The 57,671-nt window shown below is 54.9% G+C and carries 48 protein-coding genes and 4 pseudogenes (1 of these 52 running past the window's edge); 2 read left to right on the forward strand and 50 right to left on the reverse strand.

Annotated features, from left to right (window positions below; genetic code table 11):
• The 7 genes and pseudogenes from ACFQUU_RS22625 to ACFQUU_RS22655 form a co-directional block, all read right to left on the reverse strand.
• On the reverse strand, positions 1–652 hold a 652-nt coding region (locus ACFQUU_RS22625), incomplete at its 3' end, for an AAA family ATPase (RefSeq protein ID WP_382250381.1).
• Positions 653–679: 27 nt separating this feature from the next.
• Complete coding sequence (locus tag ACFQUU_RS22630; protein WP_382250382.1) at positions 680–2,686, reverse strand: integrase; 2,007 nt, start codon at positions 2,684–2,686, stop codon at positions 680–682.
• Positions 2,683–3,306, reverse strand: coding sequence for a hypothetical protein (locus ACFQUU_RS22635; RefSeq protein ID WP_382250383.1), 624 nt, complete (start codon positions 3,304–3,306; stop codon positions 2,683–2,685). Before ACFQUU_RS22635 ends, ACFQUU_RS22630 begins: the two co-directional genes overlap by 4 nt.
• A gap of 141 nt (positions 3,307–3,447) precedes the next feature.
• A pseudogene (locus ACFQUU_RS22640) lies at positions 3,448–3,978 on the reverse strand (methyl-accepting chemotaxis protein); the annotation flags it as partial.
• A 38-nt stretch (positions 3,979–4,016) separates the two neighbouring features.
• A complete protein-coding gene (locus ACFQUU_RS22645; protein WP_382250384.1) occupies positions 4,017–4,931 on the reverse strand; it encodes an amino acid ABC transporter substrate-binding protein in 915 nt (304 codons plus the stop codon).
• Between the two features lie 58 nt (positions 4,932–4,989).
• On the reverse strand, positions 4,990–6,309 hold the full coding sequence (locus ACFQUU_RS22650) for an aspartate aminotransferase family protein (protein ID WP_382250385.1): 1,320 nt from the start codon (positions 6,307–6,309) through the stop codon (positions 4,990–4,992).
• Between the two features lie 1,238 nt (positions 6,310–7,547).
• Positions 7,548–7,700, reverse strand: a complete 153-nt coding sequence (locus ACFQUU_RS22655) for a hypothetical protein (RefSeq protein ID WP_382250386.1) — start codon at positions 7,698–7,700, stop codon at positions 7,548–7,550.
• A gap of 284 nt (positions 7,701–7,984) precedes the next feature.
• On the opposite strand from ACFQUU_RS22655, the gene ACFQUU_RS22660 reads away from it, so the two are divergent.
• Entirely contained in the window at positions 7,985–8,674 is a 690-nt protein-coding gene (locus ACFQUU_RS22660; protein ID WP_382250387.1) for a gamma-glutamylcyclotransferase, read from the forward strand.
• 387 nt (positions 8,675–9,061) lie between these two features.
• Here ACFQUU_RS22660 and ACFQUU_RS22665 read toward each other — a convergent pair.
• From ACFQUU_RS22665 to ACFQUU_RS22825, 33 genes and pseudogenes are all read right to left on the reverse strand, one after another.
• Positions 9,062–10,593 (reverse strand): annotated as a pseudogene (locus ACFQUU_RS22665) (IS3 family transposase).
• Between the two features lie 141 nt (positions 10,594–10,734).
• On the reverse strand, positions 10,735–11,019 hold the full coding sequence (locus tag ACFQUU_RS22670; RefSeq protein WP_382250388.1) for a hypothetical protein: 285 nt from the start codon (positions 11,017–11,019) through the stop codon (positions 10,735–10,737).
• Positions 11,020–11,270: 251 nt separating this feature from the next.
• Complete coding sequence (locus ACFQUU_RS22675) at positions 11,271–12,068, reverse strand: helix-turn-helix domain-containing protein (RefSeq protein WP_382250389.1); 798 nt, start codon at positions 12,066–12,068, stop codon at positions 11,271–11,273.
• 76 nt (positions 12,069–12,144) lie between these two features.
• Complete coding sequence (locus tag ACFQUU_RS22680; protein WP_382250390.1) at positions 12,145–12,279, reverse strand: hypothetical protein; 135 nt, start codon at positions 12,277–12,279, stop codon at positions 12,145–12,147.
• Positions 12,276–13,244 carry a branched-chain amino acid ABC transporter permease gene (locus ACFQUU_RS22685; protein ID WP_382250391.1) on the reverse strand — a complete coding sequence of 323 codons (969 nt, stop codon included), beginning with the start codon at positions 13,242–13,244 and terminating at the stop codon, positions 12,276–12,278. Before ACFQUU_RS22685 ends, ACFQUU_RS22680 begins: the two co-directional genes overlap by 4 nt.
• A 10-nt stretch (positions 13,245–13,254) precedes the next feature.
• Complete coding sequence (locus tag ACFQUU_RS22690; RefSeq protein ID WP_382250392.1) at positions 13,255–14,139, reverse strand: branched-chain amino acid ABC transporter permease; 885 nt, start codon at positions 14,137–14,139, stop codon at positions 13,255–13,257.
• 9 nt (positions 14,140–14,148) lie between these two features.
• A complete protein-coding gene (locus ACFQUU_RS22695; protein ID WP_382250393.1) occupies positions 14,149–14,859 on the reverse strand; it encodes an ABC transporter ATP-binding protein in 711 nt (236 codons plus the stop codon).
• Entirely contained in the window at positions 14,859–15,629 is a 771-nt protein-coding gene (locus ACFQUU_RS22700) for an ABC transporter ATP-binding protein (RefSeq protein WP_382250394.1), read from the reverse strand. The genes ACFQUU_RS22695 and ACFQUU_RS22700 overlap by 1 nt, the downstream gene beginning before the upstream one ends.
• Positions 15,630–16,019: 390 nt before the next feature.
• Positions 16,020–16,871 carry a thiazole synthase gene (locus ACFQUU_RS22705; protein WP_382250395.1) on the reverse strand — a complete coding sequence of 284 codons (852 nt, stop codon included), beginning with the start codon at positions 16,869–16,871 and terminating at the stop codon, positions 16,020–16,022.
• Positions 16,872–16,941: 70 nt separating this feature from the next.
• Entirely contained in the window at positions 16,942–17,142 is a 201-nt protein-coding gene (gene thiS / locus ACFQUU_RS22710; protein ID WP_382250396.1) for a sulfur carrier protein ThiS, read from the reverse strand.
• 7 nt (positions 17,143–17,149) lie between these two features.
• Entirely contained in the window at positions 17,150–19,063 is a 1,914-nt protein-coding gene (thiC, locus tag ACFQUU_RS22715; RefSeq protein WP_382250397.1) for a phosphomethylpyrimidine synthase ThiC, read from the reverse strand.
• A 210-nt stretch (positions 19,064–19,273) separates the two neighbouring features.
• Positions 19,274–20,200 (reverse strand): electron transfer flavoprotein subunit alpha/FixB family protein, encoded by a 927-nt coding sequence (locus ACFQUU_RS22720; protein ID WP_382250398.1) that lies wholly within the window; start codon positions 20,198–20,200, stop codon positions 19,274–19,276.
• Positions 20,201–20,431: 231 nt separating this feature from the next.
• Positions 20,432–21,181, reverse strand: a complete 750-nt coding sequence (locus ACFQUU_RS22725; RefSeq protein ID WP_382250399.1) for an electron transfer flavoprotein subunit beta/FixA family protein — start codon at positions 21,179–21,181, stop codon at positions 20,432–20,434.
• A 158-nt stretch (positions 21,182–21,339) separates the two neighbouring features.
• Positions 21,340–21,839, reverse strand: a pseudogene (locus ACFQUU_RS22730) (Glu/Leu/Phe/Val dehydrogenase); the annotation flags it as partial.
• Between the two features lie 69 nt (positions 21,840–21,908).
• Positions 21,909–23,114: an ABC transporter substrate-binding protein gene (locus ACFQUU_RS22735; RefSeq protein ID WP_382250400.1), complete on the reverse strand. Its 1,206-nt coding sequence runs from the start codon at positions 23,112–23,114 to the stop codon at positions 21,909–21,911.
• Between the two features lie 40 nt (positions 23,115–23,154).
• Complete coding sequence (locus ACFQUU_RS22740) at positions 23,155–24,333, reverse strand: CaiB/BaiF CoA transferase family protein (protein ID WP_382250401.1); 1,179 nt, start codon at positions 24,331–24,333, stop codon at positions 23,155–23,157.
• Positions 24,334–24,351: 18 nt separating this feature from the next.
• Positions 24,352–25,512: an acyl-CoA dehydrogenase family protein gene (locus tag ACFQUU_RS22745; protein WP_382250402.1), complete on the reverse strand. Its 1,161-nt coding sequence runs from the start codon at positions 25,510–25,512 to the stop codon at positions 24,352–24,354.
• A gap of 36 nt (positions 25,513–25,548) precedes the next feature.
• Positions 25,549–26,397 (reverse strand): MaoC family dehydratase N-terminal domain-containing protein, encoded by an 849-nt coding sequence (locus tag ACFQUU_RS22750; RefSeq protein WP_382250403.1) that lies wholly within the window; start codon positions 26,395–26,397, stop codon positions 25,549–25,551.
• A 177-nt stretch (positions 26,398–26,574) separates the two neighbouring features.
• Positions 26,575–27,420: an HpcH/HpaI aldolase/citrate lyase family protein gene (locus ACFQUU_RS22755; RefSeq protein ID WP_382250404.1), complete on the reverse strand. Its 846-nt coding sequence runs from the start codon at positions 27,418–27,420 to the stop codon at positions 26,575–26,577.
• Between the two features lie 14 nt (positions 27,421–27,434).
• Positions 27,435–28,799: an MmgE/PrpD family protein gene (locus tag ACFQUU_RS22760; RefSeq protein ID WP_382250405.1), complete on the reverse strand. Its 1,365-nt coding sequence runs from the start codon at positions 28,797–28,799 to the stop codon at positions 27,435–27,437.
• 36 nt (positions 28,800–28,835) lie between these two features.
• Entirely contained in the window at positions 28,836–30,137 is a 1,302-nt protein-coding gene (locus ACFQUU_RS22765; RefSeq protein WP_382250406.1) for an aminotransferase class I/II-fold pyridoxal phosphate-dependent enzyme, read from the reverse strand.
• A 128-nt stretch (positions 30,138–30,265) separates the two neighbouring features.
• Positions 30,266–31,906: an electron transfer flavoprotein-ubiquinone oxidoreductase gene (locus ACFQUU_RS22770; RefSeq protein WP_382250407.1), complete on the reverse strand. Its 1,641-nt coding sequence runs from the start codon at positions 31,904–31,906 to the stop codon at positions 30,266–30,268.
• 20 nt (positions 31,907–31,926) lie between these two features.
• Positions 31,927–35,376 (reverse strand): pyruvate carboxylase, encoded by a 3,450-nt coding sequence (locus tag ACFQUU_RS22775; RefSeq protein ID WP_382250408.1) that lies wholly within the window; start codon positions 35,374–35,376, stop codon positions 31,927–31,929.
• Between the two features lie 276 nt (positions 35,377–35,652).
• A complete protein-coding gene (locus ACFQUU_RS22780) occupies positions 35,653–36,111 on the reverse strand; it encodes a VOC family protein (protein ID WP_382250409.1) in 459 nt (152 codons plus the stop codon).
• Between the two features lie 23 nt (positions 36,112–36,134).
• On the reverse strand, positions 36,135–36,932 hold the full coding sequence (locus tag ACFQUU_RS22785; RefSeq protein WP_382250410.1) for an NAD(P)H-dependent oxidoreductase: 798 nt from the start codon (positions 36,930–36,932) through the stop codon (positions 36,135–36,137).
• 45 nt (positions 36,933–36,977) lie between these two features.
• Positions 36,978–37,916: a LysR family transcriptional regulator gene (locus ACFQUU_RS22790; protein ID WP_382250411.1), complete on the reverse strand. Its 939-nt coding sequence runs from the start codon at positions 37,914–37,916 to the stop codon at positions 36,978–36,980.
• Positions 37,917–37,976: 60 nt separating this feature from the next.
• The gene (locus tag ACFQUU_RS22795; protein WP_382250412.1) at positions 37,977–38,528 is read right to left on the reverse strand and encodes a hypothetical protein; all 552 of its coding nucleotides are present in this window, start codon (positions 38,526–38,528) and stop codon (positions 37,977–37,979) included.
• Between the two features lie 50 nt (positions 38,529–38,578).
• Positions 38,579–40,057 (reverse strand): aldehyde dehydrogenase, encoded by a 1,479-nt coding sequence (locus ACFQUU_RS22800; RefSeq protein ID WP_382250413.1) that lies wholly within the window; start codon positions 40,055–40,057, stop codon positions 38,579–38,581.
• A 33-nt stretch (positions 40,058–40,090) separates the two neighbouring features.
• The gene (locus tag ACFQUU_RS22805) at positions 40,091–40,711 is read right to left on the reverse strand and encodes an alpha/beta hydrolase (RefSeq protein WP_382250414.1); all 621 of its coding nucleotides are present in this window, start codon (positions 40,709–40,711) and stop codon (positions 40,091–40,093) included.
• 70 nt (positions 40,712–40,781) lie between these two features.
• Entirely contained in the window at positions 40,782–41,381 is a 600-nt protein-coding gene (locus ACFQUU_RS22810; protein ID WP_382250415.1) for a thiamine pyrophosphate-dependent enzyme, read from the reverse strand.
• An 8-nt stretch (positions 41,382–41,389) separates the two neighbouring features.
• The gene (locus ACFQUU_RS22815) at positions 41,390–41,905 is read right to left on the reverse strand and encodes a thiamine pyrophosphate-binding protein (protein ID WP_382250435.1); all 516 of its coding nucleotides are present in this window, start codon (positions 41,903–41,905) and stop codon (positions 41,390–41,392) included.
• Positions 41,906–41,928: 23 nt separating this feature from the next.
• Entirely contained in the window at positions 41,929–43,479 is a 1,551-nt protein-coding gene (pruA, locus tag ACFQUU_RS22820; protein WP_382250416.1) for an L-glutamate gamma-semialdehyde dehydrogenase, read from the reverse strand.
• A gap of 114 nt (positions 43,480–43,593) precedes the next feature.
• On the reverse strand, positions 43,594–44,757 hold the full coding sequence (locus ACFQUU_RS22825) for an NAD(P)/FAD-dependent oxidoreductase (protein WP_382250417.1): 1,164 nt from the start codon (positions 44,755–44,757) through the stop codon (positions 43,594–43,596).
• 101 nt (positions 44,758–44,858) lie between these two features.
• Here ACFQUU_RS22825 and ACFQUU_RS22830 point away from each other — a divergent pair, with 101 nt between their 5' ends.
• A complete protein-coding gene (locus tag ACFQUU_RS22830) occupies positions 44,859–45,710 on the forward strand; it encodes a LysR family transcriptional regulator (RefSeq protein ID WP_382250436.1) in 852 nt (283 codons plus the stop codon).
• A 131-nt stretch (positions 45,711–45,841) separates the two neighbouring features.
• Here ACFQUU_RS22830 and ACFQUU_RS22835 read toward each other — a convergent pair whose 3' ends face one another.
• The 10 genes and pseudogenes from ACFQUU_RS22835 to ACFQUU_RS22880 all read right to left on the reverse strand — a co-directional run.
• Positions 45,842–47,770 (reverse strand): putative bifunctional diguanylate cyclase/phosphodiesterase, encoded by a 1,929-nt coding sequence (locus ACFQUU_RS22835; protein ID WP_382250418.1) that lies wholly within the window; start codon positions 47,768–47,770, stop codon positions 45,842–45,844.
• Between the two features lie 236 nt (positions 47,771–48,006).
• Positions 48,007–48,228: pseudogene (locus ACFQUU_RS22840) on the reverse strand (biotin synthase BioB); the annotation flags it as partial.
• 173 nt (positions 48,229–48,401) lie between these two features.
• Positions 48,402–50,153, reverse strand: coding sequence for a carboxylesterase/lipase family protein (locus tag ACFQUU_RS22845; protein WP_382250419.1), 1,752 nt, complete (start codon positions 50,151–50,153; stop codon positions 48,402–48,404).
• Between the two features lie 307 nt (positions 50,154–50,460).
• Positions 50,461–51,642 (reverse strand): lipid-transfer protein, encoded by a 1,182-nt coding sequence (locus tag ACFQUU_RS22850; RefSeq protein WP_382250420.1) that lies wholly within the window; start codon positions 51,640–51,642, stop codon positions 50,461–50,463.
• Between the two features lie 30 nt (positions 51,643–51,672).
• Positions 51,673–53,331 (reverse strand): AMP-binding protein, encoded by a 1,659-nt coding sequence (locus ACFQUU_RS22855; RefSeq protein ID WP_382250421.1) that lies wholly within the window; start codon positions 53,329–53,331, stop codon positions 51,673–51,675.
• Positions 53,332–53,565: 234 nt separating this feature from the next.
• Positions 53,566–54,279: an ABC transporter ATP-binding protein gene (locus ACFQUU_RS22860; RefSeq protein WP_382250422.1), complete on the reverse strand. Its 714-nt coding sequence runs from the start codon at positions 54,277–54,279 to the stop codon at positions 53,566–53,568.
• A complete protein-coding gene (locus ACFQUU_RS22865; protein WP_382250423.1) occupies positions 54,276–55,031 on the reverse strand; it encodes an ABC transporter ATP-binding protein in 756 nt (251 codons plus the stop codon). Before ACFQUU_RS22865 ends, ACFQUU_RS22860 begins: the two co-directional genes overlap by 4 nt.
• Positions 55,028–56,308, reverse strand: a complete 1,281-nt coding sequence (locus tag ACFQUU_RS22870) for a branched-chain amino acid ABC transporter permease (RefSeq protein WP_382250424.1) — start codon at positions 56,306–56,308, stop codon at positions 55,028–55,030. Before ACFQUU_RS22870 ends, ACFQUU_RS22865 begins: the two co-directional genes overlap by 4 nt.
• The gene (locus ACFQUU_RS22875) at positions 56,305–57,246 is read right to left on the reverse strand and encodes a branched-chain amino acid ABC transporter permease (RefSeq protein ID WP_382250425.1); all 942 of its coding nucleotides are present in this window, start codon (positions 57,244–57,246) and stop codon (positions 56,305–56,307) included. The genes ACFQUU_RS22870 and ACFQUU_RS22875 overlap by 4 nt, the downstream gene beginning before the upstream one ends.
• A protein-coding gene (locus tag ACFQUU_RS22880) for a branched-chain amino acid ABC transporter substrate-binding protein (protein ID WP_382250437.1) crosses the window boundary here: on the reverse strand, positions 57,246–57,671 show its 3' portion. The gene runs 810 nt beyond the window's last position; the window shows 426 of its 1,236 coding nt (coding positions 811–1,236); its start codon lies off the right edge, out of view; its stop codon occupies positions 57,246–57,248. Before ACFQUU_RS22880 ends, ACFQUU_RS22875 begins: the two co-directional genes overlap by 1 nt.

Genomic DNA, 57,671 nt, shown 5'->3' on the forward strand with positions numbered 1-57,671 from the left:
CATATCCACTAAGGCACGTCGCCACATCGTTCGCGTTACGAATACCAAAGAAGGCGAACTCGTCAACCATGAGCCGAGCTACAATTTGCGTCCTTCCCGCACGCTGCATACTTACCTTAATTGCATATAGCTCTTGCTGTCCGACCAGGAACATGAACAGCTTGATCTGCATGCGGTCGAGATGGTCCTGCACATCGCGTAGCCATTCATATTCGTTTTCTGCGAGACGCTGCGCCTCGTCGACAAACATAATGGCAGTGCCGCTTCCGTTCTTTGAGCAGGCCTCTTTTATTTTGTTAATCAGGCGAATCCGTTTCGTAGGGTTCGAACCTGAATCCGGTTCGGGATATCCGACGGCGTCGAGTAAATTGGTAAAGAACGGCCCTTCTGCATGGCGCGGTTTGTGTTCAGCCTGCAGGTGGTACGTCGTGATCTTCGGGTGCGTTTCAGCCAACAAAAGGCGCAAGTATTCAATGGCACGCGTCTTTCCAATTCTTGAGGGACCGTATATCAAGGCGCCTGTGGTTCGGTATCGCAAGCAGCGATTGACCAGCTCAAAGAACGCCTGAATTGCAGGTGTAGCAATACGGTAGTTGCCGGTTGCGATCGGGTGCATGTCCTGATCGATCGGGCGTGCAATTCTGGTTGCCATAAGCCTCCTTGCTGACCGCTGTAGTGGTTAAATACTCGTGGTGTAGCCGAAACCGATAGTGAGAACCTCGGCCTTGGGTTTTTGGCTTGAGTCCCTCTTCTCTTCCGAGGTGCCGGTACCTTGGTGCTGCGGTAGAAGGCCTTCAGGTACCGGCCAACGCTGCGTATCGGATGCGGCCTCAGCTTCACTAAAGCCGGTCGGCGCGCTGGATAGAACTCTCGCCGTTCTTTCAAAGTCATTTGCAGCACGCCGACTGGTTTTCGCCTTGGCGCGTTTCTCCTGCATGAAGCCTTCCAGGAAATCGTGATCGAGTCTGAATTCCAGTCGTTTGCTGTCCCTCTTCTTCAGGATTTCCCGCCGCAGCTTCAAGTCATGCGTTATCTCACCCCACAGGCCTTGTGCTTTTAATACTCCGAGTTCCGAGCCGTCCGGCAGGAATGCTCGTACTGTACGGAGGTCATCGCTGTTGTAATAGATCCGCAGATCCTTTCCGAACAGGTCGGCGCTGGTTGCAAGGGTTACATTCGTGTAGCGCACCCGAAAAAGGTTGATGTGTGCACGTGTGCCTTGCGCCAGATAACCGCGTACCCGACATCGACGTGCCTTTTGCATTAGGCACAGCGTACGACGCTTCGGCTCTGGTAACCATGAAATCAGGTGCCCCTTCCCCCTTATGAAGTACTCCATCGCCTCCAGTGGCGAGCGGCCATTCAATCCAGCATGCGGCGTCGCGTTGTAGTTGGCAATCGACGCTTCCATCAGTTCTTCCATTTCCGAGAGGGAAATGAATAAACGCAAATTGCTCTTTGGGCTGCATAGTGCTCGTCGCACGTCCTGTGGGCTGGACCCGGTATATCCGGGCAGGCGTGACGAAAGCGTGCTGGCCACCGTGCCGAAGAACCGTTCGATGTATGGTCGATCGTTCGGTTGGTGTGGGGGTCCTGCATCTACCGCATAGCCAATGAACTCGCACAGAGCGCTAACGGTATCCTCGGCAAGGTTCGCCTTCGCGCTATCCAAACGGACGCGCTCCCAAACCGCATATCCAAGTTCGGGTAGCCTTCCGGATGGAAAGTCACCATGCATGCCGTATCCGACATTGGGTAGCGTGAAGGATCGTCGTACGTGCGGCGTCAAGGCATTCTCTATCGTCTTGATGACATCGTAGCGGCTGTATTCTCTCGAGAGAACAAGGTTATAGCCGAGTACGGCGCGGGTGCACACATCAATTATTACCAGTAGCCAGATGCGTTCGATCTCGACTTCCTGCTCGAACCCAAGCGGATCTCGAATCACTATCTTTAGCCGTACATCCAGGCGGTGACCATCAAACTCTACAACCTGATAAGGGCGTAGCGGCCCTCGTCTAGGGCTGACGTCGGTATGGGGAATACCCTTTACACGCCCAGCCCCGGCCGCTCGGGAGGCAGTCCGAAACTTACTTAGCAATTCACTTTTGACGTAGACGGAAAGTGAACGCATGCCCATATGCCCGGTGTTAAGTGGATAGTCGGCACCAGTGATGCCAACCTTACGACATTGCTGTATAAAACCGGTATGCAAATTGGACAGATTTCGCAATCGCGTCTTTAGCTTTCCTTCTGTGCTGATTTGTTCGAGCACAACTGCGCGTTGGTCGATCTTTGTTTTAAGCCACGTCGCTAAAATTGGAAAGCGGTCAAGCAGCATGGCGAAAGCGCCAGCAAACCCTGCCCTTGTGCCTACATGGCCGGCCGACAAATCGCACTTACGAGTATAGGGTTCGACATGCCGGCTTTTCAGCAACGCGCGGAATCCAAAGATCTGTCCGTCTTCAGCTTGTTTCAGACAGCGATCCAGCAACCAATATAGCTGGCGGCTCTGGATGCCCGTTTGAGTAGCAATTTCCCGCAGCGTCGTTCCGCAGACATAAAGCTCGACGGCCTTGGCCCGTGCCATGAACGCTTTCCGCTTCTCAACCGGCAAGGCGTGGTGATCGACCGCAGGCCACGTACTCAAATCAATCTGCATGAAGTCACTACGACGTCGATTCATGGCCTGGCATTTTCCGGTTCGAAATGAGACAAGAACGAGAGCGGCTCGGTTCGTAACTGCGGGGCATGCAATCGGCCACGGTGAAGCAAGGTAAAAACGGCGGCGCGTACCGTAGTGGGATCTGACGTGCCCAACTCCTTCTCAATGAATGAAAGTTGCATTGGTTCGGACACGAACTTCTCGACCGATTTGAGGAAAGAATCGGTGAGGAGATCCCTGTATGAAGTAATCACTGGCAGCATTCGCTCCCAGTTCTCAATCCATGTGCGCATTGGGGCGAGCTCAGCACTTGGGATCGCCCTTACGTCATACTGTGTTGAGCCAATCGTTGTTGTAGATATTTGGCCGCTTTCACCGATAAGCAGCAGTGATTCACGATTGTCCTCCTTGACCCAATAGTCTGCCGGGATCCTGACTCCGCCGAAGTCGAGATAGGCCGGTCGTTCGCAATACAGCTGGACCGAAGGACTGGCTTCGAGGCGAACCCACTGGCTGTAGGCAGCCTCCCCGAAGCATTGAAGACGACGGCCGATTTTAAGGCCGTAGACGTCGATTCTCCGTGTCCCTCTTGGCCGTGCCATTGACACAGGGGCCTGGAAGCATGTTGTCAGTTTCTTCATGCCGACAACGTACGCCCGAAACGCAAAAGTCAAAGCTGCGAATAGCCAGAATTACTTCCCTCTGATACGAAACTCCAAATTTACTTCTTTTTGTACGCTAGTAAATTTGGCTGAAAATCGATGGCTTAGGAGCGGCAGGTGTCAAAAAATGCAGCCAAAATTACTTCGCTCTACGTTTGAGAATCGGTCGAGTTCATTTTTTGCATCAAGCTTAAAAACACTCACCATCTGAGCCAGTTGCGTAGCTTGCTCTTCCATCGCCGAGGCAGCCGCCGCTGCCTGTTCGACCAATGCGGCATTCTGCTGTGTAACTTGGTCCATCTGGCCCATTGCTTGGTTAACCTGTTCAATTCCCGCACTTTGCTCCTGCGTTGCAGCCGTGATTTCGCTCATGATGTCCGTGACTCGTTTGACGCTGTCGACAATTTCTTCCATGGTGATACCTGCTTGGTCGACCAGCTTGGCGCCATCCTCTACCGTGGCTACAGAGTCACTAATCAATGCCTTGATTTCCTTGGCTGCTGCTGCCGAGCGTTGTGCAAGATTGCGTACTTCACTTGCCACTACCGCGAAACCACGTCCCAGCTCACCTGCGCGGGCGGCTTCCACCGCAGCATTCAATGCAAGAATATTGGTTTGGAACGCAATACCGTCGATAACTATTAAAATATCGAACATACCAGTGCCCTTTCTCTTGCGTCGCCGCGCTATTACGGTGAAACGGTATCGCTGGGCGCGGCAACCCTGGCCTTTAAGGCCTCGCTCATAGGCAGGCCAAGGTTCTGGTTGTTCGGAGGAATCGGTGAAGTGAACCATTTTTCATAGATTTTGGTGAATTCACCTGATGCCATTTTTTCTTTCAAGACGCCATCAACAAAAGCCTTGAACTCTTGGTCATCTTTCGGGAGCATCAGACCGAAGTAGTCGAGGCGTGAAAGGCCGCCAAGGTTTGGGAGATAGGTATAGGCTTTCGGGTCGGGCGACGTAGCGACCAGACCTGCCAATATAATGTTGTCTTCAAAAAACGCCGAAGCGCGGCCTGTACGAAGCATCAAGATGGATTCGCTATGGTCTTTAGCTTGGGTGATCGTCAAACCTAGTTTATTGTCCGTATTAATTTTTTCCGCTACAGGTAAGTTGAGTGACCCTTGAGTGACTACGACTGTTTTTCCGCGGAGCTTGTTTGGATCATCGATTCCGCTTGATGTCGTGGTAAGCCATCGGGGCTGACTGACAAAGATCGCTACCGAAAACGCGACCTGCTTCTGACGGTCCAGCGTGTTCGTGGTGCCGCCGCATTCAATGTCGATCGTCCCATTCTGCAATAATGGAATACGGTTGGAAGCGTTGACAGGAACATAGGCCACCTTCAGGTTTGGTAGCTTTAACTCGGCCTTCGTTTTTTCAGCGACTGCGGCACAGAGGTCCAGTGAAAAGCCTACTGGCTTTTGACCGGTTCCTAGGTATGAGAACGGTATGGACGCCTCACGGTATCCTAGTGTGAGCGTTGTAGAAGAACGGATCTTCTCCAAGGTAGGACTCTTGGCATACACATTAGTAGCGCCGGTGAAACCGGCCACCGCCGCAATCATGACCATAAACGCCCGAGATGCTGTGAATTTCATGTTAATTCCCTCATTGATGTGAATGTAGAACGTCCGATGCGGCGATGTTGCCAGGTACTTAGGCTGCCTTGCGGGATGTCTCGTCCAGACTTTCCCGAAGCGACTTCTCCAGAATATCGACGGCCTGGTCGATTTCCTGCGTCGAGACCGTCAGTGGCGGTGCGATGCGCCAGACAGAGCCACGCTCGGGACGACGACGAATATTCATACTCAAACCCTTCTCGAAGCATTTCTTTGTCGTCAATGCACCAAGCTCGTGCGCCGGCGACCGTGAAGCACGGTCAGTGACCAGTTCCACTCCCAGCAGCAGCCCTGCTCCACGGACGTCACCGATGACCTCGTAGCGCTGCTGCAGCTCTTCAAACCGTCCGCGCAGATACTGCCCCATAACCCGCGAGCGCTCGACAAGGTTTTCCCTTGTCAGTACGTTGAGCACGGCCAGCCCAACTTCTGCTGTCAGCGGATCCGACACATGGCTGGTGTAGAAGGTGAAGTGCTTGTCATGGATCGCGTCCTCAATCTTCGCCGTCGTGGCAACCGCTGCCAGTGGCAATCCGCCGCCCAGGGTCTTCGACATGGTCATGATGTCTGGCACGACACCAAAGAACTCCGAACCGGTCTTGGTGCCGATCCGTCCAAAGGCGGTCTGCGCCTCGTCAAAGATCAACAGCATGCCGCGGTCATCCGCGGCCTTGCGGATTGCCTGCATGAACGACTTCGGCGGCACGAGCACACCACCGGCACTGATGATCGGTTCGATGATGATGGCTGCACCGCGGCCCGCGGACTGCATGTCAAACATCTTGAGCGCCAGGTTAAGGTTGGCCAGCGCCGCCTCTTCCTCGTTTGCGCCCTTGATATACGGACGGTAGGCATTTGGCTCAGGGATGATGAACACGCCCGGCGCCGGCACGCCGTAACCTTTGCGGTCGCTTGCAAAGGAAACGGTACTTGCCCCGCCGGTGATGCCGTGCCACGAGCCGCCCAGGGCAAGGATCTCGTAACCATCGGTGTACATCTTTGCCATGCGCAGCGCAACTTCCGTGGCTTCCGATCCGGTGTTGATGAAGATGGAACGCTTGAGATCGCCTGGCAGCCAGTCGCGGGCCAGCGTCTGCGCCAGCTCGACCACGACCTCGGGAATCATCCCGCTGAACATGTGAAACGCCTTTTGCCCAGCCCGGTTCACCGCTTCGACAATCGCAGGGTGGTTGTGTCCGATCGTGGCGCACATTTGGCCGGAGGTGAAGTCCAGGTACTCGCGGCCGTTACTATCGGTAACGATGGTACCCTTGGCGGACCGGAAAAGGTTCGGGAAGGCATCGCCGCCGTACCTGACCAGGAATTCCTTGGACGCTTGCAGTAGTGTTTCACTCATTTTTATCTCCGTTAGCGGTTTGCCGGCTGCTGCCACCATTGGCCGCCTAGGCCGGCAAAGTCATGTGGCGCTGTGTTGACCTCGGTGATGATGCTATCGAGGCTGCCCTCCCACCGCCAACGGAAAAAACTCAACACCCCGTTAAATCGGCTCAAGCGACGATTCAGTGCGCAACTGCCAATCCATATGGTGCAATGCAATAAAATGATGCGTTGCTGTTCCCTATAAATGGTTGGAACAGCTGTAGCACGCGACAAAAGTTCGGTACCAATTAAGGAAGAGATTTCGCGCTTGAGCGAATGACTATGTGGCGAAGCAGGCCGACACTTTGGCAACCTTCGCATCGAAAAGGCGGATCGTGCCTGTAACCAAATCTTTACAACAAGAGAAGAGGCAGCTTTAAACGGCTATTACGGATTTCCAGGCACTGCGACGCTTGCGGCCGTCGCTCTTGCTGTCGAAATCATCGGTTGAGAAAGAATTGGTTGAGGATTCAACCGGAAGCTTTCGTGTGTTTCAAGCTGCTGCCCAAAACCTAGATTCTTCCCGATCGACGGCCGCACCGGCCAGGCAATAACTGTAGTCCCGAGCAAAAGTAAATCTCTAAGCAACCTGTCGCCTGGACAAGTCAGCAAACTTCCCCTGCTGTTCTTTTTGCGTAACCAATTGGGGTTTTGAGCGAAATCTACGGATGTTTAACTGATATCTACCAGTTAGCTTCCAATCCATGATCGCAGTTTAATTATAGATTGCATCGAGTAGCAGATAAGTCTGTAAGACTTGTTCGGAACCCCAAATACGCTTTATGTAAAATTGAATCAATAAGTTTGAAACGATGCTGATGAGTGTACCAACTCGACGGCATCTACTCGATCCAACCCGTAAAGTGCGATTTCGCACGGTCACATAATTGAGCTTTTCGGTACTAGGCAGGAAATCGTGCATGATCGTGATCATCTGCCGATATGATAGTTTTGCGGCCAGCTTTGCTTTAAGAAGGAGCAGGTCCGGTGCAGCGCGTTCCGGAATGATCTGCGACATCGAGCTAAACAAGCCTTCCAGATAATATGGCGGCTCGCAAGGACAGGACATAACCGGGGACTGCGGACACTGACCGTGCCGAATACCGTGTCCACCTTGAGGCGCCTGTAGTCCTTCAGCCGGAGCTGTCGGCGGCAGTTATTACAGAAGCTTCGAACTTCGCAATACTCGCAAGCCTAAGCGGGGATGAAGAATTTCTACAGATTGGACAGGATCTGCTTGCCGTCTGCCAGCGACAAGCCGAGGCACTCAGGTTCAAGTTCAGAAACAGGTCGATCAAACTGTGCCACCTCGACGGCCATGGTCTCTCCCCAATCCGTGACCAGCTCAGCCCGAACAATGATCTTCATCACGCCCCTTGATTTTTGTTTTTTATAACTGACTACTTTTCTCGTCTTACCCCTCATTCCCAAAAAAGCCAAACTTTTCAAGATTTCATCATACCAAAAAATTAACCCACCATATTCTTAACAGTCCCGTCCGCATCCTCTATAATCATCAGAGCCGAGCGTTACCGTCGGAACTTGCTAACGGTTCGCACCTTGGAAATTATATATTGGGTAGCGCTAACACCTACCTCGGCGCGGATCATAAATATGCCTTTTAAATTCGATTTGTAATGGACACTCGTCGCATGTCATTGACGGAAGACCTAGTCGCCCTGACCTGTCGGCCGGTTAGTGATTCCGGTCCTCTTCAAGGAGTTTTTTACCATTCGGACGATGATTACAGAACGATGGTGGATGCCGTCCTCGAAGCACATCCCGCAGGAAAAGACGCTTGGTTATTTGCGTTTGGGTCGCTCATCTGGAAACCGGAATGTGAATATCTGGAGGAGCTCTGCGGTATCGCACCAGGATGGCATCGTTCTTTTTGTTTTCGCATCCAGCGTCATCGTGGCACGCAAGAATTTCCCGGACTGATGATGTCTCTTGACCGAGGTGGTCAATGTAAAGGCATCCTCTTCCGATTATCAGGTCGTACGTTACGAGAACAACTCGAAAAGTTGTGCCGGCGGGAGATTACGGTCAAACCCGCAAACACCGTACCACGTTGGATCAAGGTCGTAAGCGGAGGCAAGCCTCTGCGGGCCATAGCTTTTGTGATGAATCGACAGGCTAATGCCTACGTGGGTAAGCTTCAGCACAGCGAAATAGCGGATATCTTGGCAAGGGCATGCGGCCATTGGGGGTCCGGGGCGGAATATCTTTTCCACACGGTACGTAACCTTGAGGAACGGGGAATTCACGACCGATATTTATGGCAGCTCCAACGACTTGTGGCAGAACGCATTGCGGCAAACCAGCATTCTTTGTACGATTAAAGCAGGACCTTAGTTACGCGCAATATAACGCAGCATTGCTCTAAGCTAATATTTCTAAGAATGCGCCCACAGAACCAAGCGTACATCGCGGCAAAGCCGCGCGCAACTGCCTACAGATCATCCACTATGGATACGCTTCTGATAACCGCGGCCAGATCAGCATCAAACGAAACAAACCGCATGCTATTTCTTGAGGCATACCGCCGATGACCACAATAGACATGGGAACGTAAGCTTTGACTGCTAACAATTTATTAATCGGCGTATTCATTTCTTATTTCTTTACCTGCGACGGCTTGAACCCTCATGAGCGACATAGCTCGGTCCTGTCGCATGCACATCCCGAGCCAATTCCAGCGGTGCTCGTCAAGACAGTTGTCGCGTAAATTAAGCTGCCACCTTCAATGCCGTGGCTGGCGGCGGATTGAGCCATACGTGATCCGGAGCCTGCCAGGAGCGCGTATGCTGCTTCCATCGCAGCGGATGCCGTTGACGTGCTGCCTCGTAGACGGCACGGCGCTGGACCAGCAAGGGTTCAGCCGTACCGTTGTGACGTTGCTCTGGCGTTACGTAAGCAATGCCGCTATGCCGGTGGTTGCCGTTGTACCAGGTAACAAACCGCAGCACCCACTCACGCGCAGCGGCGATCGTTTCAAAGCCACCAGGTGGATAGCCAGGCGCATACTTGCAAGTCCGGAACCACGCTTCAATATGGGCATTGTCATCCGAGACACCGGGACGGCTGTGTGACGGTGTGATGCCCAGTGCCTGCAGCTTTGTCCTGAGTGTATAAGACGTCTGCGCTGCACCGTTATCGGCATGCAGGATTAGCGGTTGAGTCCGGCGCTGCTCACGCCAGCAGGCACGTTCGATCAGAGCAGCCGCTTCTTCACCGTTTTCCCGCTCATGCACTTCCCAGCCGACGAGCTTGCGGCTATACAGGTCCAGCACCGCATACAGGTAGAAGAACTGGCCCCGCACACCGCTGGGCAGGTAGGTCACATCCCACGACCATACTTGCCCAGGGCCGGTCGCCACATGCCGCACTGGCTGCGACGCTACGGGCGCCTTGCTGCGGCCACGATGGTGCTGCTGCTTTGCTTGCCGCAATACCCGGTAAAACGACGACTCCGAGGCCACATAAACGCCTTCATCGGCCAATTGCGGCACGATCTGCGCCGGTGGCAGGTCGGCAAAGCGGGGGGCATGGCACAAGGTCAGGATTTGCTGGCGTTCTTCCGGCGTAAGCTTGTGGCACGGTTCCGGTCGTTCGGCATGTGGGCGGGCATCGGCTTGCACCTGGCCCTCCCGCTGCCAGCGCTCGAACATGCGCAAGGAAATGCCCAGCTCTTCGCAGGCGCTCACCAGGCGTACACCGGCCTGTTGGGCTTGCAGGATGTCGGCAACGAGTTGCTGGCGCTGCGGCAACGCAGTCATGCGTCCTCGCCGTCGATCCGCAGCGCCTCGTACTTTCGCGACAGCACCAGTAAGGCCGCCGCTTCCGCCAGCGCCTTCTCCTTGCGCCGCAGATCTTTCTCCAAATCGCGGATGCGCTTTTTGTCCTGGGTACGCTCAGCTTTGCCATTGGCTACCTGGCCCAAGGCCATTTGCGCTTCGGCGCGCCAGCGGCGTACCTGTTCCACAAACAAGCCCTTTTGCCGGCAATACTCGGCCAGCTCTGCCTCGCCCAACGGCGCTGTTTCCAGCACCACGGCAAACTTGTCGGCCGCGCTCCAGTCTTCCGGATTCTGCCCGTCACCCGGTACGGCACGTCCCGCGCTACGAGCCTGCTTGCGCCACAGGTACAGTGTCGCTTCCGGAATGCCGGTGAGCTTGGCTACCTCAGACACCGGCTTGTTCTGCGGCGCACTCATCAACGTCAGCGCGTGTTCCTTCTTCTCTTTCGTGTATTGCGTCATTGCGGTCCTCGTCACCCCCAGAGTTTATAGAACTCCAGTCATTGGAGGCGACAACTATCATGACACAGGGGGTTCTGCTTAGCCTAGTCCGTCGACGCTGAAGCTTCGTAATCGAGTTTTAACATGCCAAAACCTTCGAGCTCACAGTAAATGCTGGCAACGAAGGTGCCGATTTCCCGCACCCATGGATCGAATAACAATAAGCTCTTTAATCCTCGAATGCAGTCTATCCGTTGCGCCTGTCGGTCCCAGTTCGATGTACCAGCGTGAAAAGTCAATGAATGCAGATGCCCCCATCAAACTTGCAGCCCGTTCAACACCAGAATAGGTTCCGTCATGAAGCACCCCAGCAAACAGCTTCATGCAAATAAATGGAATCTTATTTAAGTTGGCTGCATTTTTTACGTACCTAAGCAGTTCGAACATTCTGCTGTCGTCGAAATTAGTGCCACATACGATTGCGTGAAAGTGTGCACGTTGCTGAAGCAACCTTTGGGCATCGATGGTATGGCAAAATGTTAAAGAAAAGTCAGATCCGAGTTCACTCTCAAGACTCGCTAGAGCTTTGGGTCTAACCGCCATCAAAAGCTTAGGTTTGCACATTATTGCGATCTTCTAATCCAGTACACAGCAGATACATTGTGAAGGACGTAAACGCTAGCCTCATTGCTGCTACTTTAGTCAGGCCTAGCTTTTCTCTCGATGAAATGCATTGGGGTCATTCCGAGCACCCGCCGGAACATTACAATAAATGCAGAGGCGCTTCGATAACCGAGGTTGAGGGCCACGTTTTCCACCGTAAGACCCGCCTCAAGCAGAGGCATCGCAGTTATCACCCGGAGCCGCTGCCTCCATTCCGCAAAAGGCATTCCCAACTCACGCTGGCATCGTCGCATTAAAGTGCGTTCCGTCGTGTTCGCATCGCGAGCAAGCTCTGCAAGCGAACGCGTATCGCCGGGTTGATGGATAAGCGCCTGTAAAACGCGACCCAGGATAGGATCGTCCGAAGTGGGCAGGTAGCTTCCCATGAAAGTTGCGCCGGCCAGCTGATCTACCAGCACCTGCAAAAACCTCTCGTTCTCTTCTGAAAAGAGGGCTCCAGGCACCCGATTGCGCAAATGTTCAAGCATCGCCCTAAGAAGAGGACTTAACGCGACTGCACATGGGGATTGAGGAAGCCGATCGCAGAGCTCTTCCGCAACGTACAGTGAGCAGTGCCCCGTCTCCTCCGTATTCAGTTCCGAGCGCTGTACAGCCGGCGGCAGCCAGATAGCGTGCTGTGGCGGAGCCAGATAATGATTTCCCGCAACCGTTATCTTCATGACACCATTGGATCGATACACCAGTTCCCCCTGTGCTTGACGAGCCCGTAGACATGCGGCATTCGCCGGATCCAAAGGCGAGCGAAACAAAATCGAAGGAGCTGGAACTGCGTGAGATCGAGACGAATTGAAATACTTTTCTGCGGCTTTCATCACTTGGCCTCAATGATTGGGAAGGCGTTGCATCAAGTAGAACGAAACCGCGCCTCGCGATTTGGGATTCAGCTGCTCACGCTGCTGCGTTCAGAATAGCTCCCATTGCAAGGGTGCGATTGATCGCTTCGAAGACAGCAATTTTTAGGGACACCAACCTGAAGTGCATATACAGCCATTCCAAATTCAACATGGCCGTCAGGTGATTCATGATCTTGCTTTCTTGAACAACGAGGCAAATTCGCCAACGATTCCGCGACGGAAAGTGAGGACGCAGACGATGAACATGAAGCCGGTGACAATCGTGACGGACTCGCCGATCGACCGAAACCACTCTACGTTGGTCAGCGTCGCTAGCCAGTTACCCATGTCACCCAGCTTGTTTTCCAGCGCAATGATCACAATGGCACCCGCCACCGGACCAGCCAGCGTGCCCAGACCACCGACGAGCGTCATCAGCACCACCAAGCCCGACATGCTCCAGTGTACGTCCGTTAGCGTCTCAAAGCCCAGCACAACCGTCTTGGTCGCTCCTGCCAAACCCGACAGCGTCGCCGACAGCACGAACGCCAGTAGCTTGTAGCGGTCCACGTCATAGCCCAGCGAAATCGCACGCGGCTCGTTTTCCTTGATCGCCTTCATCACCTGCCCAAATGGCGAATGCACCGTGCGCACAATCACCGCAAAACCGACAATCGCAACAGCCAGCACCACAAAGTACAGCGTCAAATCGCTCGACAGATCCACCACGCCCAACAGCTTGCCGCGCGGCACACCCTGCATGCCATCCTCACCACCGGTAAAGGGCGCCTGCAGAAACACGAAGAACAGCATTTGCGCCAGCGCCAGCGTGATCATGGTGAAGTAGATGCCTTGGCGGCGAATAGCAAGCAGACCAATTGCTAGACCAATCATCGCCGCAGCCAGCATGCCGGCCACCAGTCCCAGCTCGAACGGCAGGCCGACATCGCGCAGAGCATAACCGGCAATGTAGCCAGCGCCGCCGAAGAAGGCCGCATGACCGAACGACAGCAGGCCCGTAAAGCCAATCAACAGGTTGAAGGCGCAGGCAAACAGCGCAAAGCACAGCACCTTCATCAGAAACACTGGATACACCACAAATGGTGCCACAATCGCAGCGATCAGTGCGATCGAATAACCGACTTTCTTATTCATGGACAACTCCTCATTTCTCTTTGCCGAACAAGCCTGCCGGACGGATCATCAGCACGATGGCCATGATGATGAAGACAACGGTGGCGGAGAGCTCGGGATAGAAGACCCGGGTCAGGCCTTCGATCACGCCCAGACCTAGGCCGGTGATGATCGAGCCGAGAATGGATCCCATGCCTCCAATGACGACGACCGCAAATACGACGATGATCAAGTTAGAGCCCATGAGCGGCGAGATCTGCACCACCGGGGCGGCCAGCACGCCGGCGAAGGCGGCCAGGGCCACGCCGAAGCCATAGGTGAGTGTGATCATCAGCGGCACGTTGATGCCAAAGGCTTCGACCAGTTTTGGGTTTTCGGTGCCGGCGCGCAGGTAGGCGCCCAGCTTGGTCTTCTCGATGACGAACCAGGTCGCCAGGCAGACAGCGAGAGAAACGAGAACCACCCAGGCACGATAGTTCGGCAGAGTCATGAAGCCCAGATCCATTGCACCCGTCAGTACGGAAGGCACCGAATAGGGCTGCCCCGATACCCCGTAGAAGGAGCGAAACAAGCCTTCCATCATGAGCGTGATACCGAAGGTAAGCAGCAAACCATAGAGGTGGTCGAGCTTATAAAGCCAGCGCAACATGCTTTTCTCGATGATGACGCCAACGGCACCCACCATGAAGGGTGCGGCCAGTAGCATGACCCAGTAGTTCATTTCAAAGTAATTCATCCCCATCCATGCGAGGAAGGCGCCCATCATGTAGAGCGCGCCGTGGGCGAAGTTGATGACATTGAGCAGGCCGAAGATGACCGCGAGGCCGAGCGACAACATCGCATAGAACGAGCCGTTGACCAGGCCCAGCAACAACTGGCTTAGCATGGCTTGCATAGGAATACCAAAGATTTCCATTACTTCCCCTTAAACGCCGAGCAATTCATTGAGCACTGGCATCTTGGCGTCAAGTTCGAACGAAGCGAAACTTTCGACAATTCGACCATGTTCCATGACATAGAACCGGTCCGCCAGCGGCGCGGCGAAACGGAAGTTTTGTTCGACCATGACAATGGTGTAACCCATGGACTTCAGGGTTTTGATCATGCGCGCTAGCGCTTGCACGATCACCGGCGCCAGGCCTTCAGAAATCTCGTCCAGAAGCAGCAGACGAGAACCGGTGCGCAGGATGCGGGCCACCGCCAACATCTGCTGTTCGCCGCCCGACAGGCGGCTGCCTTGGCTGTTGCGGCGCTCTTTCAGGTTGGAGAACATGCCGTAGATCTCTTCGATCGACATACCCTTCCCTGTCTTTGACACCATCGGCGGCAACATCAGGTTTTCTTCCGCCGACAATGAGGAGAAAATGCCCCGTTCTTCCGGGCAGTAGCCGACGCCAAGGTGCGCGATCTGGTAGGTTGGCATGCCGATTGATTCAACGCCGTTAATCTTGATCGAACCCTTGCGTGCACCTGTTAAGCCCATGATGGCGCGCATGGTGGTCGTTCGGCCAGCGCCGTTGCGGCCCAACAGTGTGACGACTTCCCCTGGTTTCACCACGAGATTCACATTGTGCAAAATGTGCGACTCGCCGTACCAAGCTTCCAGCTTGGTGATTTCAAGTGCTGCGGTTGCCATTAAAGTGCTCCTTCCAATGCGCAGGACGCAGTGCCCATGTAGGCTTCCATCACCTGTGAATTGCTTGAAACTTCGTTATAAGTACCTTCCGCCAAGATCGTGCCGCGCTGCAACACCGAGATGCGGTCGCAGATGCCGGACACCACGCTCATGTTGTGCTCGACCATTAGGATGGTGCGGCCGGCGGACACCTTCTTGATTAGCTCGGTAACCCGTTGCACATCTTCGTGGCCCATGCCCTGCGTCGGCTCGTCGAGCAGCATCAATTCAGGTTCCATCGCCAGCGTGGTCGCGATTTCCAGAGACCGCTTGCGACCGTAGGAAAGATCACCTGCAATTACATCCGAATAGCGGTCGAGACCAACTTCGGACAACAGGCAAACGGCCCTGTCATTCAAATGGTGCAGCGTTTTTTCACTCGACCAGAAATTGTAGGAGGATCCAACGCTCCGCTGGAGCGCCAGACGCACATTTTCAAGGACGGTCAAGTGTGGAAAGACTGCAGAAATTTGGAAGGACCGTACAACCCCGCTTCGTGCGGTCAGGGCAGCACGCTCGGACGTAATATCCCGACCTTTGAAGAGAATGTGACCGCGGCTCGGCGCAAGGAACTTAGTCAACAGGTTAAAACACGTGGTTTTCCCTGCCCCGTTCGGTCCAATAAGAGCATGAATGTTGCCCTCGTGAACTTTCAAGTTCACATTGCTGACTGCGGTAAAACCCTTGAATACCTTGGTTAGCCCTTTAGTCTCCAGAATAATTTTTCTCATTGTGTGCTCAATGCTTATCTACCGAAAATGAAAAACGTTAATAACTTCTCAAACTTAAGCCAACTCGGCGATCTCCAGGTGGGTAACGGGCGATGCTTGTGCCGCCGATCGCTATTCACAACGCCGTCGCAGCGCAACCTCAGCTCGGCGCCTTTCGCTGGGCCGCATGCCGGTGCATCATCTATTGGGATGTCCTAAATAGCCGATTCAGCCCGCGTGCGGCCGCAATTGCGTATGCCGCGGTCAGCACCTCGTCGCAATAGGCATGTCCATCCCCGATGGCTTAAACCAAGGTTTTAACCCAGTGAAGCAAGCGGCGATGGAGAATGTCAGCCTGCGTTCCATGCCCTGAACGCCGCTTATTAATCACTATCCGGCCCACGAAGCCGTTCAGCGCTGAGCCTGAGCAGATAAGGTGGCTGGGGCGGAACGCTCGCCTGCTATCGCGAGCCCTTTCATCGGTGAAGAGGGCGATGCAGCAAATTTGCTGGGGATACGGCCGGCCAGATATGCATCGCGCCCGGCTTCCACCGCCAGCTTCATTGCACGCGCCATTCGGAGCGGATCCTTGGCGCCTGCGATCGCAGTGTTCATCAGCACGCCGTCACAGCCCAGCTCCATCGCTATCGCTGCATCAGATGCCGTGCCGACCCCCGCATCCACCAGCACCGGCACCTTGGACTGCTCGATGATCAATGACAGATTCCACGGATTTAAAATGCCCATGCCGGAGCCGATCAAGGACGCCAGCGGCATCACCGCCACGCAGCCAATCTCTTCCAGCATGCGGGCCTGGATCGGATCGTCACTGCAATACACCATGACGTCGAAGCCCTCCTTTACCAGTTCCTCCGCTGCCTTGAGGGTTTCGGGCATGTTGGGAAACAGTGTCTTTTGGTCGCCCAGCACTTCAAGCTTCACCAGATTGTGGCCGCCCAGAAGTTCGCGCGCGAGTTGCAGTGTATAGACCGCATCCTTTGCACTGTAGCAGCCTGCGGTGTTTGGCAGAATGGTGTATTTCGATGGCGGGACCGCATCCAGCAGACTGGGCGCGTTGAGGTCTTGACCAACGTTCACACGTCGGATCGCGACTGTAATGATGTCCGCGCCGCTGGCTTCGGTCGCTAAGCGGGTTTCCTCGAAGTCGTGGTATTTGCCGCTGCCCACCAGCAGGCGCGAACGGTAAGTCTTGCCGGCTATGGTAAAGCCCTGGTCTTGGTGTGTTTCTTGTGTATTGCTCATGGCATTTCCTTGTTGCCCCCCGGCGGGGGGAGGGTGCATCGGGGATAGGTATCGTCCAACGGCGGCAGGCTTAACCGCCACCGATGGCCTTGACGATGTCAACTTTGTCGCTCGTCTGCAGCACTCGCTCCGCCCACATGGAGCGCGACACGACTTCGCGGTTGATCGCCACCGCCAGCGACTTGTTCATCAAATCGAGTGAGGCGATCAGGTCCTGCACGGTCTGGTTTTCCAGAACCACGTGCGCTTTGCCGTTCAATTCGATTTCCATAGCGACCCTATTGTTTTTGATACAGTTCAGCGCCGCTCTTGACGAACTCGACGGCCTTGACTTCCATGCCCTTCTTCAGGGCCTGCTCGTCGGAGATGCCTTGGCTGGCCGCGTAATCGCGTACATCCTGCGTAATCTTCATCGAGCAGAAATGCGGACCGCACATCGAGCAGAAGTGGGCGACCTTGGCTGAATCCTTCGGCAGCGTCTCGTCGTGGAATTCGCGCGCCTTGTCCGGGTCGAGGCCGATGTTGAACTGGTCTTCCCAGCGGAATTCGAAGCGCGCTTTGGACAAGGCGTTGTCGCGGATCTGCGCGCCGGGATGCCCCTTCGCCAGGTCGGCTGCATGTGCCGCCAGCTTGTAGGTGATGATGCCTTCCTTGACGTCATCCTTGTTCGGCAAGCCGAGGTGTTCCTTCGGCGTCACGTAGCACAGCATCGCCGTGCCATACCAGCCGATCATCGCGGCGCCGATGCCCGAAGTGATGTGGTCGTAGCCGGGGGCGATATCGGTGGTCAACGGCCCAAGCGTATAGAACGGCGCTTCATGGCACTGCTCCAGCTGCAGGTCCATGTTTTCCTTGATCAGGTGCATGGGCACATGGCCAGGGCCTTCGATCATGACCTGCACATCATGCTTCCAGGCGATCTGCGTAAGTTCACCGAGCGTCTTCAGTTCGCCCAGCTGCGCTTCGTCGTTCGCATCGTAAATCGAGCCAGGACGCAGGCCGTCGCCAAGCGAGAACGACACGTCATAGGCTTTCATGATTTCGCAGATGTCTTCGAAGTGCTCGTACAGGAAGGATTCCTTGTGATGCGCGAGACACCATTTCGCCATGATGGAACCACCGCGGGACACAATACCGGTCATGCGCTTGGCGGTCAGCGGCACGTACTGCAGGCGCACGCCGGCGTGGATGGTGAAGTAGTCGACGCCCTGCTCCGCCTGCTCGATCAGGGTGTCACGGAAAATTTCCCAGGTCATGTCTTCAGCCTTGCCATTGACCTTTTCCAGTGCCTGGTAAATCGGCACCGTGCCAATCGGCACCGGTGAATTGCGGATGATCCATTCGCGGGTTTCGTGGATGTGCTTGCCGGTCGACAAATCCATCACGGTATCGCCACCCCAGCGGATCGCCCAGGTCATTTTTTCCACTTCTTCGCCGATGGACGAGGTGACCGCCGAATTGCCAATGTTGGCGTTGATCTTGACGAGGAAATTGCGACCGATGATCATCGGTTCGATTTCCGGATGGTTGATGTTGGCGGGAATAATCGCGCGGCCGCAGGCGACTTCGGCGCGGACGAATTCCGGCGTAATCTCGGAGGGAATCGCCGCACCGAAGCTCTGGCCGGGATGCTGCCGGCCCATTAGGTCGGCCAGCTTCTGGCCCATCGGGCCGGAAGCTTTCAGGCTTTCCAGGTATTCGCGACGGCGCATGTTTTCACGAATCGCGATGTATTCCATTTCGGGCGTGACGATACCTTGGCGCGCGTAATGCATCTGGGTGACGTTCTTGCCGGCGACAGCGCGACGCGGCTTGCGGTGCAGATTGAAACGCAACTCGGCAAGCTTGGGGTCGTTCAGGCGCTCGATGCCGTATTTCGATGTCGGCCCGGGCAATTCCTCGGTATCGTTACGCTCCGCGATCCAGTCGGCGCGCAATGGCGCTAGGCCTGAGCGGATGTCGATCTTCACTATCGGGTCGCTATAGGGACCGGAGGTGTCATACACGGTGATCGGCGGATTCTTTTCCGCGCCAAATGAGCCTGGCGTATCGGCCTGGCTGATTTCACGCATCGGCACGCGAATATCGGGACGCGAGCCTTCGACATAGATCTTGCGGGAATTCGGGAGGGGCTGGATTGCTGCTTCGTCGACCGTGGCGGTTGCGGCGAGGAATTGCGGATTGGCGTTCATGGAATTCCTTTGTCGGTGAGGCGAAAGGCACATGGAGAGCGGACAGGCTGTTTTCCAGGTGTTCCCTTCGCTCGCATTACTCAGATCAGATACGAACGTATCTTTGGTTTCTCAAAAAGTATTTATGGATTTGAGGTAATCCGACTTCTCCGACTTTGGCCGACGACTTCGCGGCCAACCTCTCTGTCTACTAAAATAATGGCGTTATCACTACAACGTATCTGCGAGTTGCGGCACGATCTCGAACAGGTCGCCGACGACGCCATAATCCGCTATGGAGAAGATAGGCGCTTCCGGATCCTTGTTGATCGCGACAATGGTCTTCGAATCCTTCATGCCAGCCAAGTGCTGAATGGCGCCTGAGATGCCAACGGCGATATACAGCTGCGGCGCAACGATCTTACCGGTCTGGCCAACCTGCCAGTCGTTGGGAACGAAGCCGGCGTCGACGGCAGCACGGGATGCACCCATTGCGGCGCCGAGCTTGTCAGCCAGCGGCTCTAGGATCTTGAAGTTATCGCCCGAACCCATGCCGCGGCCACCGGAAACAATAATTTTGGCGGCAGTGAGCTCTGGACGGTCGGACTTTGCCAGTTCTCGGCTGACGAAGGACGACTTGCCAGAGTCGGCCGCGGCGGTGATTGTCTCTACGGCTGCGCTGCCGCCGGTCGCAGCGGCGTCAAAGCCCGTCGTACGCACGGTGATGACCTTGACCGGATCGTCGGACTGCACGGTAGCAATGGCGTTGCCGGCGTAGATTGGGCGCTCGAAGGTATCGGCCGAATCAACCTTCGTGATTTCGGAGATCTGGCCTACGTCCAGTCTGGCAGCAACACGCGGCAGGATGTTCTTGCCGTAGGCAGTGGCAGGAGCCAGAATGTGGGAATAACTGGTAGCAATGGCGGTAATCTGTTCGGCGACATTTTCAGCCAAGCCGTCGGCGAACTGGTCCGCGTCGGCCAGTAGCACCTTGGTGACGCCAGCAATCGTGGAAGCGGCTTCGGCGGCGGCGGCGGCATTGTGGCCGGCGATGAGGACGTGGACGTCATCGTCACATTGTACGGCTGCGGTAACGGTGTTGAGCGTGCTTCCCTTAAGCGAAGCGTTGTCGTGTTCAGCAATTACGAGTGCAGTCATAAGTATTTATTCTGTTGGCTATGGCCACAGTTCACTTTAAATTTTGAGAGGATGGGTGCTGACGATTGCTTAGGAGGGCCAAATCGTTTTCACCGACCTGCCATCCCAGTTGGCCCCTAATGACTTCGAGGCTCGGTAAAGGCCGACGGTGTAGGTAACGGCAGGCAAGCCATTCCCGTACAGTTTCCTTGGTCAGCGGGGTAACACTTTTGCAAGGCATAAAGAATATTTTCAAATGACCTTAGCTTCGTTCTTGAGCTTGGAGACTAGCTCTTCAACGCTCTTGACCATGATGCCGGCCGAACGCTTCGGTGGCTCGGACACTTTCAGTGTCTTCAGGCGCGGTGTCACGTCGACACCGATATCAGCCGGCTTGATGACTTCCAGCGGCTTCTTCTTTGCTTTCATGATGTTGGGCAGGGTCACATAGCGCGGCTCGTTCAGGCGCAGGTCGGTCGTGACAATCGCCGGCAGTGGCAGCGCCACGGTTTCCAGGCCGCCGTCGACTTCACGTGTCACAATTGCTACATCTCCTTCCAGAGTGACCTTGGAGGCGAAAGTTGCCTGACCCCAGCCCAGCAGGGCTGCCAACATCTGGCCGGTCTGGTTGCAGTCGTCGTCGATGGCTTGCTTGCCCAGGATGATCAACTGTGGCTGCTCCTTGTCGGCGACAGCCTTGAGCAGCTTGGCCACGGCCAGTGGCTGTAGTTCGACGTCAGTTTCAACCAGGATGCCGCGGTCCGCGCCAATCGCCATCGCGGTACGCAGGGTTTCCTTGCACTGCGTCACGCCGCAAGACACAGCGATGGCTTCGGTGACCTTGCCGCCCTCTTTCAGGCGGGTCGCTTCCTCAACGGCGATTTCGTCGAATGGATTCATCGACATCTTGACGTTGGCGATGTCCACGCCGCTGCCGTCGGATTTCACGCGGACCTTGACGTTGTAGTCCACCACGCGTTTGACTGGTACAAGAACTTTCATGGGGTAGTAATTAAATTAAAAAAGTAAGAGTGCAAATTGCATGACAGCGGCGATCAAGGGTAAAAGCCACGCATTTCGCGCGCTTGCAGAACGCGTGTGCAGGCGACAATAAAGGCAGCAGTTCGTCCCTGATTCATGGAATAGGTGTCCATAATCTAGGCCATCACTTGCTCATTGGTGTTTACATCGGGAGCTGGAATATCTTTATCGGGGCCGATAATAATGTTGATTTCACTGGTGTAGCGGCGGGTCATCCGCATCAATTCGCCGCGGCTCAGCTGAGCCGGATCTACACGAATGCCGCCCTTGGCACCGCCATATGGTACGTTGACTGCTGCATTTTTGATTGTCATCCAGGCCGACAGCGCCATGACCTCGGAGAGGGTGACATCCTGATGGAACCGGATGCCTCCTTTCCCTGGCCCACGCGACATATTATGCTGGACACGACAGCCCTCAAAATGTGCGATTGCCCCATCGTCGCGCTCAATCGGGACGTCGACCACCAGGATGCGTTTCGGCCGTCTTAAGGTCCCAACCCACCGTGCCAGCTCCCGAAATAGGGCGTTACCCGGTCGACTTGCTCCAGATAGTCACCGCAAGGTCCCATATTTTCTTGATTGGCAAGATAGGACGGAAGAGAAAGGCCAGTATGCATCGATCGGCTTCGTGGTTAATGAAAACTATTTGCAGGAGTTAATCAAGCTGAGCCGCTTGGCACCAACTTTTATTTCTTGACGAGAGGGCAACGCGATTCAGACAAGGGTTGAAACGCCTCTTCTGCAGGAACAGTGCTAACGAGTTTCAGGTAATCCCAGGGCGATCTTGATTCAGCCGGTGATTTCACCTCCATCAGATACATGTCATGCATCATGCGGCCGTCTTGCCTAATATAGGCATTCTTGGCAAAGAAGTCGTTGATTTTCTCGGACTTCAATGACGCTATCACCTTATCGGAGTCATCCGTCTTTAATCTGGCTACGGTCTTCAAGTATTGTGTGACAGCCGAGTAAGTGCCTGCGTGAACCATGTTGGGCATACGCTGCATACGGGAGAAGAAGCGTTGCCCGAAGGCTTTAGCTTCTGCATCCTGGTCCCAATACCAGGCATCGGTGAGTTTCATCTTTTCGGTTTGTTTCAGACCGAGTCCGTGTACGTCGCTGATAGTCATCACCATTCCTAACAACGCCTGGTTTTTTGTGATACCAAATTCATTGGCGGCCTTGATAGTATTGATCGTGTCGCCTCCGCCATTGGCCAACGCAATCACCTGTGCCTTGGATGCCTGCGCTTGCAGCAAAAACGAAGAGAAATCCGACGCATTTAATGGGTGCTTGACGGAGCCGACGACATTGCCGCCGGCGGCTTTCACTACATCCGATGCCGCCTTTTCGAGCGACGTGCCGAAAGCATAGTCCGCTGTCAGGAAAAACCAGTTCTTTTGCCCTTGCTTGGTAATAGCTTTCCCGGCCACGTTGGCCAAGGCATAAGTGTCATACACATAGTGAACGATATAGGGCGAGCACTCCTCGTTCGTATGGCGTAGGTTTGCACCGCCTGTCACCAACGTAATGCGCTTTTTTTCGGAAGCCAGGCGCGCAACGGCGAGTGCTACTGAGGAATTTGGCAGATCGACGACCACGTCCACGCCATCCCGATCAAACCATTCGCGCGCCTTGGCGCTGCCGATATCGGCCTTGTTTTGGTGATCCGCAAAAACCAGCTCCACCTTGATGCCGGAATTGCTTTTCGCGAAATCCTCAATGGCCATCTTCGATGCTTCGACCGATCCCTTGCCAGCGTAATCCAAGTACACGCCGGAAAGATCCGTCATCACGCCGATACGTACGACATTGTCACTAATTTGTGCGTCAGCGGTGCCAACCGCCACTGCAAAAGGAAGGCAAGCTGCAATTCTGACAAACGATTTCATTGTATCCTCCAGGCTATTATCAAAGGTCGTGTAGACCAATTCAGATGGCTTTCTGTTGTATTAGTCGTTCTATATCAGACTCTTGGTATCCAAGTTCGGTAAGAATGGCATTGGTATGCTGGCCAAGGGCGGGAACGGCGTCCATTCGCGGCTCGAACGCATTGCTCATACCCGGCGGTAGGAGTGCAGGTACGGATCCGGCGCTGGTTTGCACGTCCCGCCAGCGTTCACGTGCTTGCAGTTGGGGATGATTCCAAACAGCGTTCATATCGTTGACATGCGCATTGGCGATCTGCGCTTCTTCTAAGCGCTCAATGACCTGCTCCCCCGTCAAGACCTTGAACTTCGTTTCAATCAAGCTCTTTAACTCCGCGCGTGAAGCGACCCGACGGGAGTTTGTCACGAACCGCAAGTCCTGAGCGAGTTCCGGTTGTTCAAGGACAGTCCCGCAAAACGCCGCCCACTCCCGATCGTTCTGCAGTCCTAGCATGACGATCTTGCCATCGCCTGCAGCAAAAGGCCCGTATGGATAGATAGTCGCGTGGGCGGCACCAGCGCGTGGCGGCGGTGCGGCACCTTCGTAAGCGTAGTACATCGGGTAACACATCCATTCAACCATACTCTCCAACATCGAAACATCGATGTTGGAGCCCTTTCCCGTTTTGCCGCGCTGGATCACCGCCGCGAGAATATTGGTGTAGGCGTACATGCCAGCTGCGATATCTGCAATGGAACATCCCGCCTTCGACGGCTCATCTGGGGTGCCAGTGATAGACAGAAATCCCGATTCGCTCTGAATAAGCAGGTCATAAGCCTTCTTATCTCGATAGGGACCATCAGCACCATATCCTGAGATGTCACACACAATGAGTCGCGGATACTTCTCATGCAGGTTTTCCCAAGACAAGCCAAGACGGACGGCGGCACCGGGTGCAAGATTCTGTACCAGGACATCAGCTTGCTCCAGCAACCTGTGCAGAATGAGATTGGCCTCTTCGTGCTTGACATCCAGCGTCAGGCTTTCCTTCGAACGGTTGGTCCAGACGAAGTGGGAAGCCAGGCCGTTGACACGTTCGTCATAGGCACGGGCAAAATCGCCCACTTTCGGTCTTTCAACCTTGATCACGCGTGCACCGAGGTCTGCGAGCTGGCGCGTACAAAATGGCGCGGCGATAGCATGCTCAAGCGTGACGACCGTGATTCCATCGAGCGGGCGCATGGGGTCTCCTTCCAGATGTCAGAATGAACGGGGCAGTCCGAGAATATGCTCGGCGACGTAGGACAAAATAAGATTGGTGGAGATGGGTGCTACCTGATAAAGACGCGTTTCGCGGAACTTGCGCTCGACGTCGTATTCATTGGCGAACCCAAAGCCACCATGGAATTGCAAGCAGGCATTCGCCGCTTCCCATGAAGCATCCGCTGCCAGCATCTTGGCCATGTTGGCTTGAGCGCCGCATGGCTGATGCGCATCGAACAGTTCGCATGCCTTGTAGCGCATGAGGTTGGCCGCTTCGACGTTCACATACGCTTTGGCGATCGGGAACTGAACACCTTGGTTCTGACCGATCGGGCGTCCAAAGACAACACGTTCATTGACATACTTAGAAACCTTGTCGATGAACCAGTATCCATCGCCAATACATTCGGCAGCGATTAGCGTGCGTTCAGCGTTCAATCCATCGAGGATGTACTTGAAACCCTTGCCTTCTTGGCCAATTAAGTTTTCCACAGGAATCTCAAGGTTCTCAAAGAAGAGCTCGTTGGTTTCGTGGTTGACCATGTTGGGAATCGGACGTACATCCATTCCTTTGCCAATCGCCTCATGCAGGTCGACAACGAAGATAGACATACCTTCGGATTTCTTGGTGACCTCAGCAAGCGGCGTGGTGCGCGCCAGAAGAATCATCAGATCGGAGTGCTGCACGCGCGATATCCAAACCTTTTGCCCATTGACGACATAGCGGTCGCCCTTCTTTACCGCGGTGGTTTTGATCTTGGTGGTGTCGGTGCCGGTGGTGGGCTCGGTCACCGCCATGGACTGCAGGCGCAGTTCGCCGCTGGCAATCTTTGGTAAGTAGGCCTGCTTTTGCGCTTCCGAGCCGTGCCGCAGCAGCGTGCCCATGTTATACATCTGGCCGTGGCACGCGCCGGAATTGCCACCGGATCGGTTGATCTCTTCCATGATGACCGACGCTTCGGTCAGCCCCAGACCGGAGCCACCGTACTCTTGCGGAATAAGTGCAGCCAGCCAGCCAGCCTTGGTCAATGCATTAACGAACTGTTCCGGATAGCCCCGCGCTTCGTCAATACGGCGAAAGTATTCTGCGGGAAATTCTGCACATAGGCTACGCACTGCATCACGTATGTCTTGGTACTGGTCTGCTTTGTTCAACATGTGATTTCCTTAATCATTCATAGTGCGCGTTCTCGACTAGCGCAGCAATGCGGTTGCACTCATGGCAAGTCCACCTTCTGAATTCTTCGCCCAGAGAGAGACCGTCTTGCCGTCTGCTTCGATACGTCCGCACACCGCAAAAGATGCTGTATCAAACAGAGGGCTGATCGCTCTGAAAGTAAAGCTTTCGAGATTTGCATTGGGCACGTTCCGCAGCAGCAGATCCACTAGAAGGGTTGCGATGAGTGGCCCATGCACCACCAGACCCGGGTATCCTTCGCACTCCTGCGCATACCGACGGTCGTAGTGAATGCGGTGACCATTGAACGTCAGTGCCGAGAACCGAAACAGAAGGATAGGGTCAGGATGGATCTCACGAATCCAGTGATAGTCTTGCGGCGCCGAGATGGCGACCGGCTTGGTGCTATGCGGCGTCGGGTTGTCTCGATAGACGATGTCTTGCTCTTCAGAGATGATCGCACCGTCGCTATTGCGTATTTCATGACGTACTAGGACAAAGACCAGTTGCCCGGTTTTGCCCGACTTCGCACTAATATCTGCAATGGTGGAGACCCGACTTACCTCATCTCCAATGCGAAGTGGCCGATGAAAATGAAGTCGTCCTCCCGCCCACATCCGCCGGGGTAGCTCGACAGCAGGAAGAAAGTCACCTCTTTCCGGATGCCCATCAGGGCCGATCCGACTTTGCTGGGGAGTTGGTAGAAATGACAGCCAGTGCGCCAAAGGCGGAATACTGTCCTGATCACCATATGGCTTTTGACCATGATCGAGCATTGCCGCCAACGCGCGTATTGGCATCGGTACAATCTCATCGTGGCATTCTTCAGTCCGGCCAAGCCATTTGGTTAAGTAAGCGGAATTCATTAATCGGTCGTAAGGTGATATCGACAGGATTTAGTGTGCTCGAACAGCGTAGCGATCACAATTCGTAAGTTATGAAGCACAACTTTGGCTTAGCCTTAGTGGCGCTGCGCGACCCACTCGGCTTGCAAGGATAGGTCTAGAGAACTGCGCAACGCAGAGCGCTGCGCCGAATTGCCATCAGTGCTGGTTACCTGCTTCGGCAATGGATTCGATGGTCGAACGCGTGGATTCCTCGAGAATCTGTTGTGCTTTTAGAATCACAGGCCGGTCTACCATTTCTCCGTCCATCGCCAATGCGGCGCCATCCGTTGCACCGGAAAGTTTGATGACGCGCTTTGCCCATTCAATATCATCGGTAGTCGGACTGAACCCGCGGTTTACCGTGGCGACTTGACTGGGATGAATGCAAAATTTCCCGCCAAATCCTAAGCGTCTCGCCCGCATGGTGTCGGCCTCGATCTGGACTTGATCATTAATGGCGGTGGTAACCCCATCAACGGGCGGCAGAATATTGGCAATCCGCGACGCCAATACGAGTTGCGACCTGAAATGCAACAACTCTTCACCATCGCCATCGATTCCCAAATCAAGCCGGAAGTCGATCGATCCAAACATTAGTCGTTGTACACAACGCGCCTGGGCCAGCACACGGGCATTGGCAATCCCCTGTGCCGTTTCGATCAAAGGAAGGATTGTCTTGGTCGCTGCGGCGCATTCGACAAGAAAAATGTCGTCGATTCTCTCGGCCTTTGGCAGAATAACACCAGCAACACCGGGGAGGCGGCACAACTCTAAGTCGTCTCGAAACGACTGCGTGTCGGCGCCGTTGATCCGGATGAGGACCTGCCGATCCGCTCTGAGCCATCGTGCCACCGCAGCACGTGCAGTTGTTTTCTCTGATAGCGGGACCGCGTCCTCGAGATCGACGATGATCGCGTGCGCACCAGAGCTGACTGCCTTATCAAATCGTTCCGGCCGGTTTGCGGGCACAAAGAGATATGAGCGGGGAATATTCTTTATCATGATTTGACTCCTGGCTAATGAAGTAAACTTTGCACACGCTCGGCGCGGGAAATATTCCAGATTTTTTCAAATAGCGCGAACATTTCGCTCTCGGACGCAGCGCCGCTAAATTCCGCGAGGCGCAGCGCCTTTTGCTCCAACTCGGGACGTGACAATGTATTACCTGGATCACCCTTCGGCTCATCCACCCGTCCTCGGAATACCCGCCCATCGACGGTTTCGACAGTCACTTTGCCGATCCACTGCGCGGGATACGCACGATCTACTTCCTCGTCAAGTTCCATTGTCACTAGCGAACGAAACTTTGCTACCGAGTCCGAATTAAAGTTGTCGGCGAATTCTTTCATGCCCGCAGTGCGGAAGTAGGCGATGAGACCAAGAACGGTTCCCATCGAAAATTTGCCTTGATGAATAGTCTTTGGGTTAACGACGGGACCGAGCACATCGATGGCACCTTGATGCACATGGGTGATAACCCGGGCAATATCCTCCGGTTTGAGCTTGTGCTTTTGGATTACCTGAAGCAAGGCGTCGGCCGCAGGATGGGTGTGACGACACGACGCATGGAATTTGAACGATGTCTCGGCGGTGGCCCATCGCGAACCCAGCTGGTCGGTGAGCTTCGCTGGATCTGCATCCGTTGACATGCCCGCCGCCATGCCCTGCTTGCCTTCCAGGATGCGCTTCGCTCCGGTGAACCCTTCGGCAGCAAGGTAGGCCGCTGTCAGGCCAGCGCCGGCCGCATGGGCGGTGTGCAGCTGCTTCGAATCGGCGGCATCACGGAGAAATTCCCATAGACCGGCGGCTTGGGTGCCCGCCGACCCGAATGCGTTGAGCATCTGGACTTCGTTAAGCTGTAGCAAGCGCCCAACAGCGGCGGCGGCGGCAATGGTGCCTACGGTGCCTGTGGTATGAAAAATCCGATAATGCGATCGCCCGAGATACTCACCTACGCGAATTCCGACTTCATACCCGGCGATTGCAGCAGTCAATAGCTCACGGCCAGAGCAGGAAATCGATTGTGCTACAGCCAATACTGCCGGAAATACCACCGCTGCTGGGTGAAACACCGAACCGTTGTGCACATCGTCCTGTTCGGCAAAGTGTGAGGCCGCCGCGTTGATCATCGCCGCAAAGAGTGGCGTCGAATTGCGCCTGGTAAAAAGAATCTGGGAAGGCCCGGTTGCCGGCCCCATCCTTTGACAGAAGCGATTGATCATCTTGACTGGCTCACCGACTGCGCCCGCGAGTGCAGATCCTGCCCAGTCGAGAAACAGATCTTCTGCACGGCGCACTACTGGGTCAGGGATATCGACAAATTTCAGGTTCGCTGCAAACGCGGCCAATACTTGGCTAGGGGATTCTATCGGATTGGTCATGGCTTTCATCGAGATTGTTTTGAATGGAAGAGCCGATCAGGCAAATGCCGAGGTTTGGCGTTTGGAGATAAGTTTCTCTGTGGCTGCAAGCAATACGCATAACCCGATTGCCTTGGACGCCGTGCGGATTTCATTCAGGCTTGGCAAGCTGGGCGCGATGCGAATATTGCTGTCCTGCGGATCATGACCAGCAGGATACGGCGCACCTGCCGTGGTAAGGACAACGCCCGCATGTGCCGCCAACTCAACCACGCGCTTTGCGCAGCCGGGATAGATTTCCAGACTGATAAAATAACCGCCACGTGGCATTGTCCATTTTGCGATACCTCGTCCGGACAGATCGCATTCGAGCTGCGATAACACAGCGTTGAATTTCGGAGCCATGATTTGTCGGTGTTGCTCCATCAATGCGTGAATGCCCTCTTGGTCTTTCAGAAACCTAACATGCCGCAGCTGGTTAATTTTGTCAGGGCCGACGGTGCGCACATCCGTATGCTTGAGCAACCACTGCACATTCTTTTGCGATGAGCCGAAGATCGCGACGCCAGCACCGGCCAGCGTAATCTTAGAGGTTGATGCATACACGAGCGCACGGTGTGGATGCCCATGCTGTGTGCAAAGCTCGACGATATTGGCAATCTCGACGCGCTCATCCGTGAGGTGGTGGACAGAGTAGGCATTGTCCCAAAAGAGCTTAAAGTCACTGGCTGCAGTTGGCATCGATGCCAAGGATTCAATAACGTCGTTTGAGTAGACAGTGCCAGTAGGGTTGCTGTACTTAGGTACGCACCACATGCCCCGGATGGAGGAGTCCGAGGCAACGAGCCGCTTGACCGCCTCGACATCGGGGCCATCGTCATTCATCTGCACTGGAATCAAGTTAATGCCGTAATCTTCACAAATCCGGTAGTGTCGGTCGTAGCCGGGAACCGCGCAAAGAAAGGAAACAGAGCTTTCCTTTCCCCATGGACGATCTGAATCGCAAAAGCCATGACGCCACGCGAAACCGATACAGTCGTACATCATCGCCAGGCTGGAGTTATCTCCAAGCACGACTTGGTCAGCCGGCACACCGACCATAAAGGAAAATAATCTCCGGGCTTCAAGCAGCCCCTGAATGCCGCCATAATTCCGCACGTCGATACCGTCCTCCACTACCAGATCGGCTGGCTGCGGCATCGTGATCAGGGATTGCGACAGAGTCAGTTGCTCGGGTGCCGGCTTTCCCCGGGCCATATTGAGCTTAAGTCCCTTCGCAACAACATCGTCGTAAATGGGCAACAGGCCTTCTCGAAGTGTTGTCAGTTCCTGCCGGTTCATAAGGGTAAGATTGAGCATAAAAGTCAGCGATTACTGCATACGGAAATGGGTTGGTAGACAGGATCAGTGTGTCGGTTTCCGTCAGCTTCGACAATTTGTAAGTTTCGAACCTCGGCTTAGGCGAAGTCGAAGCCGGCCGGATACCGTTACATATTGCTGTAAATCGGTCCCTGCCCTCCGGGCGGCACTGTCCACTCGATGTTCTGCCGGGGATCCTTGATGTCGCATGTCTTGCAGTGAATGCAATTCTGGTAATTGATTTGCAATTGCGGCGTGTTTTGCGCGGTTGAAACGACTTCATAGACGCCCGCCGGACAGTACCTTTGTTCCGGACTGTCATAGAGGTCGTAATTAACCTTGATTGCCAACTCTGGATCACGCAACTTCAAGTGCGATGGTTGGTGTTCGTTGTGATTCGTATTGGACAGATAGACCGACGACAACCGATCAAATGTAATCCGTCCGTCCGGCTTTGGATAGCCAATCTCTTGGCTGTCCTTTGCCATCTTGAGTGCATCATGGTCCGCCTTGAGCCGCAATGTCCATGGCGCTTTGCCACGGAATACATGCTGGTCAATGCCAAAAAGCAACGATCCCACATATAAGCCCTTCGACATCAAGGGCTTGAAATTTCTGGCCTTGTACAGTTCTTGGTAGAGCCAACTCTCTCGGAAGCGTTGCGGATAATCGGCTAACTCGTCGCCTGAACGTCCCGCCTGCACAGCGGCATAGATGGATTCCGCCGCGAGCATACCGGACTTCATCGCTGCATGAGTTCCCTTGATTCGGGATGCGTTGAGAAAACCAGCGTTGTCGCCGATGAGGCACCCACCTGGAAAAACGAACTTCGGCAGTCCTTGCAAACCTCCAGCAGTAATCGCTCTTGCGCCATACGACAGCCGCTTGCCCCCTTCGAGAACAGTTCGGATCGACGGATGAGTCTTATAGCGCTGGAATTCCTCGTACGGCGACAGATACGGATTGGAATAGTTGAGACCCACCACAAATCCGACGGACACAAGATTCGTCCCAAAATGGTAGAGGTATGATCCGCCGTAAGTAGTTTTGTTCAAGGGCCAGCCTGCAGTATGGACGACAGTCCCAGAACGGTGTTTCTCGGGTTGTATTTCCCACAGTTCCTTGAAGCCGATTCCATACACTTGGGGTGAGTCACTGTTCCGCAAGCGATACCGCTTTTCCAAAGCTTGACCAATATGTCCGCGGCAACCTTCCGCAAACAACGTGTAGCGCGCGCGCAGCTCAACTCCGGCTTGAAACTGCGCCGTGGGGCTTCCATCACTACCCACACCAAGATCAGCGGTGGTCACACCACACACTTGACCGTCATCGCCATAAATCGGCGCGTGTGCGGCAAAGCCCGCAAAGACATCAATTCCAAGCTCTTCTGCCTGCTGTCCTAGCCAACGGCAAAGCAGACCTAGACTTCCAATGTAGTTGCCATCATTTTTAAAGCAGTTTGGCAGTGCGACGTGAGGTACGCGAAAGCTCCCCTTCTCTGACAAAAAGAAAAACTGATCTTGCTGAACCCTCGTTTCAAGAGGAGAAGATTTCTCTCGCCAATCCGGCAGTAGTTCATCAAGTGCCCTCGGGTCCACCACTGCTCCCGATACGATATGGGCACCAACCTCTGCACCTTTGTCAATGATACATACACTCACATCGGAACCAGCTTCGCGGGCGAGTTGCTTGAGCTTTATTCCCGCTGCCAGACCCGCTGGGCCGGCACCGACGATCAATACATCGAAATCCATCACTTCACGCTGCATTCATCTTCCTTTTTTGTTGTTTATTCCAGTTCCAGCAGTAGATCTTTGGCGGTCACCGTATCGCCACGCTTGACATGAACTCGACGAATCACTCCATCACGCTCGGCTGATACAAGCGACTCCATCTTCATTGCCTCAATGGATAGCAGCGGCTGGCCTTTCTTCACACGCAGACCTTCGCTGACGGACACAGACACAACGGCCCCAGGCATTGGCGCAGCAACGTGGCAGGGATTCGACGCTTCTGCTTTGGTACGTGATGCCTTGGCTGCCCCTGCCAACGCCAACGGTACCCGTACCAGACGGGGCTGGCCATTGAGCTCAAAAAAGAATTTTTCCACTCCCGCCTCGTCTGTCGCAGCGGTATGTCCATGCATCTTCAAAATCAACTTCTTTCCGGGCTCGATCGACACCTGAATCTCTTCGTTCCCCTCGAGGCCGTAAAAGAAAACATCGGTCGGCAAGACACTGACGTCGCCGTACTGGGCTCGATGGCCGGCATAATCTAAGAAAATCTTCGGATACATTAGGTACGACGCTAGCTCACGGTCGGATACACTCCTGTGTAGGCGCACTTCAAGTTCTCGGCGTTCCAAGTCAAAATCTACCGATGGCAAAAGACTTCCAGGGCGTGCAACGAGCGGCTTATCTCCCTTGAGCACTTTCTTCTGCAGTTCCACAGGAAAACCGTCTGGCGGAAATCCCAGCTCACCCTTGAAAAGGGAAACCACCGATTCTGGAAAAGCGATATCTTTCTCAGGATTCAGAACGTCTTGCGCAGTGATGCCACCGGCGACCATAAAAATAGCCATGTCGCCAACGACTTTGGAGGTGGGTGTCACCTTAACAATGTCGCCAAAGAGCTGGTTCACATCGGCATAGGCTTGCGCGATTTCAGACCAACGCTGCTCTAGGCCCATTGCGCGGGCTTGCTCTCGCAGATTAGTATATTGACCGCCTGGCATTTCATGGCGGTACACGTCTGATGTGCCAGCGCGAATATCACTTTCGAATGGACTGTAGTATCGACGTACACCCTCCCAATAACTGGATAGTCCACGCAGTGCATCGTTGTCGACCATTGACCGGCGGGGCGTCGATTCCAGTGCTGCGGCCATGGCGCCAAGGCTTGGTTGCGACGTCAGTCCACTCATCGAATCAAGCGCACCATCAATAATGTCTGCGCCGGCTTCCACGGCGGCCAGTGCGCTCGCCGCAGAGATGCCACTGGTGTCATGCGTGTGGAAGTGGATTGGCAGCCCGACCTCTTCCTTGAGCGCCTTCACCAACTGGCGGGCTGCCTCCGGCCGGCAGACGCCAGCCATATCCTTGATGGCTAGCAAATGTACACCTGCGCGCTCTAATTGCTTGGCGAGGGATACATAGTATTGAAGATTGTACTTGGAGCGTTTGCTGTTAAAGATATCCGCCGTGTAGCAGATCGCTCCCTCGCAGAGCGCTCCCGATTCACGGACTGCATCAATCGCCACACGCATGTTATCGACCGCGTTGAGGGAATCGAAGACCCGGAAAAGATCGATACCGGCCTTTGCCGACTGCTCAACAAAGAAGCGGACGACATTGTCGGCGTAGTTGGTGTAACCGACGGCATTTGATCCACGCAGCAGCATCTGAAACAAGATGTTCGGAATCGCCGCGCGAAGTCGCGCAAGCCGTTCCCATGGGTCTTCCTTCAAGAAACGCATTGCTACGTCGAAAGTTGCTCCACCCCAGCATTCGATTGAAAACAGCTCCGGTACAAGACGTGCATAGTGTGCGGCGATCTCCTCCATGTCATAGGTCCGCATCCGTGTGGCAAACAGCGACTGATGCGCATCCCTCATCGTGGTGTCCGTCAACAACGTGTGCGGATGGGTCTGAATCCATTCGCTGAAGGCCTCGGGTCCTAAAGCTCTAAGCAAGTCCCGGCTTCCAGGTTTTATGTCGCGGTCAAGCGCAATAGTCGGCTTGACAGGCTTGGAAATTGGAAGTGGCGGCCTACTACGCCCCTTCATCTCAGAGTTGCCATTAATATGCACATCGCCAACGAATTTCAGCAGCTTCGTAGCGCGGTCGCGTCGAGGCGCAATCTGTGTCAGACCTGGTGTCGTGTCAATGAACCTGGTCGTGCAGGTACCCGACTTAAAGGAAGACGTGGAAATGACATTTTCCAAAAATTGCAAATTAGACGCCACGCCCCGGATACGAAATTCGCGCAGCGCACGCGTCATGCGCGCGATCGCTTCGTCCCTGGACTTGCCCCACGCTGTTACCTTCACCAGAAGTGAGTCATAATACGGTGTAACCACAGCATCGGCATAGGCCGTACCACCGTCAAGCCGAATGCCAAATCCGTCCGCGGATCGGAACGCCGTCAGTCTGCCATAATCCGGCATAAAGCCATTCGCTGGATCCTCAGTCGTGACACGGCATTGGAGCGCAAAGCCATTGAGGCGGATTTCATCCTGATGAGGGACAAAGGATGCTTCCTCTCCAAGGCGCGCGCCTTCGCTAATCCGGATCTGCGCTTTGACGATATCGATCCCGGTGACTTGCTCGGTCACGGTATGCTCGACCTGAATGCGCGGGTTCACTTCGATGAAGTAAATAGCATCCGTGTCAGCGTCCATTAAGAATTCAACCGTCCCTGCATGGGAATAGCCTGCGGCGCGTCCGATTCTCAGTGCCGCCGAGCACAATTCTTGTCTCTGTTGCTCGTTGAGGTATGGCGCAGGCGCCTGTTCAACGACCTTCTGATTTCGTCGTTGTAACGAGCAATCGCGCTCAAACAGATGAACCAGTGTGCCATGCGTATCGCCGAGGATCTGGACTTCCACATGCCTGGCACGGCGAACCAGCTTTTCAAAATACATTTCGTCATTGCCGAAAGCGGAAAGTGCCTCACGGCGCGCGACGCCAAGATTGCCAAGAAGATCACTTTCTCTTTCGATGATCCGCATGCCTCGACCACCGCCGCCCCAACTAGCTTTGAGCATCAACGGATAGCCGATTTCGAGCGCAATACGTTTAACCTTTTCGTCGTCTTGAGGCAGTGCATCACTCGCAGGCATGACGGGGACGGAGGCCGAAATCGCTAGGCGTCGTGCCGCGATCTTGTTGCCCAACGTGCGCATGACATCTGGTTTCGGGCCAATGAAGATGATGTCGGCGTCCGCGCATGCCTGTGCAAAGTCCGGATTCTCGGACAAGAATCCATACCCGGGATGGATGGCGTCTGCACCAGTTTGTTTGGCGATACGCAACACGTCGGCAATATCAAGATAGGCCTCCAGCGGCCTTTTTCCTTCGCCAACCTGATAGCTTTCGTCCGCCTTGAACCGATGCAGCGAAAATCGGTCTTCGTGTGAATAGATAGCGACTGTCTTGATGTGCAATTCTGCTGCCGCGCGCATGATGCGGATAGCGATCTCGCCCCGATTGGCCACCAGGATTTTCTTGATCTTTTTCACTTTGTATTTTGCCTTTCACCATTATTAGCGTATTGGAGCTGTGCACGCGCAGTCATCGGCTTCATGTTGGCCGGTCGCGTACTTCAATCAATGGTGATAAGTGTGAGGGATTCGATCAGGCGCTGACAATTTGATTGTCTTGAACTCTGGCTTTATGGTTTGCAAAGCGAGCGTTCAGCTTAAACCCCTATAGACCGTTGACGACACGCCCCATGCGTCGTACAGATGCATGGGGGTTAAGGAGGAAGGTGAGGGAATGACGTGTACGAAAATTATTTAGGTCTGGATGCTGGCGCGGATTTCGAGCGTGACTCCCGCACCCTTGTCGGCAGTATCGAAATAGGTAAATCCCGAACCTTTGGCCATTCGTCCGCGCATCGTAGGGGAAAGGCCAAGTCCTTTGGCTTGCTCCTCACCTTTGTCACAATCCGGGACGGTAAAGCCGAGGTGAAAGACACCTTCACCTTTCGTGTCCAGGAACCGCCGCTGCGGCGTGTTACCTTCCGGCGGCTCGCAAAGCTGCAACTGAACGTTGCCTAGGTTGGCATACCGGTACTTCATTTTGAAGAACGACACTGGGTCTGGCACGTCGAGGTTGTCCTTGAAAACTTCAAGCGACGGGAATTGATTCCACGGTCCAATACCAATAGAGGTATAGTATTCAATCGCATCGTCAATGTTCCTTACGACGATGCAAATGTGATGAAGTTCGTTAAAAATATGCTTGGCATCCATCCTCATGCTCCTATTCTCTGAAGTTACTGTTTTGTTGAACTGTTGGCGTAGTGCACAGCTGATTGTTCGAATGACTGACCTGACCGTGGGTTCCATTGCACACCGGAGCGCGCAATTACGCCTGGCTTGAGTCGCTGAGTTTCATCGTAGTCGCTCCACGGATGGAAGAACAAAGGCTCACTTCGATCGAGATGCTCAAGTCGAGCCGCGTAATCGGACAAGTACTTGGCTCGCTCGTCCTCAGTCACGCGTGCGGGCATCCAGGCGGCGAATGGCGGCAAGACGGTAAATCCGGTGTAGCCCAAAATTCCATTATGGATCGGCCACAGTATATGGTGCAAATCTCCGTCAATACCGTTTGGCTCGTAGAGCGTCGATGCCGTACCCGTTGTCAGGCAGATCATGGCGCGTTTGCCTTTGAAATGTCCGGACTCATATTTGTGACCAGTCGAGTATGCAAACCCGCGACTAAACACACGGTCCACCCAGCCTTTTAAGATGGCCGGCATCGAGAACCACCATACAGGGAAGTGAAACAGAATGAGGTCCGCGTTGCGGACTTTTTCCTGTTCCGCTCTTACATCTGCAGTGTGCGTACCGTTGGCAAAGGCATGTTCCTGCTCTCGGGAAAGGTCCAGATAATCAGGGTCGGCTCTGTCTGAAAAGTCCTCCGGACCTAGTGCCGGAGACCAGCCCATCTTATACAAATCGCTGACAACTACGGCATGGCCCTGCTTGGTCAGGGTATTCACAGCAACATCCTTCAGTACCGCACTGAAGGACGACGATTCGGGATGTGCAAAGACGATCAAGACATTCATGGTTTTAACTCTTTTAAAGAAATACGGTTTAGTGTGCGATGTTGGTTACCTGTATGCTGCCGGAAAATCCACCGCCGCCTGCAATTTGCTGCCGGTGTCTGTCACCAGCATTTGAATCAAATCCCGGCCAAACGCCGGAAGTAAGCTGAAGCTACGGACACAGATCTGGAGTTGTCGCTCGGCCCATGGATCTGCCAGAGGTACAGTGACAAAGTTCGAAGTCTTCGAGCACCGTTTTGCCACTGATCCAGGCAAAACCCCGATACCAACGCCAGCTTCAGCCATGCGGCAGATAGCCTCGAAGCTGCCTACCTGAATCCGGATCTTCAGTGTCCGATGCACTGCGCTGACTGCTTGGTTAAGAAAGGTATGGATTGCACTTGCCTCAGACAGACCTACATGATCGAACTCAATTGTGTCCTCCATGAAGACATTGGTGCGGTCGGCCAGAGGATGTCCCGCAGGTACAGCTAGGACCAGATGATCTTTATGGTAAGGGATGACCTCTAAGCCTTCCGTTCTGACATTCCCTGCGACTATTCCAATGTCCGCTTTGCCTTCGCTTACTGCGAGGACAATGTCATGGCTTAGTCGCTCACGCAAGTCAATGCTTACGTCCGGATTTTTTGCCAGAAACGCAGACAATACCTGCGGAAGATGCTCCGACATCGCAGTCGTGTTTGCCCATATGCGGACATGGCCTCGAAGTCCCTCGACGTATTCCTGAAGATCACGGCGTAAATGTTCGATCTGCTGCAGGATCAATCGAGAGTGATGAAGAAACGCTTGCCCAGGAGGCGTCAATGTGACGCCCTGGTTCGCGCGGTGCAGTAGTTTGGTACCGAGATGGTCCTCGAAGTTTTTGATACGGGTGCTGGCGGATGGCAACGACATGTGCGAGCGCTCGGCTCCGCGCGTGAGGCTATTCGTCTCTGCAATATTCACAAAGAGACGCATATCGATAAGATCAAAATGTAGCCGCATTTCGGGTTCCTCAAGCATCCAGCACGGTAACGGGGCAGTGGTGTCTATGACCTGCCTAATTTAAAATTCATTGAAATCAGTTTCATTAATCATGCGCAGGTCGAAATTGCCTAGACCTAGCTTCCTGATACGGAACCCTTGATAACGGTGGTTAGGGAAAATTGCCTTTGCAGGAACATGTTGAAGCTTAAAGATTGGATAGTCTTGCAACTGACTAGCGATGCATCTATTAATTTCCAGCGCTGCCTGCATCCACATGATCTCCACACTTTCGTCGAGGCGAATCTCGCTATATGCAATATCTCCTTCGACAAACAACTCCTCGCGTTCCGCCAAGACAAAGTCATAAATATTACTTAAGCTGATTTCCCGCCGTTGGCATGGTAAATGCCATTTATTGCCCGCCTCTTGGTCACTTACGATAAGCCCCGCAGTTGCAAGGCGTCTAAGCAAAGCCAATGTCAGGCCAGGTGGACATTGGATACGGCGACTGATCTGTTCTACATCCATGGACCGAGGTGCCACGCGGGCAAATAGCGACAAAACCGCCGTCACGTAACAAAGCTGCAAGTGCAGTAGCTTGTCGCCGACAATAAATTTTTCAGTTTCCACGACTGTCTCCTACCTGGCCAGCCCCTAAGTCAGATCAGTCGGGGCAATGATTAACGTAGTACAAACGGATTCGCAGTGACGGCTCCCGAGTTAATCCAGATGCTCTTAACCTGAAGATATTCGCGGATCGCATCGATGCCGTTCTCGCGGCCAATGCCCGAATCCTTATAGCCACCAAAAGGCGACATGTAACTGACTGCTCGGTAGCTGTTTACCCATACCATACCGGCCTGAATGCGCTCGGACATTCGAAACGCTCGCGCTATGTCCGACGTCCATACGCCAGATCCCAGTCCAAAACGGGAATCGTTCGCGATCCGGACTGCGTCGTCTTCGTCTTTAAATCGAATGATGGATAGCAGCGGCCCGAAGACTTCTTCTTGCGCGATACGCATTTGGTTATCCACTTCACCGAAAATGGTTGGCTCGATAAACCACCCCTTGCCGCATTCTTTGCGATTAGACGGACCGCCCCCGAGGAGTAATTTCGCACCCTCGCCGCGCGCTATATCGATGTATTCCAACACCTTTTTGTATTGGGGCTGAGTTGTGACAGGACCGACTTGGGTATCAGCTTGCATCGGGTCGCCCATGCGCGCGGTGCGAGCCAGCGCAAGAAGTCGCTCAACGAAGCTGTCATAGATACTATCCTGCAGCAATAATCTAGACCCCGCAATGCAAGTCTGGCCCGTAGCCGCAAAAATCCCTGATACTGCGCCATTGACGGCATCGTCCAGATTAGCATCGGCGAACACGATATTGGGTGATTTACCGCCCAGCTCCAAGCTGACGTGCTTGAAATGCTTTGCCGCCTGTTCATTGATATGACGGCCGGTGGCATCGGATCCCGTAAAGGTAATTTTTTTGACGAGGGGGTGTTCAACCAGGGGCGATCCCACTTCCTTGCCAAATCCGGTCACGACATTGACAACGCCTGGCGGGAAACCCGCTTCTTCAAATAGCTTGACGAATTCAAGCGTTGACGCCGAAGTGAATTCGGACGGTTTGATCACGACGGTACAACCCGCTGCCAGTGCCGGCGCAATCTTCCATGCTCCAAGCAAGAGCGGCGAGTTCCATGGTGTAATTACTGCAACAACGCCAACAGGCTCATGTCGGGTAAAGTTAAAATAACCCTTCTTATCCAACGGAATGACAGCACCTTGGATTTTGTCGGCTGCACCGCCAAAGTAGTAATACCATTGAGGTATATAGTTAAGCTGGCCCTGCATCTCTGCGATCAGCTTCCCGTTGTCCCTGACTTCGATTTCGGCGAGTTTTCGTGCATCGCGGGCGATCAAGTCGCCGAGACGATGCAATAACATCCCGCGTTGGCTGGCGGTCATTGTCGCCCAAGGGCCCTCGCTGAACGCCTTATGTGCTGCCTGAACTGCGATATCCACATCCGCCGCAGTGCCTTCCGGAATTTCTGCCCAAGGTTCGCTAGTATAGGGGTTGTAACTTTCGAACCAGCGATTGGAAGCAGGGTCAACTGACCTGCCATCGATATACATTTGATAGCGCTGCATCTTAGATCCTTTAACGTCGTTTACTCTTTGCATCTATCGGAAACCGTTTGCGGTCGTGACAATAATTTCTCGCAACTTAGTGAGGCTGCCATTAAAGAAATGATCCGCGCCTGCCATCGCGATTACGGGATGATGCTGTCTGCCTGCCCATTCATACACACGCTGGATAGGGACACGATCATCCTCCATTCCATGGATGAGCACTGTGGGGATCGGCAAGTCGGGCGTATCGTAAAATCGGGTCGCCCTCACATTTCCGAGTGCTATGGATACGAGCAGCATATGGCAGGGGTGGCGTCCGATATCTGCGAGACGGACGACTGCCTTACTTTGTACATAAGCCCCAAACGAGAAGCCGGCAAGGATCACCGGCAGAGTACCGTAACTGCGTAACGCATGTTGGTAGACGGACACCATGTCATGGGCTTCACCTTCGCCTTGATCATGCTGTCCATCAGTCCTGCCGGTGCCTCGAAATGCCGGCCTGCAAACAATATATCCGCAGTCTGCCAAGGATTTTGCGATCGTATGCGTAACCTTGTCCTGCCACGTCCCGCCCAATAGCGGGTGGGAATGTCCCACCAAAGCGATACCGCATGGCTCTAGCCGGGGTAAATCCACAATTACCTCAATGTCCCCGGCACGACCTTTCACAAGGATATGCTCGCGCAAAGCCGACGCAAAGAAAACTGATGGATCCATCATTCCCACGGAATTGGCAGACTTATTTCAACGCGCTCGCACCGAGCAATGCTTCCCGGAACCGGCTGCGCAAATACGGCCCATCCCGAGGAGGTAGGGCAACGGGTGACGGATCTGTCGAAATCCGAACTGCAGCAAAGACCAGCCCCTTCTTGCTGTAGAGACGTGATCCCAGGTCTTCAACGTCCCCTTCCGTGCGAATGTCGTAGGTTTCTTCGAAACCACTTGCCTTTGCGATACCGGTTAGGTTCACCCCACGGCCAGCATGTGCTGCTTGCATCCCTGTTTCTGCGTAGTGCTCATTGTTGAGGACGATGACGGCCAAGTTGGCCGGCTTTTCCACCGCCACTGTTGCGAGGGAACCGATCCCCATCATCATTTCTCCGTCGCCAGTGAAAACCACCACGCGGCGCTCGGGTTGGGCCAGCGCCATTCCCATCCCGACCATGACAGCACCACCCATGGCACCCCACAGGTAGAAGTTGTGTGGCGTATCACCGGCGGCAGCCACATCGAAGGTGGGATTACCCAAGCTTGTGACAACAAGCGCGTCTCCACGCTTTTTCAAGAGTTGAGCCACGACTTCGCGGCGATTCAGCAGTTGTGATGTGCTAGTAGTCATGTTTTTGCTCACTTGTTGAAATTCTTCGTTCCGATCACGCGCTGACCGATCAGCACCGCAATGGACCGTCCCGTCTGATACGCCATCAATGCTGCAGCACGAACCGTAGGAGCAATTTCCTCTGCCGAGTCGGCACGGTAAACATACATGCCAGCCGACTCGAGCGACTCCTGCACAGATTTGCCCATCGGGACCTGCCAAGGGTTAAATTCACCCCATTCGCCGCGCATCGTCACCAAGGTGAGCAAGGGAATGCGACACTCGTGGTTCAGCGACAGCATGTTGATACAATTGCCGACACCACTTGATTGCATCAGCATGACGCCGCGATCACCAGCGAGCCACCCCCCGGCGAGCATCGCAATCCCTTCTTCTTCGGTGGTGAGGGAAATTGAATGGATCTCAGGGTCGGCAATGCACATTTCAATCAATTTGCTGTGCCCCGCATCAGGGACATAGGCAACCTGTTTAACGTTCAGCGACTTCAGTTCTTCAAAAATTTGTTGTGGCCAATTAGCGGACATAAATAACACCTATTTAAAATGGATTAGAAGCGTTCTGCTACGGCCTTCATTTGAAGGAACTGCAGCAGATAGTCGGGCCCGCCAACTTTGGTGTCAGTACCTGACAAGTTAAAACCACCAAACGGCTGGATACCTACTAGGGCGCCTGTATTCTTGCGGTTGAAATAGAGGTTTCCAACATGGAACTCTCTGCGGGCATATTCCAGGCGCTCGCGAGTCCGCGAATAAACCGAACCGGTCAGGCCGTAATTGGTGTTTGCGACGACCTGCATGCCTTCCTCGAAGTTCTTGACACGAATCGCTGCGACAAATGGTCCAAACACTTCTTCCTGTGCGATCCGCGCATTCTGATCCACGTCACCATAAATGGTGGGGGCAAAGAAGTAGCCAGCGCCGTCCAGGCGGCGGCCACCGGTGACCAATTTGCCTTCGCCTTTAGCAATGTCGAGATACTGCAAGATCTTCTTTTCCTGTGCTGCATTGATGATCGGACCGTTGCGCGGATTGTTTTCAGCTGCGCCCACATTGATTTTTTCCGCATGCGCCACAACACGATCGATCAGCGCGTCATAGACCGAGTCGACGACGACCAGGCGTGAGCACGCCGAGCACTTTTGACCTTGATAGCCATAGGCACCTTCGATGATTCCCGTGGCCGCGACATCCAGGTCGGCGGATTCATCGACGAGGACGGCATTCTTGCCGCCAAGCTCAAGGAATACCCGCTTAAACCACTTCTGCCCTGGGGACAGACGCGAAGCAATTTCATTGATACGGGCACCGACAGCTAGACTGCCAGTGAAACTAATAAATCGCGTTTGTGGATGGGCTACCAAATATTCACCCACGTCGCGTCCGATGCCGGGCAGGAAATTGAGGACACCGGCTGGCAGGCCAGCTTCTTCAAACGCCTCAACCAGCTTTGCGCAGGAAACGACAGTGTCCTCAGCAGGTTTGCATACCATGGTGTTACCGACGACGATTGCACCGGCCACCATCGTGGTCATCAAAGCCATCGGGAAGTTCCAAGGAGCGATCGCCACACCCGCGCCGAGAGGAACGTAGAAGCTGCTGTTGTGTTCGCCCGGGTACGGTGTCAAGCCTTCGATTGAGCCCGAATGCTTCATCGCCTGACGGGCATAGTATTCGAGAAACTCAATTGTTTCGGCTACTTCTGCGCTAGCATCGACAAGGTTCTTGCCGATTTCCAGCACCAGGCACGCCTCAAATTCACGCCGACGCTTGCGGATGACTTCTGCAGTTTTGAGGAGCACCAGAGAGCGTTCTTCCTGCGGCCAACGCTTCCAGGAATCGAATGCTTTCCATGCCGCTGCCAGTGCCTGATCAGCATGTTCATTGTTGGCCTGCGCGGTCGCACCGACGACTTCCGAAGGGTTCGACGGATTCGTGGAGACAATGCTGTCCTTGGTATGGACCTTTTTACCTCCAATGACCAATGGATAAACCTGCGACGCATGGCCACGCACCTTAGCCAGCGCCTCTTTCATTTCGCGCTGTGCTGGCTCAGCAGCAAATGATTCAATTACTTCGCTCTTAAATGGACCAATCTGCATTTCATTCTCCAAAGGTATGCTTACAGTTCAAAAGTGTGATCAAGTCGGAAGCTGGCCGCAATTCGGGATATTTGAAGACGGGATTTGTTTGCGACAAAGCCGCTGCGTCTCGTCCTAATAGACCCCAAGTTCAACAATCGGCTGACCGTTGGCAAACCGATCAGGTGACAGCGGGCTGAGATCAATCGACCGGTATTCGCCAAACGTGATCAGTTCTGCAAGACTTCGGCCCACGCCGGCACTGTGCATGAGACCGTGTCCACTGAATCCCGCTGCGACATAAAAATTCTCAATCTCCGTCTTGCCGACGATCCCGTTGTGATCGATCGTGTTGTATTCGTAGTAGCCAGCCCACGCGCGTTCGATTCGCAATGCTTCGAAGGCTGGAATCCGCTCGGCCAACACCGGCCAAATTTCCTCCTCGAATTGGTGCAGATCCGGATCCAATGGCAAATGGTCGAAATCCAGCTCTACATCAGGGGATAAGGTACAAAGGTAGTGATGCTGTTCCGGCCGCACGAAAATTCCTGAGGTGTCAATGAGGATCGGGAAGTTTGCAATCCGTTCAGGACAGGAGATGACGAAGATCGTCCGTCGGCGCGGCTTGATTGGAAGGGATAGTCCGACCTGCCTAGCCAGGTCATCGGCCCATGCGCCGCACGCATTCACCACGATATCTGCTTCAAGTGTCCTGCCATCGTCGAGTCTTACTGCCTGTATCCTGCCGTGTCGCTCATCCATGCCGACGACATTGCCGGTGATGTAAGACACCCCACCCGTTCTTGCTCGCGTGCGGTATTCCTGCATGAGACAGTACCCGTCGAACCAGCCCTCCCCCTTGGCTCCTTGCACGCCGTAGGTGATGTCTTCCATCGCCATCCAAGGAAACGTTGCCTTCAGTTGCGCAGGCGTGTATTCGCGCAGGTCCACACCGAGCGCACGGGCCAACTGTGTGCGCCGCCGCAGTTCGGGTTCCTGATACGCCTTTGCGAGAAACAGGTAGCCACGAGGAGTCAATCCAACGCCACTTGATTGCGCTGCGCCGGCCCCTTCGAGGCTGCTCATGAATTCGTAGCCATACTGCGAAAGTAAAATGCTTACCGGAGTCGAAAACTGCTGCCGAATCGAGCTTGCGGATAAGCTGGAAGAGGCAATCCGGTAAGTGGGATCGCGCTCGACTACGGTGATATTGGCATCGCTACTTTTTTGTGCTGCCAGAAAGCAGGCTAATGAGCTTCCCATCGCTCCGCCCCCTACAATGACTACTGACTTCGACATGGATGACAGCCTCCGTTTGTTATTGCGCACATGTTGAGCCTTAGGGCAAAATACGACAAACGAATAATTATGGCTTCAGTATTCGAAAAAGGTGAATCATGTTGTTTCCCCAGCTCAATTTTGGGCAACTCCGCACCTTCGTTGCAGCCGCCGAACAGACCAGCTTTGTTGGCGCATCGAAAACCGTCAACCGATCCCCGGCTGCAATCAGCAAGCAAATTCAAAACTTGGAAGAAACGCTGGGGAAAGAACTCTTTACCCGCGATACGCGGCGGGTTTATCTGACGAGTTACGGAGAGCGTTTGCTTCCGTACGCACGTCAAATCTTGCAGCTGGAGCGGGATGCGGTCTCAGCGGTGCTTAGTGATGAAGTCACGGGAAAGGTTGTATTCGGCGCGCCCGATGAATTCGTGTCGTCCTTGCTGGGCCCGGCGCTGGAACGGTTTGCGCAAATGTACACGCAGGTCGATTTTGAACTGGTTTGTGCGGAAAGCACGGCTTTGGCCCCGATGCTCGATAGCGGAAGCGTCGACCTGGCCTTTGTCACTCGCGACAAGAATTTACAGGGAACATTCGTTCGACGGGAAGCCATGGTCTGGGTGGGATGTGAGCGCACGCCGGTATGGAAAAAGACACCGCTTCCAGTTGCACTGAATGAGGACGGTTGCGTCGGCCGCAACCATACCCTGATAGCATTAAAGAAAAGCAAGATTTCATATCGGGCAGCCTACAGCAGCCCTAGCATTACTGGCATTCTCGCGATGATCCATGCGGGATTGGCCATTGCAGCAGTACCGGATTGCAGCGTTTCGGGTGAGTTGATCCGCCTTGGAGAGGCCGAAAACCTGCCCGTAATTAAGCCGATCGATCTCGTATTGGTAAAGGGTGCGAACGGAAATTCGCAAGCGGCAGATTATCTGGCTAATGAAATCATCAGTAGTCTTGGGAAGTAAATTATGACTACAGCGTCTGCGCGTTCATAGTCTCAACAAAGCATGCCAGCTTTGTAAAGGCAGCCCACACCTGCAGAGACCCTCCGTGCCGCATCATGTTGCGATGCCTTCAGTATCCCAAGCAGCGAACGTCAGCTATAGGTTGTACGACTTGTGACCCACCTGGTGAACTCCTGTGCGGGAATTGGTCGACTAATAAAGTGCCCTTGTGCTACGTCGCACCCCATGTCTGCCAGTTCGTCCCAGACCGATTGGCTCTCGACGCCTTCGGCGATGACTTCAAGTCCGAGACTGTGTCCCAGCTCTATGGCTGACCGTACGATGACCGCGGAATCATGATTTGCTAGCAGCGGCCTCACGAAGGATTGATCGATCTTAATGGAATCTACCGGAAGACGCTGTAGGTAACTAAGTCCTGAATATCCAGTCCCGAAGTCATCGATATAAAGGCGCGAGTTCATTTGCTTGAGCTTTTCCAGTGTCCTTAGTCCTTCGCTTGGACTATCGAGCAATGCTCCTTCTGTCAATTCGAATTGGATCTGGGTACTGTCGATATCCCATTGCTTAAACAACGCGTGGATCCGGTCCATGAAATGGGGATCACCTACGTCTTGCGCTGAAAGGTTGACCGCGATCGGATAGCGAATGCCTTCACAACGCCACGTGTGGACTTGCATTACCACCGTCTTCAACACCCATTGAGTCAGAAAGGTAATGAGTCCGGTTTGCTCTGCCAATCCGATGAATTCCGCTGTCGCAACCATACCCAATCGTGGGTGATTCCACCGTACCAATGCTTCTGCTCCACAAATCCGTTTCGACACCATGTCAACTTTAGGTTGCAAATAGAGCAACAGCTGATCCTGTTCAATGGTTCGGCGTAGGTCCACCATCAAAGAAAGCCGTCGTGCATTAATCTCTTCTTGTCCTCCAGAATAGTAGGCAAAGGCTTGGGAAAGGTTCTCTGCGTCGTCCGCCGCAACTGAGGCTCTGCGTAGCAGTGCTTCGGCACATTGCCCATGTTCTGGATATATCGCTATCCCGATCACTGCACGTGGCTCAATGAGCATCCCTGACACTTCGGTCACGCGGTTCAGGTGCTCCAGCAAGCGATTGACGACCGTAAGTTCCTCGCGATCATTCGTAATGGGAACGGAAATGGCGAACCCATTGTCAGTGACGCGGGCGATGTTGTACCTTCGTTCAATGCAACTTTGCATCCGGCCACTAATTTCCTGAAGTAACAAGTCGCCAGCTTTAAATCCGAATATCTTCGCGATTTCAGCCACTGCCCGCAGACAGATTTGTAAAACGGCAATACGTCCATGGTCTGTGCCGGAATTGGCAACTTCATCGTTAAGTTTGGTAAAAAAGCTCTCTCGGTTAGGCAGCCCGGTTAAAGAGTCAAAGTAAGCCAAGTACGTCAGCGTTGCCTGCAATTGCTGTTCGCGCGCGCGCGTGCGCAGGTTTTCGATGCCGTATGAAAGATTCGCCGCGAGTTCGGCCAACAACTCAACTTCCTCTTTATTAAATGCATCGGCTTCCACCGCATGTAACGCTAACGCGCCAAGAATTTTTCCTTCCACAGTGAGTGGAAATGCGGCGGCTGCCGCATAACCCCGACGTTGTGCATCTTGCCGGAGTTTCGTAAACGATTGATGCCCATAGACGTGGTCCTGCAGGAGATTTCTTCCGACAATGGCACGCCCGGTACGAATCGCATCTCCCGTTGCGGTATGACCATGTTCATCATCGGCCCATGTATAGCGGAGTTCATCGAGTAATTGCTTGTCGACCCCGATACATGCCATCCAGCGCAAGGTTTTTTGATTGTCACCACTGTCGTAACCTACACTGGCCGAGTGATATTCGCCTTTTTCCACAATGGCACGGCACATTCCGTCAAGCAGCGCTTGTTCCTCGTGCATGTATAGAAGCACTTGATTTCCGGCGCTTAATGTCCTCAACGCACGTGTTGTTCGGTTGAGGGAAATGACCGCACTACAAGGTTCTTCTGAAGGACAAGATGACGTCTTCACCAGGCGAGAGGGTGTCTTCATATTAAGCGATGGTTCCTCACTCGTTGAAAAATCACTCCATGTAGCCATCTATAATCCGTCGATCCGGCGCGGTCTGCAAGTGAAAAACCTACTGAGACCTCCTGAAAGTGTTCTTGCATGCAACCGGGAAAGACTGTTTCCACTTTAGATGAACGCATAAGTCCTGATACGGCGGCCTACAGCCACATGCCGGCAGGATGGACAGCAGGATGCGCAACAAAGTCATCCCTACGATGCTAAGAAACGCACCGCATTCCCAGCTTTTCGAGTAGTGCCCGGTCTGCATCGACGTCCGGATTGCTGGTGGTTAGTAGCTTGTCACCATAGAAAATGGAGTTCGCGCCAGCTTGGAAGTAAAGCGCCTGTACTGCTTCGCCGAACTCTCGACGGCCTGCCGACAAGCGAACCCGTGCCTTTGGCATAGTAATGCGTGCCACCGCAATGGTGCGCACGAATTCCGACCCACCTCGTTAAGTCATTGTTCCCTGTCCTGGTCGGTCGCAATTGCTGTGGCTCCTTACGTTAAAAGCCGAAAACTGAAGGAAAAGGCAATGCGATGAACCGAGGCGGACAAGAGCCCGTTAATCAAACTAGGCAATTGTCCATCTAAAGGAGTAAACAATCTTGATGCTTACTCCGGAGCGACCGTCGCCTGGCTCAAGCTTGCGTCGAGCCCCATTCGGCGCGGGGCATTCGGTGTCCATTGTGCCCAGTTTGCGCCAAGAGCAGCGTTGTTAGGATTTCCCGTTCGTATGAATGCCGCAATGCTTTTTTGCATGACATTGGACAGAGCCAACCTCCCCGGCTCATTCTCTTTGCTCCAGCCGAAGCTATTCAGGTTCAAGCCGAAGGTGCCAAAAATGAATGGCAGATCCCCGGTATGCCATGCGCCATAAACATCATTCCATGGCGCCGGTTGCTTATTCCATTTAAAGTTATAAGCGAACAAAGGAACTTGCGGATAGTAGGCCGCACTCGTCGCACTACTTCCAGCAAAGAAGAAAGCGGTAGTAATACCCGGCGCAGGAGCAATCTGGTTCGGGTTGTTATAGGTGTATGCATTGTAATTAGCAACGGTCAGCGGATTGACTATTGCGCTGTCGATCACGTCCTCGAACTTGATATTACTTACCGTCCCGAGATAGGTTCCGTTCATCCACTTGATGCGCGTATAGTCATCCACCTTGAAGGCGGATGATAACAGCTTGCCTTCTTCGGCTGTATTCCCAACTAACTGGGGTACTTTGTTGAATTTTCCGCTCATAACGGCCATCGCTACGTTGCTGGGCACGACGGTGCCGTCGGCGATGGGTGCCACGGTTGCCCACAATGTCGCGGTATTTGAGCCCGGTTCAAAGGTTCGGGAGCCAGTACCCCATTTACCGCCTGTCGGATCTACCTGAATGTCATACAGGTCCGTATTCGATTTAGACATTAGGTACTTTTTTAGCCAAGCGTTGTCCTGCGCCGCTCGATATGCGTCGGCGGACGCCTTGTCCTTGGCAAGACCATCCTTTATCAGCAAGGCATTGATAATGGCATTCGCCTTGGCCACTGCCGTCGTCGTTGGGCTGGCACCCGCGGCGCCGCTCAGAGGAATGGCCTTATGGAAAAGACCTGAAGCAAGCGGAGAAACAATCAATCCGTGAACATTCCCGGCTCCTGCAGACTGGCCCATGATCGTCACGTTATTAGGATCGCCGCCGAAGTTGGTTATATTGTTTTTCACGAACTTCAACGATTGAATCAAGTCCAGAAGAGCATAATTTCCGGAATCTCCGACAGGGTCGCCAGTGTTCATCGCGGGATGGGAGAACCAGCCCATGACGCCGAGCCGATAGGCGACGGTGACCACGACCGCGTTGGCATTGTTCGCCAAATTGGCGCCGTGGTAGAGCGGATCGAAAGAAGCGCCCACGACATTGCTCCCTCCGTGAATGAACACAATGACGGGCAGCTTTGTGCCGTCGTCGTTCTGCGGCCGCCAGATATTCAAGTATAGACAGTCTTCGGAACCGATCGGTTTATAGAAGGTTTCCGAGATGGCACTGTAATCCTTGCCTTTCGGCGGCGGACCATACATGCCCCCGATTTGTGTACAGGCACTGGCATATTCCTTGGTTGCCTTTACGCCGGACCATGCTTCTGGAGGCTGTGGCGGCTGCCAACGAAGATTCCCCACGGGCGCCTTCGCAAAGGGCACTCCCAACCAAGCGATGCTTTTATCGCCCGTATTCCAGACGCCTTCGACCTGACCAAATTCGGTCGACCGGATCACGGTGCTATCGATCGAGCCAGTGCCGCCGCACCCGGCGAGGGTAAGGCCGAGGCCAGCAGACGCGGCCCATGCGAAGACGACGGAATTTATGCTGCGGATGTTCATGTCTCATTCCCATTAAGTTTATGTAGGTCCAGCTTTGATGTTCGCTTTCGTATGACAAGCAAGCTTGGGGATTAGCCAAAATGCCAGTCGGTCAGCGTAATTGCCAAGAAACTCTCAGTGACAAAATGTGTCGTTCGAAAGATTTCAATATGATCAACTTTCGACGTATCAGCCACCTCACCTCCAAGGTTGGGCGGCCAGACAATCGGCGCAGTAAGACGCAAGCAGGCTGATTGGAGCCAAACATCGAGACCACCTGCGTTGATATATATGCGAGAACTGCCATTTGTTGAGGGGTGGGTGCCGCTCAGAGCCGCTCGTAAAGTGTGACGACGCAGGCGCCACCTAGCCCCAAGTTGTGCTGGAGCGCAAAACGCGCAAAAGGCACCTGTCGGCGTTCAGCGGTGCCCCGCAACTGGTGGGTGAGCTCGTAGCACTGGGCGAGGCCAGTGGCGCCCAGAGGATGCCCCTTGCTCAAGAGGCCCCCAGACGGATTCGTCACCACCTTACCGCCGTACGTATTGTCACCGTCGCAGATAAACTGCTCCGCACCGCCGTCCGCACACAGTCCCAGTGCTTCGTATGTGAGCAGTTCGTTGTGTGCGAAACAGTCGTGCAGCTCCACAACGTCAAGCGCGTCGGCACCTACGCCGGCGTCTTCATATACTTGGCGCGACGCCTCGCGAGTCATACTGCAACCGACCACCTCGCGCATGTCACGGGCGCCCAAGGCGACCGGGCGGTCGGTCGTCATGCGCTGCGCACGAATGGCGACTTTGGCCGCAATCCCATGGCGCGCGGCGAAAGCGGGTGTGCAGATGATTGCCGCAGCCGCGCCGCACGTGGGTGGGCAGGCCATCAGCCGAGTCATCACGCCCGGCCACAACATTGGTGATTGCATCACCTGCTCCTCGCTCACCACAGTACGGAACAGCGCCAGAGGGTTGTTTGCCGCGTGCCGACTGGCCTTGGCGCGCACCTTTGCGAAAGTCTCGAGCCGGGTGCCGAACTCGCGCATGTGTGCAAGGCCAGCGCCTCCGAAATAGCGCAGCGCAAGCGGGAGGTCAGCATCCACGAGGTCGTTCACAGCTTCGTCGAACTTCTCGAAGGGACTAGGACGGTCCTCGAACACAGCGGTTAGCGCTCCGGGCATCATCTGTTCAAAGCCAAGCGCCAAGGCGCACTCCACGGCACCGGAGGCTACGGCTTGGCGGGCGAGGAACAAGGCAGTGGAGCCAGTGGCGCAATTGTTGTTGACGTTGATGATAGGGATGCCACTCATGCCGACGTCGTAGAGTGCGCGCTGGCCCGCTGTGGAGTCAGCGTACACATAGCCTACATAGGCCTGCTGTACGTCCGCGTAATCGAGCCGAGCATCTTCAAGCGCCAAGCGCACTGCAGCCTCGGCCATTTTGGGATAGGGCTCGCTTGCCCCTGGCTTAGTGAACGGGATCATGCCGACCCCAGCGACGAGCACGTTTTTAGTCATGGTATTGCTCCTGGTAAAGGGAATTCGGATTCAAGAAATGCGCTCTCGACGCCATGCATTGGCGATTCCGTCCTGACGCAAGACTGCGCGCTGCACCTTGCCTGTGGCCGTGCGGGGTAAGGCTGCAACAACCCGTACATAGTCTGGTCGCGCGAACCGCGGTAGAGCTCGGTCGGCCTGCATAACGAGTGCTTCGATATTCAGCTCCGCGTGCGCGCTTGGCACAATGGCAAGCGCGAGTTCGTCTTCTCCGCCAGGAATCGCCGACGGCACTGCATATGCAACTACCTCCGCTACGCCAGGGAGGCCAGCGATTTGCGACTCGACCTCATTGGCGGAGATGTTCTCGCCACGCCGCCGGATGCAGTCTTTGATGCGGTCCACAAACGTAAGCAAGCCTTCGCTGTCCATGGTGGCCGCATCACCGGTATGGAACCAGAGGTTGCGCCAGGCCTCGACGGTACGCTCGGGCATTCCGAGGTAGCCGGCCATAAAGCCGAACGGCACCTTGGGCCGGACCAGAATCTCGCCCAACTGGCCGCGCGGCACTTCACGGTCCGTCGCAGGGTCCGCGATGATTACCTCGAAGTGGCTCTCATGGACCCAGCCGGCGGCTCCGGGGCACGGCCGATCAAGGTGGCCCCACACTGGGATGTTGACCTCTGTCATGCCAAATCCGGATACAACCGATGCAATACCGAATCGCTCCCGGAAGACTGCCTCGTGGGCGGGCAAGTTAGGGCCGACGCAGACTGCACGCAACCTATGCCTTGCATCGTAGTCGCTTGCGGGCTGACCTACGACGAACGCAGCGGTTGAACCGAGCAGATTTGTCACCGTTGCACGATGCGAACGCACGTCGTTCAGCCATGACGAGGCAGAAAACCGGTTACGAAGAATTGCCGGAATGCCCGCCAGAAGAGTCGCGCCAAGCTGCATTAGCAGCCCGTTCGCATGGAATAGGGGCAGAGTAATGTAGTACCGATCCTGCGCGGTGAGCTCCACCGATCTCGATGTGCCGATTCCGTAGAGTGTGCAGTGCGCGTGCGGCATCAGCACGCCCTTCGCGGGGCCACTGGTCCCTGAGGTGTACATCACGCACGCAATATCGTGTGCGGCGGGCAAGGGTCCGTCCCACTCCGGTGCGGCACGCCAGCCACACCAATCTATCTGCGGCAATCGGGTTTCTTTGCGAGCACCTGAGACGGCCAACCGTTGCAATGTGGGCACGTCGGGGGAAATGCCATCAACGGCTTCTACGAGGGTACCGTCTACAAGCGCTAGGGTGGCCTCGCAGTTCCGGAGTTGGTGCGCAAGGAACGCGCCTTGCAACTCTGTGTTGAGCAGTACGGCGGTTGCTCCGAGCACGCCCAAGCCTAGCCAAGCACGGACGAAGTCCAAATGATTACCCATCATGACCGCTACGCGGTCCCGCGGGCGAACACCTTGGGAGACAAACCAGCCCGCCGCCTTGCGTGCGTCGCGCCAGGCCTCGCCGAAGGTGCAATGCTCACCGTCGGTAGTTTCGATCCAGTTTGCATCAGGCTGGCGCTTCGCCTGCTCTGCAAGAACGGCAGGGAGTACCCATCGGTCGGGATCATTGAAGCCGCTGTAAAAAGCCGGCGCTTGCAGCGTCTCGGCGGAGATGTTGTTGGGCATTTGTAATGTGTAGTTGTTTATGGATTTCATGTCACGGAGCCTCTGCGGCGCACCGTTTAGGTGGTGCCCTGCGGGTTCCGCCTCCTTGCATAGGACTGCGGTTCTTCCGTTCGGTACAGCAGAAAGCCGCAGCCCGCAGCGCAAGTAGCTCATGGCGGTCTTTACCGACTCCACCGACTGCGCGGATGATATGCCGGCGGAACGGCCTGGGCGGAACCGGAGTAGCTCCCTTACAGAGAGTGAGCTGCATGTGCGGCACGAGGATCATACGGCGAGCCAATCGGCCTGCAACTGGCGGTCCTGGGCAAGCTGTTGTGGTGTGCCTTGAAACACTATCTGCCCGTGACCCATCACGCAGACGCGAGTAGAGACCTTCAAAGCAATAGCAAGCTTTTGCTCTACCAGCACCACGGCAACGCCGCGCCGCTGCATGTCGAGGATGCTCTCGGCAACGGCTGTCACGATCTTTGGCGCAAGCCCTTCAGTCGGCTCATCCACCAGCAACACCAGTGGGTTACCCAGCAGGCTACGGCAGATAGTGAGCATCTGCTGCTCGCCGCCGGAAAGACTGCCTGCGGGGGTGTTACACCGCTCCTTTAGACGCGGGAACCACTCGAACATCTGGTCGATTGACCAACGCGTTGCTCCGGCCACGGGATGCTGTTCGCCCATTCGCAGATTTTCTTCCACTGTAAGGTTGTGGAACACCTCGCGCTCCTCGGGAACGTACCCTACGCCGTTGCGGCATATCGCATGGGGACGCAGACCTGCAAGCTGCTGGCCGTGCAATCGAACCTCGCCAGCCGACGGCGAAACCAACCCCATAATCGCTTTCATGGTTGTTGATCGGCCCGATCCATTGCGTCCCAGCAAGCTAACAACTTCCCCTTCACGGACACTGAAGCTGACGCCACGTAGTATGTGACTCTTGCCATAGTGCACGTGGACTTGGTCGAGCGTGAGCAGCGGTGCCGTCATGCCTCCACCTCTTCGCCCAGGTATGCCTGACGAACCGCTGCGTTAGCACGAATCTGTGCCGGCGTGCCGGTGGCGATCACCTGGCCGTACACGAGCACGCTAATCCGTTCAGCCAAGGCGAACACCACCTCCATATCATGCTCCACGACCAGCAAAGCGCGGCCGCGCGTAACATCGCGAATGAGTTCGGCAGTGTAGTTCGTCTCCTCGTGTGACATGCCGGCCATTGGTTCGTCCAACAGGATCACGCGTGGGTCGGAAGCGAGCGTCATCGCAATCTCCAGCGATCGCTGCTCGGAGTATGCGAGCTCCCCCGCCACCGTATGCGCACGGGCACTAAGCCTTACTAACTCAAGCAGCCGCTCGGTTTCTCGCCGCACCTCCGCGTGGCTGTCCAGCCGGCGCCAAATGCTGAATTGCAAACGGTGCAGCCGCATCGCTGCAAGCCGAATGTTCTCAAACACCGATAGCTTCGGAAAGATATTAGTAATCTGGAAGGAGCGAGCCAACCCTAGGCGGTTGATCGCCTGTGGCGACCGGCCGGAGATCGGCTGACCATCGAACGTGATCGTTCCGTCAGTCGGTACGAGGTTGCCCGAAACGAGATGGAATAAAGTCGACTTGCCAGCGCCATTTGGGCCGATCAGTGCATGCCGTTCGCCTGGCGCCAGGTCTAAGTCGACGCCGCGAATGATCTCCGTGGAACCGAACGATCTACGTACGCCCTGGAGAGAAAGGATAGGGGTGGTCATACGGTGCTCCGTGCGCCTTGTAACGGGACCTCTGTGCTTGACGGTGCATCTGTGTTGGCCTCAGTAAGCAATCTCGCTTGACGCAAGGCCATTACACCGATCGCCAGACCAGCAGCCAGCGCGGCGGTAGGGGCCAGCCACGTTACAGCTTCTCTAGGTAGCCAGCGCAAGCCGAACAGCACTATGGCTTGGCCCACTCCAGCAGCCGCTCGGTAGTCCTGCGAGAACAGGCGCTGCAGAAGTTCGACAAGGAACACCGTGCCGCCCCCGAGCAGGAGGGCTGCAGCGAGCCCGGCGAGCGAGACGGGTAATACGCTTCTCAGGCCCAAGCGTGACTGCCATTCCCACCAGCGCACTAGCAGCCCGGCCAACCCGTCTGGCATGAACATCATTACCAACACGAACAGGATGCCTTGGTAAAGCAGCCATGATTGAGTAAGGTCTGACACGGCATAGCCGAAGAACGTCATCACTCCCGCACCAAGAACTGGTCCGAAGAACACCTTCACCCCGCCGATATAGGCGTTCAGCACAGCGGAGGCCGACACATGTGCATCAAATAGCACGTAGTTGACGGCCTCGTTATTGACAGCTAGCAGCCCTCCGGCGATGCCAGAAAACATCGCAGAAACGGTGAACACGAGCACACTCACCCGATGCACGTCGTAGCCGAGAAAGGCGAGCCGATGCGCGTTCTCGCGCAGGCCAAGCGCGAGACGCCCGACCGGCGTGCGCGTGAAGAAGTAGAGCAGCGCCAGACCAGCCAACACCCAAGAGAGCGTCAGGTAATACATCTGCATCGTCGAGCCGAAACTGAAGCCCCACGCGGGCATCCGCATTCCGGACACGCCAGCCTCGCCTCCGAACCAGCCCTTAAGGTGCGGTGCCAGCGCGTGTAGCAGTTCGGCAATGGCCAACGTGATCATCGCAAAGTAGGTGCCAGAGCGCTTCGTCGCGAACCAACCGGCCGCCGCGCCGATAACCAGGCCGGCAGCGGCACCTGCCAGAGGCAGTAGCGGTGTCGGCAGCAAGCCCGCGCCGCCCACTGCTTTCATCGCGTGCATGGTGGCAAACGCGCCAATTCCGAAATACGCTGCATGACCAAATGACAGCATTCCGGCCTGGCCACACAGCAGGTTGTAGGCGGACGCGAAAAGCGCCGCCACAAGTACCTGGACCGCTGCGTTCAATAGCCCTGGCGATAGCACCAACGGCGCTGATAACAACAGCACCAATACGCCCCCGACTGCCGCCGCGGAAGACTTCGATTGCATCATTGTTTCCCCCCCAGCAGCCCACTTGGCCGCACCAGTAGCACGAGCAGCATCAACGCAAACGGGATCGTCGCTGCCAAACTCGACACCTTCAGCGTGAGCAGCCCGCCGTGGTCTTCGGCCCAGGACCGCTCACCCACTACAGCGAACAGGTCAGCTAGGCTCGCGTCCACCGACACCGCGACGGAAGTGATAAGGCCGATCAGCAACGACGCTAGCATCGCGCCAGCGAGCGAGCCCAGTCCACCGACCACGACCACGACAAACACCATTGCGCCGAGTTCTAGCGCCATGTTTGGATTGGTCGTGTAAAAGGCTCCGGCTACGGCTCCCGCGAGTCCGGCGAGGCCCGCACCGATGCCGAACACACTCATGAACACAAGCGGCACGTCATGGCCGAGCGCCTCGGCCATGCGCGGCTTGTAAATTGCGGCCCGTACTACGATGCCGACGCGGGTGCGCGTGAGCAGGAGGTAGACGACCGCAAACATCGCGAGTGCGACGCTTCCCATGAGAATTCGGTAAGCGGGGTAGTCAACGCTGCCGATAGCGAACGCGGCGAAATCGAGTGCCTTGGGGACTTGGTAGTTAACCGGGTAGTTGCCGAAGATCAGCTTAACGGTTTCCGCAATGATGAAGGAGAGCCCGAACGTCAGAAGCAATTCATGGGCGTGGCCATGGTTGTGCACTCGGCGCAAGAAAAAGCGTTCTACCACCACACCTATCAGGAGCACTAGAATCGGCGCTGCCAGAAGCGCTCCCCAGAAGCCGAGCGCGTTCTGAAGCGCGTACGCGAAGTACGCACCCAGCATGTAGAAGGAAGCATGGGCGAAGTTCAGCACGCCCATCATTCCGAAGATCAGCGTAAGCCCAGCTGACACCATAAACAGCAGCAGGCCATGGACCACTCCGTTCAGGAGCGCTACGATCAGCGCGTCCATCAGTTCGACCGCTGCATCTTGCAAGCTGGCTGGGGCGGCGTTGCCGCCTCATCTGCCCGGAACACTCTCACTGGCTTGAAGCCCATATCCGTGTCGTCAACCTTGAACTTCGCATCCTTGGCCACTGTTGACACAACTACCGGCATGAGCGCTTGGTGATCTTCAGCGCGCATACTCAAATCGCCGAGCGGTGTGCGCACCTTAGCGGTCTCCAACGCGCGTGCAAAGGCGTTCACGTTTAGCTGCCCACCTTCGGACTTAGTACGCTTGAGAGCATCTGCCACCATCAGCAGTCCGAAGATCGCTTGCGGCTGAGTGGCCACGGGCACCTGCCCTGTTTTTGCCTTGTAATCGGCGACGAATTTCTCACCTTCGATCCCGCCGGCCTCAGCACTGAACGTATGGGCGACGAAATGGCCGAGCGC

The sequence above is a fragment of the Herbaspirillum sp. GCM10030257 genome (assembly GCF_042666555.1).
Taxonomy (GTDB): Bacteria; Pseudomonadota; Gammaproteobacteria; order Burkholderiales; family Burkholderiaceae_D; genus Noviherbaspirillum.

Bases quoted from the DNA above. Each gene is read 5' to 3' on its own strand.
- ACFQUU_RS22630 (WP_382250382.1), bottom strand. From the start codon at position 2,686: ATGAATCGACGTCGTAGTGACTTCATGCAGATTGATTTGAGTACGTGG.
- ACFQUU_RS22635 (WP_382250383.1), bottom strand. From the start codon at position 3,306: ATGAAGAAACTGACAACATGCTTCCAGGCCCCTGTGTCAATGGCACGG.
- ACFQUU_RS22645 (WP_382250384.1), bottom strand. From the start codon at position 4,931: ATGAAATTCACAGCATCTCGGGCGTTTATGGTCATGATTGCGGCGGTG.
- ACFQUU_RS22650 (WP_382250385.1), bottom strand. From the start codon at position 6,309: ATGAGTGAAACACTACTGCAAGCGTCCAAGGAATTCCTGGTCAGGTAC.
- ACFQUU_RS22655 (WP_382250386.1), bottom strand. From the start codon at position 7,700: ATGAAGATCATTGTTCGGGCTGAGCTGGTCACGGATTGGGGAGAGACC.
- ACFQUU_RS22660 (WP_382250387.1), top strand. From the start codon at position 7,985: ATGTCATTGACGGAAGACCTAGTCGCCCTGACCTGTCGGCCGGTTAGT.
- ACFQUU_RS22670 (WP_382250388.1), bottom strand. From the start codon at position 11,019: ATGTTCGAACTGCTTAGGTACGTAAAAAATGCAGCCAACTTAAATAAG.
- ACFQUU_RS22675 (WP_382250389.1), bottom strand. From the start codon at position 12,068: ATGAAAGCCGCAGAAAAGTATTTCAATTCGTCTCGATCTCACGCAGTT.
- ACFQUU_RS22680 (WP_382250390.1), bottom strand. From the start codon at position 12,279: ATGAATCACCTGACGGCCATGTTGAATTTGGAATGGCTGTATATGCAC.
- ACFQUU_RS22685 (WP_382250391.1), bottom strand. From the start codon at position 13,244: ATGAATAAGAAAGTCGGTTATTCGATCGCACTGATCGCTGCGATTGTG.
- ACFQUU_RS22690 (WP_382250392.1), bottom strand. From the start codon at position 14,139: ATGGAAATCTTTGGTATTCCTATGCAAGCCATGCTAAGCCAGTTGTTG.
- ACFQUU_RS22695 (WP_382250393.1), bottom strand. From the start codon at position 14,859: ATGGCAACCGCAGCACTTGAAATCACCAAGCTGGAAGCTTGGTACGGC.
- ACFQUU_RS22700 (WP_382250394.1), bottom strand. From the start codon at position 15,629: ATGAGAAAAATTATTCTGGAGACTAAAGGGCTAACCAAGGTATTCAAG.
- ACFQUU_RS22705 (WP_382250395.1), bottom strand. From the start codon at position 16,871: ATGAGCAATACACAAGAAACACACCAAGACCAGGGCTTTACCATAGCC.
- thiS (WP_382250396.1), bottom strand. From the start codon at position 17,142: ATGGAAATCGAATTGAACGGCAAAGCGCACGTGGTTCTGGAAAACCAG.
- thiC (WP_382250397.1), bottom strand. From the start codon at position 19,063: ATGAACGCCAATCCGCAATTCCTCGCCGCAACCGCCACGGTCGACGAA.
- ACFQUU_RS22720 (WP_382250398.1), bottom strand. From the start codon at position 20,200: ATGACTGCACTCGTAATTGCTGAACACGACAACGCTTCGCTTAAGGGA.
- ACFQUU_RS22725 (WP_382250399.1), bottom strand. From the start codon at position 21,181: ATGAAAGTTCTTGTACCAGTCAAACGCGTGGTGGACTACAACGTCAAG.
- ACFQUU_RS22735 (WP_382250400.1), bottom strand. From the start codon at position 23,114: ATGAAATCGTTTGTCAGAATTGCAGCTTGCCTTCCTTTTGCAGTGGCG.
- ACFQUU_RS22740 (WP_382250401.1), bottom strand. From the start codon at position 24,333: ATGCGCCCGCTCGATGGAATCACGGTCGTCACGCTTGAGCATGCTATC.
- ACFQUU_RS22745 (WP_382250402.1), bottom strand. From the start codon at position 25,512: ATGTTGAACAAAGCAGACCAGTACCAAGACATACGTGATGCAGTGCGT.
- ACFQUU_RS22750 (WP_382250403.1), bottom strand. From the start codon at position 26,397: ATGAATTCCGCTTACTTAACCAAATGGCTTGGCCGGACTGAAGAATGC.
- ACFQUU_RS22755 (WP_382250404.1), bottom strand. From the start codon at position 27,420: ATGATAAAGAATATTCCCCGCTCATATCTCTTTGTGCCCGCAAACCGG.
- ACFQUU_RS22760 (WP_382250405.1), bottom strand. From the start codon at position 28,799: ATGACCAATCCGATAGAATCCCCTAGCCAAGTATTGGCCGCGTTTGCA.
- ACFQUU_RS22765 (WP_382250406.1), bottom strand. From the start codon at position 30,137: ATGCTCAATCTTACCCTTATGAACCGGCAGGAACTGACAACACTTCGA.
- ACFQUU_RS22770 (WP_382250407.1), bottom strand. From the start codon at position 31,906: ATGCAGCGTGAAGTGATGGATTTCGATGTATTGATCGTCGGTGCCGGC.
- ACFQUU_RS22780 (WP_382250409.1), bottom strand. From the start codon at position 36,111: ATGGATGCCAAGCATATTTTTAACGAACTTCATCACATTTGCATCGTC.
- ACFQUU_RS22785 (WP_382250410.1), bottom strand. From the start codon at position 36,932: ATGAATGTCTTGATCGTCTTTGCACATCCCGAATCGTCGTCCTTCAGT.
- ACFQUU_RS22790 (WP_382250411.1), bottom strand. From the start codon at position 37,916: ATGCGGCTACATTTTGATCTTATCGATATGCGTCTCTTTGTGAATATT.
- ACFQUU_RS22800 (WP_382250413.1), bottom strand. From the start codon at position 40,057: ATGCAGCGCTATCAAATGTATATCGATGGCAGGTCAGTTGACCCTGCT.
- ACFQUU_RS22810 (WP_382250415.1), bottom strand. From the start codon at position 41,381: ATGACTACTAGCACATCACAACTGCTGAATCGCCGCGAAGTCGTGGCT.
- ACFQUU_RS22815 (WP_382250435.1), bottom strand. From the start codon at position 41,905: ATGTCCGCTAATTGGCCACAACAAATTTTTGAAGAACTGAAGTCGCTG.
- pruA (WP_382250416.1), bottom strand. From the start codon at position 43,479: ATGCAGATTGGTCCATTTAAGAGCGAAGTAATTGAATCATTTGCTGCT.
- ACFQUU_RS22825 (WP_382250417.1), bottom strand. From the start codon at position 44,757: ATGTCGAAGTCAGTAGTCATTGTAGGGGGCGGAGCGATGGGAAGCTCA.
- ACFQUU_RS22835 (WP_382250418.1), bottom strand. From the start codon at position 47,770: ATGAAGACACCCTCTCGCCTGGTGAAGACGTCATCTTGTCCTTCAGAA.
- ACFQUU_RS22845 (WP_382250419.1), bottom strand. From the start codon at position 50,153: ATGAACATCCGCAGCATAAATTCCGTCGTCTTCGCATGGGCCGCGTCT.
- ACFQUU_RS22850 (WP_382250420.1), bottom strand. From the start codon at position 51,642: ATGACTAAAAACGTGCTCGTCGCTGGGGTCGGCATGATCCCGTTCACT.
- ACFQUU_RS22855 (WP_382250421.1), bottom strand. From the start codon at position 53,331: ATGAAATCCATAAACAACTACACATTACAAATGCCCAACAACATCTCC.
- ACFQUU_RS22860 (WP_382250422.1), bottom strand. From the start codon at position 54,279: ATGACGGCACCGCTGCTCACGCTCGACCAAGTCCACGTGCACTATGGC.
- ACFQUU_RS22865 (WP_382250423.1), bottom strand. From the start codon at position 55,031: ATGACCACCCCTATCCTTTCTCTCCAGGGCGTACGTAGATCGTTCGGT.
- ACFQUU_RS22870 (WP_382250424.1), bottom strand. From the start codon at position 56,308: ATGATGCAATCGAAGTCTTCCGCGGCGGCAGTCGGGGGCGTATTGGTG.
- ACFQUU_RS22875 (WP_382250425.1), bottom strand. From the start codon at position 57,246: ATGGACGCGCTGATCGTAGCGCTCCTGAACGGAGTGGTCCATGGCCTG.